Annotated in this window: 50 protein-coding genes and 1 tRNA gene (1 of these 51 running past the window's edge); 16 read left to right on the plus strand and 35 right to left on the minus strand. The window is 72.8% G+C overall.

Annotated elements, in window-relative coordinates; genetic code table 11:
• Positions 1–98 precede the first annotated feature (98 nt).
• Positions 99–809: a MerR family transcriptional regulator gene (locus AB0D01_RS12510; RefSeq protein WP_363055087.1), complete on the plus strand. Its 711-nt coding sequence runs from the start codon at positions 99–101 to the stop codon at positions 807–809.
• A gap of 124 nt (positions 810–933) precedes the next feature.
• Here AB0D01_RS12510 and AB0D01_RS12515 read toward each other — a convergent pair whose 3' ends face one another.
• A complete protein-coding gene (locus AB0D01_RS12515; RefSeq protein ID WP_363055088.1) occupies positions 934–1,737 on the minus strand; it encodes an exodeoxyribonuclease III in 804 nt (267 codons plus the stop codon).
• 38 nt (positions 1,738–1,775) lie between these two features.
• Here AB0D01_RS12515 and AB0D01_RS12520 point away from each other — a divergent pair, with 38 nt between their 5' ends.
• Positions 1,776–2,270: a GNAT family N-acetyltransferase gene (locus tag AB0D01_RS12520; protein ID WP_363055089.1), complete on the plus strand. Its 495-nt coding sequence runs from the start codon at positions 1,776–1,778 to the stop codon at positions 2,268–2,270.
• Positions 2,271–2,440: 170 nt separating this feature from the next.
• Here the strand turns inward: AB0D01_RS12520 and AB0D01_RS12525 are convergent, their stop codons facing one another.
• The 9 genes from AB0D01_RS12525 to galU all read right to left on the minus strand — a co-directional run bounded on the left by AB0D01_RS12525 (position 2,441) and on the right by galU (position 10,694).
• Positions 2,441–3,799 (minus strand): CoA transferase, encoded by a 1,359-nt coding sequence (locus AB0D01_RS12525; protein WP_363055090.1) that lies wholly within the window; start codon positions 3,797–3,799, stop codon positions 2,441–2,443.
• 4 nt (positions 3,800–3,803) lie between these two features.
• Positions 3,804–4,958 carry a hypothetical protein gene (locus AB0D01_RS12530; protein ID WP_363055091.1) on the minus strand — a complete coding sequence of 385 codons (1,155 nt, stop codon included), beginning with the start codon at positions 4,956–4,958 and terminating at the stop codon, positions 3,804–3,806.
• A gap of 157 nt (positions 4,959–5,115) precedes the next feature.
• Positions 5,116–5,189 (minus strand) — tRNA-Ala (locus tag AB0D01_RS12535).
• 99 nt (positions 5,190–5,288) lie between these two features.
• Positions 5,289–6,380, minus strand: coding sequence for a hypothetical protein (locus AB0D01_RS12540; protein ID WP_363055092.1), 1,092 nt, complete (start codon positions 6,378–6,380; stop codon positions 5,289–5,291).
• A gap of 154 nt (positions 6,381–6,534) precedes the next feature.
• Positions 6,535–7,266, minus strand: a complete 732-nt coding sequence (locus AB0D01_RS12545) for a GNAT family protein (protein ID WP_363055093.1) — start codon at positions 7,264–7,266, stop codon at positions 6,535–6,537.
• 17 nt (positions 7,267–7,283) lie between these two features.
• Positions 7,284–7,892 carry a MogA/MoaB family molybdenum cofactor biosynthesis protein gene (locus AB0D01_RS12550; protein ID WP_363055094.1) on the minus strand — a complete coding sequence of 203 codons (609 nt, stop codon included), beginning with the start codon at positions 7,890–7,892 and terminating at the stop codon, positions 7,284–7,286.
• Entirely contained in the window at positions 7,889–8,368 is a 480-nt protein-coding gene (gene moaC / locus AB0D01_RS12555; protein ID WP_363055095.1) for a cyclic pyranopterin monophosphate synthase MoaC, read from the minus strand. The genes AB0D01_RS12550 and moaC overlap by 4 nt, the downstream gene beginning before the upstream one ends.
• A 78-nt stretch (positions 8,369–8,446) precedes the next feature.
• On the minus strand, positions 8,447–9,787 hold the full coding sequence (glp, locus tag AB0D01_RS12560; protein ID WP_363055096.1) for a gephyrin-like molybdotransferase Glp: 1,341 nt from the start codon (positions 9,785–9,787) through the stop codon (positions 8,447–8,449).
• 4 nt (positions 9,788–9,791) lie between these two features.
• Positions 9,792–10,694, minus strand: a complete 903-nt coding sequence (gene galU / locus AB0D01_RS12565) for a UTP--glucose-1-phosphate uridylyltransferase GalU (protein WP_363055097.1) — start codon at positions 10,692–10,694, stop codon at positions 9,792–9,794.
• Between the two features lie 174 nt (positions 10,695–10,868).
• Here galU and AB0D01_RS12570 point away from each other — a divergent pair, with 174 nt between their 5' ends.
• Positions 10,869–11,450, plus strand: coding sequence for a 5-formyltetrahydrofolate cyclo-ligase (locus AB0D01_RS12570; protein ID WP_363055175.1), 582 nt, complete (start codon positions 10,869–10,871; stop codon positions 11,448–11,450).
• On the opposite strand, the gene AB0D01_RS12575 is transcribed toward AB0D01_RS12570, so the two are convergent.
• Complete coding sequence (locus tag AB0D01_RS12575; RefSeq protein ID WP_363055098.1) at positions 11,434–14,424, minus strand: penicillin acylase family protein; 2,991 nt, start codon at positions 14,422–14,424, stop codon at positions 11,434–11,436. The genes AB0D01_RS12570 and AB0D01_RS12575 overlap by 17 nt on opposite strands.
• A 260-nt stretch (positions 14,425–14,684) precedes the next feature.
• Between AB0D01_RS12575 and AB0D01_RS12580 the strand changes: the two genes are divergently transcribed.
• The 8 genes from AB0D01_RS12580 (at position 14,685) to mscL (ending at position 21,891) form a co-directional block, all read left to right on the plus strand.
• The gene (locus AB0D01_RS12580; protein WP_363055176.1) at positions 14,685–16,163 is read left to right on the plus strand and encodes a potassium/proton antiporter; all 1,479 of its coding nucleotides are present in this window, start codon (positions 14,685–14,687) and stop codon (positions 16,161–16,163) included.
• A 578-nt stretch (positions 16,164–16,741) separates the two neighbouring features.
• On the plus strand, positions 16,742–18,085 hold the full coding sequence (locus tag AB0D01_RS12585) for an MFS transporter (protein ID WP_363055099.1): 1,344 nt from the start codon (positions 16,742–16,744) through the stop codon (positions 18,083–18,085).
• A gap of 67 nt (positions 18,086–18,152) precedes the next feature.
• Positions 18,153–18,473: an FmdB family zinc ribbon protein gene (locus tag AB0D01_RS12590; protein WP_363055100.1), complete on the plus strand. Its 321-nt coding sequence runs from the start codon at positions 18,153–18,155 to the stop codon at positions 18,471–18,473.
• Between the two features lie 114 nt (positions 18,474–18,587).
• Complete coding sequence (locus AB0D01_RS12595) at positions 18,588–19,421, plus strand: S-methyl-5'-thioadenosine phosphorylase (protein ID WP_363055101.1); 834 nt, start codon at positions 18,588–18,590, stop codon at positions 19,419–19,421.
• Positions 19,418–19,834 (plus strand): hypothetical protein, encoded by a 417-nt coding sequence (locus tag AB0D01_RS12600; RefSeq protein WP_363055102.1) that lies wholly within the window; start codon positions 19,418–19,420, stop codon positions 19,832–19,834. Before AB0D01_RS12595 ends, AB0D01_RS12600 begins: the two co-directional genes overlap by 4 nt.
• Positions 19,835–19,959: 125 nt before the next feature.
• A complete protein-coding gene (locus tag AB0D01_RS12605; RefSeq protein ID WP_363055103.1) occupies positions 19,960–20,520 on the plus strand; it encodes a carboxymuconolactone decarboxylase family protein in 561 nt (186 codons plus the stop codon).
• A 354-nt stretch (positions 20,521–20,874) separates the two neighbouring features.
• Complete coding sequence (locus AB0D01_RS12610; RefSeq protein WP_363055104.1) at positions 20,875–21,273, plus strand: hypothetical protein; 399 nt, start codon at positions 20,875–20,877, stop codon at positions 21,271–21,273.
• Positions 21,274–21,396: 123 nt separating this feature from the next.
• On the plus strand, positions 21,397–21,891 hold the full coding sequence (gene mscL / locus AB0D01_RS12615; RefSeq protein WP_363055105.1) for a large conductance mechanosensitive channel protein MscL: 495 nt from the start codon (positions 21,397–21,399) through the stop codon (positions 21,889–21,891).
• Between the two features lie 13 nt (positions 21,892–21,904).
• On the opposite strand, the gene AB0D01_RS12620 is transcribed toward mscL, so the two are convergent.
• The 12 genes from AB0D01_RS12620 to nirB all read right to left on the minus strand — a co-directional run bounded on the left by AB0D01_RS12620 (position 21,905) and on the right by nirB (position 38,437).
• The gene (locus tag AB0D01_RS12620; RefSeq protein ID WP_363055106.1) at positions 21,905–22,150 is read right to left on the minus strand and encodes a hypothetical protein; all 246 of its coding nucleotides are present in this window, start codon (positions 22,148–22,150) and stop codon (positions 21,905–21,907) included.
• A 37-nt stretch (positions 22,151–22,187) separates the two neighbouring features.
• Positions 22,188–23,615, minus strand: a complete 1,428-nt coding sequence (locus tag AB0D01_RS12625; protein ID WP_363055107.1) for a NarK family nitrate/nitrite MFS transporter — start codon at positions 23,613–23,615, stop codon at positions 22,188–22,190.
• 2 nt (positions 23,616–23,617) lie between these two features.
• Positions 23,618–23,986 carry a hypothetical protein gene (locus AB0D01_RS12630; RefSeq protein ID WP_363055108.1) on the minus strand — a complete coding sequence of 123 codons (369 nt, stop codon included), beginning with the start codon at positions 23,984–23,986 and terminating at the stop codon, positions 23,618–23,620.
• Positions 23,983–24,645, minus strand: coding sequence for a Rieske (2Fe-2S) protein (locus tag AB0D01_RS12635; protein ID WP_363055109.1), 663 nt, complete (start codon positions 24,643–24,645; stop codon positions 23,983–23,985). The genes AB0D01_RS12630 and AB0D01_RS12635 overlap by 4 nt, the downstream gene beginning before the upstream one ends.
• Complete coding sequence (locus AB0D01_RS12640) at positions 24,642–25,241, minus strand: 4Fe-4S dicluster domain-containing protein (RefSeq protein ID WP_363055110.1); 600 nt, start codon at positions 25,239–25,241, stop codon at positions 24,642–24,644. Before AB0D01_RS12640 ends, AB0D01_RS12635 begins: the two co-directional genes overlap by 4 nt.
• Before the next feature lie 7 nt (positions 25,242–25,248).
• The gene (locus AB0D01_RS12645) at positions 25,249–27,570 is read right to left on the minus strand and encodes a molybdopterin oxidoreductase family protein (protein ID WP_363055111.1); all 2,322 of its coding nucleotides are present in this window, start codon (positions 27,568–27,570) and stop codon (positions 25,249–25,251) included.
• The gene (locus AB0D01_RS12650) at positions 27,567–28,670 is read right to left on the minus strand and encodes an MFS transporter (protein WP_363055112.1); all 1,104 of its coding nucleotides are present in this window, start codon (positions 28,668–28,670) and stop codon (positions 27,567–27,569) included. The genes AB0D01_RS12645 and AB0D01_RS12650 overlap by 4 nt, the downstream gene beginning before the upstream one ends.
• A 107-nt stretch (positions 28,671–28,777) precedes the next feature.
• A complete protein-coding gene (pflA, locus tag AB0D01_RS12655; RefSeq protein WP_363055113.1) occupies positions 28,778–29,605 on the minus strand; it encodes a pyruvate formate-lyase-activating protein in 828 nt (275 codons plus the stop codon).
• A gap of 197 nt (positions 29,606–29,802) precedes the next feature.
• A complete protein-coding gene (gene pflB / locus AB0D01_RS12660; RefSeq protein WP_363055114.1) occupies positions 29,803–32,073 on the minus strand; it encodes a formate C-acetyltransferase in 2,271 nt (756 codons plus the stop codon).
• Between the two features lie 216 nt (positions 32,074–32,289).
• Positions 32,290–33,600 carry an anaerobic C4-dicarboxylate transporter family protein gene (locus AB0D01_RS12665; protein ID WP_363055177.1) on the minus strand — a complete coding sequence of 437 codons (1,311 nt, stop codon included), beginning with the start codon at positions 33,598–33,600 and terminating at the stop codon, positions 32,290–32,292.
• 454 nt (positions 33,601–34,054) lie between these two features.
• Entirely contained in the window at positions 34,055–35,467 is a 1,413-nt protein-coding gene (locus tag AB0D01_RS12670) for a NarK family nitrate/nitrite MFS transporter (RefSeq protein ID WP_363055115.1), read from the minus strand.
• Positions 35,468–35,611: 144 nt separating this feature from the next.
• Positions 35,612–38,437, minus strand: coding sequence for a nitrite reductase large subunit NirB (gene nirB, locus AB0D01_RS12675; RefSeq protein WP_363055116.1), 2,826 nt, complete (start codon positions 38,435–38,437; stop codon positions 35,612–35,614).
• Positions 38,438–38,762: 325 nt separating this feature from the next.
• Here nirB and AB0D01_RS12680 point away from each other — a divergent pair, with 325 nt between their 5' ends.
• The 3 genes from AB0D01_RS12680 to AB0D01_RS12690 all read left to right on the plus strand — a co-directional run bounded on the left by AB0D01_RS12680 (position 38,763) and on the right by AB0D01_RS12690 (position 43,174).
• The gene (locus AB0D01_RS12680; RefSeq protein WP_363055117.1) at positions 38,763–40,379 is read left to right on the plus strand and encodes a CbiX/SirB N-terminal domain-containing protein; all 1,617 of its coding nucleotides are present in this window, start codon (positions 38,763–38,765) and stop codon (positions 40,377–40,379) included.
• Positions 40,380–40,475: 96 nt separating this feature from the next.
• A complete protein-coding gene (locus tag AB0D01_RS12685; protein WP_363055118.1) occupies positions 40,476–41,648 on the plus strand; it encodes a low temperature requirement protein A in 1,173 nt (390 codons plus the stop codon).
• A 236-nt stretch (positions 41,649–41,884) separates the two neighbouring features.
• Positions 41,885–43,174, plus strand: coding sequence for a cytochrome P450 (locus AB0D01_RS12690; protein ID WP_363055119.1), 1,290 nt, complete (start codon positions 41,885–41,887; stop codon positions 43,172–43,174).
• Positions 43,175–43,354: 180 nt separating this feature from the next.
• Here the strand turns inward: AB0D01_RS12690 and AB0D01_RS12695 are convergent, their stop codons facing one another.
• Both AB0D01_RS12695 and AB0D01_RS12700 read right to left on the minus strand, forming a co-directional pair.
• Positions 43,355–43,849, minus strand: coding sequence for a DUF5949 family protein (locus AB0D01_RS12695; protein WP_363055120.1), 495 nt, complete (start codon positions 43,847–43,849; stop codon positions 43,355–43,357).
• 57 nt (positions 43,850–43,906) lie between these two features.
• On the minus strand, positions 43,907–44,530 hold the full coding sequence (locus AB0D01_RS12700) for a hypothetical protein (RefSeq protein ID WP_363055121.1): 624 nt from the start codon (positions 44,528–44,530) through the stop codon (positions 43,907–43,909).
• A 202-nt stretch (positions 44,531–44,732) separates the two neighbouring features.
• Between AB0D01_RS12700 and AB0D01_RS12705 the strand changes: the two genes are divergently transcribed.
• Entirely contained in the window at positions 44,733–45,194 is a 462-nt protein-coding gene (locus tag AB0D01_RS12705) for a DUF6299 family protein (RefSeq protein WP_363055122.1), read from the plus strand.
• Between the two features lie 102 nt (positions 45,195–45,296).
• On the opposite strand, the gene AB0D01_RS12710 is transcribed toward AB0D01_RS12705, so the two are convergent.
• From AB0D01_RS12710 to AB0D01_RS12730, 5 genes are all read right to left on the minus strand, one after another.
• Positions 45,297–45,464 (minus strand): hypothetical protein, encoded by a 168-nt coding sequence (locus tag AB0D01_RS12710; RefSeq protein WP_363055123.1) that lies wholly within the window; start codon positions 45,462–45,464, stop codon positions 45,297–45,299.
• A gap of 106 nt (positions 45,465–45,570) precedes the next feature.
• Positions 45,571–47,691 carry a SpoIIE family protein phosphatase gene (locus tag AB0D01_RS12715; RefSeq protein WP_363055178.1) on the minus strand — a complete coding sequence of 707 codons (2,121 nt, stop codon included), beginning with the start codon at positions 47,689–47,691 and terminating at the stop codon, positions 45,571–45,573.
• Between the two features lie 240 nt (positions 47,692–47,931).
• On the minus strand, positions 47,932–48,186 hold the full coding sequence (locus AB0D01_RS12720) for a hypothetical protein (RefSeq protein WP_363055124.1): 255 nt from the start codon (positions 48,184–48,186) through the stop codon (positions 47,932–47,934).
• A gap of 24 nt (positions 48,187–48,210) precedes the next feature.
• Entirely contained in the window at positions 48,211–49,497 is a 1,287-nt protein-coding gene (locus tag AB0D01_RS12725; RefSeq protein ID WP_363055179.1) for an NAD(P)-binding domain-containing protein, read from the minus strand.
• Positions 49,498–49,552: 55 nt separating this feature from the next.
• Positions 49,553–51,004 (minus strand): ATP-grasp domain-containing protein, encoded by a 1,452-nt coding sequence (locus AB0D01_RS12730; RefSeq protein WP_363055125.1) that lies wholly within the window; start codon positions 51,002–51,004, stop codon positions 49,553–49,555.
• A gap of 294 nt (positions 51,005–51,298) precedes the next feature.
• Between AB0D01_RS12730 and AB0D01_RS12735 the strand changes: the two genes are divergently transcribed.
• Positions 51,299–52,882, plus strand: a complete 1,584-nt coding sequence (locus AB0D01_RS12735; RefSeq protein ID WP_363055126.1) for a glycosyl hydrolase — start codon at positions 51,299–51,301, stop codon at positions 52,880–52,882.
• A 5-nt stretch (positions 52,883–52,887) separates the two neighbouring features.
• Here the strand turns inward: AB0D01_RS12735 and AB0D01_RS12740 are convergent, their stop codons facing one another.
• From AB0D01_RS12740 to AB0D01_RS12760, 5 genes are all read right to left on the minus strand, one after another.
• Positions 52,888–54,030 (minus strand): GNAT family N-acetyltransferase, encoded by a 1,143-nt coding sequence (locus AB0D01_RS12740; RefSeq protein ID WP_363055127.1) that lies wholly within the window; start codon positions 54,028–54,030, stop codon positions 52,888–52,890.
• The gene (locus AB0D01_RS12745; protein WP_363055128.1) at positions 54,027–54,788 is read right to left on the minus strand and encodes a lipopolysaccharide biosynthesis protein; all 762 of its coding nucleotides are present in this window, start codon (positions 54,786–54,788) and stop codon (positions 54,027–54,029) included. Before AB0D01_RS12745 ends, AB0D01_RS12740 begins: the two co-directional genes overlap by 4 nt.
• A 106-nt stretch (positions 54,789–54,894) precedes the next feature.
• The gene (locus tag AB0D01_RS12750; protein WP_363055129.1) at positions 54,895–56,223 is read right to left on the minus strand and encodes a glycosyltransferase; all 1,329 of its coding nucleotides are present in this window, start codon (positions 56,221–56,223) and stop codon (positions 54,895–54,897) included.
• Positions 56,220–56,996 carry a polysaccharide deacetylase family protein gene (locus AB0D01_RS12755; protein WP_363055130.1) on the minus strand — a complete coding sequence of 259 codons (777 nt, stop codon included), beginning with the start codon at positions 56,994–56,996 and terminating at the stop codon, positions 56,220–56,222. The genes AB0D01_RS12750 and AB0D01_RS12755 overlap by 4 nt, the downstream gene beginning before the upstream one ends.
• Positions 56,986–57,023 carry the final stretch of a lipid II flippase MurJ gene (locus tag AB0D01_RS12760; protein WP_363055131.1) on the minus strand. 1,912 nt of this gene lie beyond the right edge of the window, so 38 of the gene's 1,950 nt are visible here — the last part of the coding sequence; the start codon falls outside the window, past its right edge; its stop codon occupies positions 56,986–56,988. Before AB0D01_RS12760 ends, AB0D01_RS12755 begins: the two co-directional genes overlap by 11 nt.

Genomic DNA, 57,023 nt, shown 5'->3' on the forward strand with positions numbered 1-57,023 from the left:
AGCAATCACTGGCACAATCGGGAGGGTAGAACAGCTCCGTACCCATGGGTAGGGGTCGCGCCCGGAAAGTTACCGGGGGTACGCCCTAGGCTGCCGGTGTGGTGGACGACGAGGCGACGACGCAGACAGGGAACACGGTGCGCGAATACCGGACGGAGGAACTGGCCGAGGCCGCCGGCATCCCCGTGCGCACCCTGCGCTTCTACCGCGAGCGCAAGCTCCTGCCGCCACCCCGCCGCGAGGGCCGCATCGCCTGGTACGACGACCACCACCTGGCCCGGCTGCGCACCATCGCCGCCCTCCTCGAACGCGGCCACACCCTCGGCGGCATCGCCGAACTCACCGCCGCCTTCGAGAACGGCCGCGACGTCGGCCAGCTCGGCGAGCTGCTCGGCATCGGCTGGTCGGAGGAGACCCCGGTACGGCTGACCCCCGAGGCCCTCGCCGACCACTTCGAGGGCGAGGTCACCCCGGAGAACCTGGCGGCCGCCCTCGACCTCGGCTACATCGCCACGGACGGCGACGCGATCGTCCACGTCAGCCGCCGCCTCCTGGAGGTCTCCTCGGCGCTGGTGCGCGAGGGCGTCCCGCTCCCGGCCGTCCTGGAGACGGGCCGACTGGTGCGCGAGCACGCCGACACCCTGGCGGCCCTGTTCACCGAGCTGATCTCCACGCACATCGGCGACGACGCCCTGACGCGCCTGCGCCCCCTGGCGAAGAGCGTGGTCGAGGCGGAGCTCACGATGGCGATGGACCGCCTGCACCAGCAGCGACAGCACCCGTCACCCCAGCCCCGTCACGCGCCGTAGCACCACGGGCCGTCGCACCGCCGACCCCGGCACCACACGCATCAGCACCACGCGCCGCAGCACCACGGACCGTCGCACCGCTCTCCGCGCCGTGCTACCTCGACCGGCCGGCCGGCCCGGTGCCTCAGACCGCCGACTCGTAGACGACCGTCACCGGCGCGTGGTCCGACCAGCGCTCGGGGTGCGTCTCGGCCCGCTCCACGTACGCCTTCACCGCCCGCGCCGCCAGCCCCGGTGTCGCGACCTGGAGGTCGATGCGCCAACCGGCGTCGTTGTCGAAGGCCCGGCCCCGGTAGGACCACCAGGAGTACGGGCCCTCCTGGTCCGGGTGCAGACCGCGCACCACGTCGACGTAGCCGGCCTCGCCGTACACCTTGCCGAGCCACTCCCGCTCCTCGGGCAGGAAGCCCGCGTTCTTGCGGTTGGTCTTCCAGTTCTTGAGGTCGGCCTCGTGGTGGCAGATGTTCCAGTCACCGCACACCACCACCTCCCGCCCGTCGGCGGCGGCCCGCACCCGCAGCTTGCCCAGGTACTCCAGGAACTCCGCCATGAAGCGGTACTTCTCGTCCTGCTTCTCGGTGCCCGCCTCGCCCGACGGCAGGTACAGGCTGGCCACGGTCACACCGGGTAGGTCGATCTCGACGTAGCGGCCGGAGGCGTCGAACTCCTCGCTCCCGAAGCCCACCCGGACCGCCTCCGGCGCCCGCCGCGCGTACAGCGCGACCCCGGCCCGGCCCTTGATCACGGACGGGGCGAACACGGTGTGCCAGCCCTCCGGCTCCCGGGCCTCCACCGGGATCTGCGTCTCCTCGGCCCGCACCTCCTGGAGGCACACGACGTCGGCGCCGGATCCCGCGAGCCACTCGACGAAGCCCTTCTTCGCGGCGGCGCGGATCCCATTCACGTTCACGGAGGTAACGGTCAGCATCCCTGCACCATAGCGGGACCTTTCCGTACGCTATTCGAATGTCTCACGGTATAAACCTCCGCGCCGTGCCGTACGACCACCCCGACGCGGTCAAGCTCGAAGCCCAGGTCCAGGTCGAGTACCAGGCGCGCTACGAGGGTGAGGGCGACGCCACCCACCTCGACCCGGCGATGTTCGACCCGCCGAACGGCCTCTACCTCCTGGCCTACGACGCCTCGGGCACCCCCGTCGCCAGCGGGGGCTGGCGCCGCCAGGACCACAACGAAGAGGGCTACTCGGACGGCGACGCCGAGCTCAAGCGCATGTACGTGATCCCCGAGGCCCGCGGTACGGGTCTGGCCCGGCGCATCCTCGCGGAGCTGGAGGACGACGCCCGCGCCGCCGGCCGCGTCCGCATGGTCCTCGAAACCGGCGACCAGCAGCCGGAGGCCATCGCCCTGTACCTGTCCTCGGGCTACGCCATGTCGGAGAAGTTCGGCTACTACCGCTTCCACGACTCCAGCCGCTGCATGAGCAAGCCCCTCCACCCCTGACCACCCCACCGCCGGCCGGCCCCGGCCCCGCACACCCGGGGCCGGGGGCCGTGAGCCTCGGGGTCGTGAGCCGCGGAGTCGACGAATCGACTGATCGACGGATCGCCATCCCGGGCCGCTCACCGGTCGGGCGGGCGGTCGGGCGGGCGGTCACCCGAGCGGGCCGGCGGTCACCGCTCCAGCCACACCGCCCGGTCGCTCCCCCACCGCGACGGCCCCCGCCGCCACTCCCCGAACGGGCTCGCCGCGTACCGCAGCGCCCCGTACGCCGAGTCCCCCTCGCGCAGCCAGGCCGCCGCCTCGTACTCCTGAGCGCCGGCCCCGTCCGCCGCATCCGGATCCGCGTCCGCGTGCGCGGGCAGGTCGCGCGTCAGCCAGGAGGCCGTCCCGGCGAGGGAGAACCGCAGCAGCCGTCCGCCGCCCTCCGCGAGCGCCCGCAGCACGCCGGCCGCCATGAGGTAGCCCGTCCCGTGGTCCAGGGCCTGCGCGGGCAGCGCCCCGGGCCGGCCGTCCTCGCCGCAGGCGGCGGAGATCCCGTAGCCGGCCTGCACCAGCGAATCGAAGCCGCGTCGGCCGGCCCACGGGCCCCACGCCCGCCGACCCCACGCGCACAGCTCGGCCACGACCAGGTGGGGCCGGCGCTCCAGCAGCCGTTCCCCGTCCAGCCCGAACCGCTCCAGCGCCCCCGGCCGGTACCCCGTCACCACGACGTCGGCCCCGTCCAGCAGCCCTTCCAGCACCGCCCGGTGCCCCGCGTCGGCGAGGTCCAGCAGCGCCGACCGCTTCCCGAATCCGGTGTCGGCGTACGCGTCGTCCGCCTCCCGCAGCCGCGGCGCGTCGATCCGCAGCACGTCGGCGCCCAGCACCCCGAGCGTGCGGGTGGCGACGGGGCCGGCGATGACCCGGGTCAGGTCCAACACCCGTACCCCCGAGGCGGGCAGCGGGCCGGGCGGCATGTCCAGGACCCGCCCGTCCCCGACGCCGTGCCCCCGGACGTGCTCCACCAGGGGCTGCGGCGGCCCGAGTTCCTCCGTCACGGCGACGGCCAGCCCCCCGGCCGCGTACACCCGCTCCTGGGCCTCCACGGCGTCGAGCAGGGCCAGCGCGTTACGTACGGCGTACGGGGTTTCGGGTACGCCCAACGCCCGTACGAGCGCGGCCTCGTGGTGGGGGTAGTTGGCATGGGTCCGCACCCAGCCGTCGGCGGCCGGCCAGAAGCCCGACAGCGGCGCGAACGACACCGGCGCCCGCCCCTCGACCCTCAGGTGCCGTTCGCTGACGAACGCGGTCGCCACGGCCCCCTCGTCGACGACCACGGGGGCCGCGTCACCGACCGGCAGGCCGGCCCGCACCGCGGCCAGCTCCGCCGCCGCGAGCCCGCACACCCCCACCGTCGCCCGCGCCAACTCCCGGACCGGCAGCGGGCCCTCCAGGCCGCCCGCACCCCGGTAGCGCACCCTGTCGACCGCTTCCGCCGCCCCGCCCAGCGCCTGCCACGCCTGGACCGTCCCACCGTCATGGCTCGTCATACCGTCATTCTGACGGCGACTCACCCTCCTCGGGGGCCCGGTCGGCGAGCGCTCCGGCGCGCAGGCGTTCCAGCACGTCCGCCGGGGTGATCATGTACGCCTTGCCCGCGATCGACTTCTCGAACCCGGCGCGCGTCAGCCGCCACACCCCGCAGGCCTCCCGGCCGGTGACGCCGAGGGAGTTCTGCACGCGGGGGTTGAACAGGTCGAGGTGATGAAGGGTCATGCCCGGCTCCACCGACTGCGCGGTCCGGGCGGAGCCCGCCCGCTCGTGGTTGGCGAGGACGCTGATCACGTACGCCATGTGGAGGGCGGGCAGCCGGCCCTGGGGGGCGTCGGGGTGCCGGAACACGTGCTGCGAGCTGTACGACTCGACCTCCGGCCGGACCTCGAACGGAGTGTCGACGAGGGTCCCGAGGAGGTCCAGGACGGATCCGCCGCCGGCGACGGCGCCGGCGAGGGCGTGCCGCACCCGGTCGACGGCGCGGTCCTCGTCCTCGAACGCCTCGTACTCGGCCCGCGCCAGATCGACCGCGTGCTTCTGGTACCAGTCCGGGATCCACTCCGGCACGTCGTTGGCCTCGTCCACCGGGCGGGGCGCGACGCCGGCCATGTCCTCGGGGGCGTGCGCGTCGAGGCGGATCAGCGCCCGGCCGGGCAGGCGGGTGTACAGCGGGCTGTCGGGGACCAGGACCTGCGTGGCGTTCAACCACAGGCGCAGGTCAGGGCCTTCGCCGTCGGCCAGGCGCCAGATCGCCTCCAGGAGGTCGTCGTCGTCCTGCGCGACGCGGACGGGAGTGCCGAAGCGCTGCGCGACGGCGTCCACGTGCTCCCGCCACGCGGTGCGCGCGAGGGCGAGGACCTTCGGGTTCTCCTCGGCGTTCTCCGCCTCGATCACGCAGGGCACGTAGCGCGCCATCCGCACCGGATTGAGGAAGTCGCTGCCCCTCCCGTACAGCTCGAAGGGGGTGCCGGAGCGGCTGTGCAGGGTGATGACGGAGTCGATCTCGATCTGCGTGAAGTACTTGACCTCGTCCATCCATCCGGCGAGGTCGCCCTCCCGGACCGGGGGCCCGGACCACAGCGCGGGGTTCGGCAGACCTATGAAGGTGGCCGCGTCCCGAACCTGTCCCGGTGTGTCCTGCCAACCGAATCGCATGATTCTTCTCCCCGTTGAGTGATCATCAGCTGGTCATCCTAGGGGCGCTTTTCGGCCACGGCCGCCATGCTTCCCGGAAACGCCGAAATCCCGCCCGGTCTTTCGACCGGACGGGATCTCGTGACGTTCCCGAGAGCTACTCGCGAACTGTCGTCTGTGGACCTGTGGGGATTTGAACCCCAGACCCCCTCGATGCGAACGAGGTGCGCTACCAGACTGCGCCACAGGCCCTTGCGACGTGTGAAACATTAGCATCCCCGCGCCGGTGCTCCAAAACGGGTTCTCCCGAACGTCCCCGCAGGTCGCGGGCGAGCGCCGGGCGTGGGGTGATCACTCGTTCGCGGCGCGCGGCCGGTCGTCGCTCTCGTACTGGTCGAAGAGCGGCGTACGCCCCCGGCCCTGCCCGCGCGGCCGGGGCGCGGTCTGGGCCTTGGCGTCCCGGTCCGGCTCCGGCAGCCGCTCCGCCGCGCGGTCGGCCGCCACCCGGTCCGCCGCCGCGCGGTCCGTGCCGCGGTCGGGCTTCGGGACGGACGGCTGGGCGCGCAGGCGCGGGTCCGTCGGCTCGGCGGCGCTGGAACGGGTGGCGCTCCAGGCGTCGGGGGCCGCCGGACCGGTGGCGCGGGGGGCGACGGGGGCCGTCACGTAGGTCGGCAGCGGTACGGGTACGGGCTCCCAGCTGTCGCCGCGCGCCGGCCCGCGCTCCCGCTCGCGCTGCTGGTCCACCCACTCGGCGTGGTCGGTCTGCTCGACGAGCGCGCGCCGGCCGGCCTCCTGCGGGGAGACGGGGGGCGCCGGGTCCGGTTCGGTGCCCGCGGCGGTGTCCTCGGCGGGGCGGCGGCGCGGGCGGTTCTCGCGGAGGGCGCGGGCGGCGGCCTCGGCGCGCCGCCGGTCCATCGTGAACTCGTAGCGGCGTCGCTCCTGGACCCGCAGGTGCACGATGTACGCGCTCAGCAGCAACGCGGGCACGGCCGGGGCCCACAGGTAGCGGAAACCGCCGACGGCCGCGACGATCGCCCCGCCGCTGAAGACGAGGAAGAGCAGCGCGGTGGTGCGGCGGCGGCGCGCGAGCACCTGGAGGCGTTGGCGGCGCCGGGCCCGTTCGGCCTCGACGGCCCTCGGTTCGGCCCTGGTCGGGGACACGCCGATGGCCCGGGCGTCGGCGTCCACGGAATTCACCGTTTCCGTCGAGGCGTCCGGGTCCACGAGGGGCTGGGGCTCCGCCTGTTCCTCACCGCGCTCACGCAGTCCCTTGGCGTAACGGCGCTCCATTCCCGCCCGGCCGGAAAGCAACCGGATGGCGGTGGAGAAGCGTTCCGTCGGACGCGCTTCGTTCAGCTCGTCCTGCCTCCGGAGCCACATGGGCACCAAGTAGGCGGCCCAGGCCCCGACAATGACTGCGTAGATGAGGCCGCTGCTGCTCACACCCCACACCGTAGAGGGGTGCGGCCGAGGGGATCAGCCAATTGGGCCGGTGTGTCGCACGATCAGGCTGATATCACGGACTTTTTTTGTGATTCTTCGGATCAGGAGATCAGGTGACGGGCGAATAGGGCCCTTAATTCGAACGCATTTACGATTACCGATCGGGTGGCGGGGATTGCGGTGAACGCGGCTCCGCCGACGGACCTGGAGCCGGTCCGGCCGGCGGGTGCGCGGGCGGATGCGCGGACGGTCCGGCCGGCGGGGGTTGCGTGCGCGGCCCCTCCCCCGGGACGACCTGTCCGCGCGTGCGGTGCCAGCGGCGCAGCAGTCCTTCCGGGAGTTCCTCGACGGTGAGCGCGAACACCAGGTGGTCGCGCCAGGCGCCGTCGATGTGGAGGTAGCGCGGCCGCAGCCCCTCCTCGCGGAAGCCCAGCTTCTCCACGACGCGCCGGCTGGGACCGTTCTCGGGGCGGATGCACACCTCGATGCGGTGCAGCCCGACCTTGCGGAAGCAGTGGTCCACGGCGAGGGCGACCGCGGTCGGCATCACCCCGCGCCCGGCGACGTCGCGGTCGACCCAGTAGCCGACGTGCGCGGCGCACATCGAGCCCCAGGTGATGCCGGCGACGGTGAGCTGACCGACGAGCCGACCCTCGTACTCGATGACGAAGGGCAGCATGCGGCCCGCGTTCGCCTCCGCCCGCAGGTGGCGCACCATCTGCCGGTACGTGGGGCGCTGGATGACCGGCCCCCACGGCGCGGGCGGCGGGATGGTGGCCTCCCAGGGCCGCAGCCAGTCGCGGTTGCGGCGGTTGACCTCGCGCCAGGCCCGCTGGTCGCGGAGCTTTATCGGACGCAGCACGACGGGGCCGTCGGTCAGCACCACCGGCCAGGACGGGCCGTTCAGCTCCGGCTCCCGGGCTCCGCCGACGGTCTGGGGTGGTCGCCGCCGCGGATCTGGTCGACGGCGTGCGGCAGGATCCGGGCGAGGACGCCCAGGCCGTCCTTCACCCCGCCCGGGGAGCCGGGCAGGTTCACGATCAGGGTGCGACCGGCGACGCCCGCCAGACCGCGCGACAGGGCGGCCGTCGGCACCTTCGCCAGGCCCTCGGCGCGGATCGCCTGGGGGATGCCGGGGATCTCGTAGTCCAGGACGCGGGCGGTGGCGTCCGGGGTCCGGTCGGTCGGCGAGATGCCGGTGCCGCCGGTGGTCAGGATGACGTCGTACCCGGCGGCGACGCCCTCGCGCAGCGCCTGCTCGACGGGATCGCCGTCCGGGACGACCCGCGGGCCGTCGACGGTGAAGCCGAGTTCCGCGAGCGCCTCGGCGAGCAGGGGCCCGCCACGGTCGGCGTACACGCCCTGCGAGGCGCGGTTGGAGGCGGTGACGACGAGCCCGCGCGGGGCGGGCGCGGTGGGCGCCGCCGCCTGCCGGGGGTCGCCCTCGGCGGACGCGCCTCGACCCTCGTCACCGAGGCCGTGGCCGTGGGCCTCGCCGTCGCGCGGGGTCACTGCCGGCTCCAGTCGCCGGACTTGCCGCCCGTCTTCTCCTCGACCCGGACGTCGGTGATGACCGCGCCCTTGTCGACCGCCTTGACCATGTCGACGACGGTGAGCCCGGCGACGGCGACGGCGGTCAGGGCCTCCATCTCGACGCCGGTGCGGTCGGCGGTCTTCACGGTGGCGAGGATCTCGACGGCGTCGTCGGCGACGGTCAGTTCGACCTTGACCCCGGACACCGCGAGCGGGTGGCACAGCGGGATCAGGTCGGGGGTCTTCTTGGCCCCCATGATCCCGGCGATCCGCGCGGTGGCGAGGGCGTCGCCCTTCGGCACGCCCTCGCCGCGCAGCAGTTCGATGACCCGGGGTGACACGAGGACCCGTCCGCTCGCCCGGGCCGTACGGGTGGTGACGTCCTTCTCGGACACGTCGACCATTCGGGCCGCGCCCGCCTCGTCGATGTGCGTCAGCCTGCTCTGCGTACTCATGTCTTCGTGCCGCTCCCGCTCCGGGCCCCTGGAGCCCTGGGGCCTGTGGAGCAACACGCTACCGCCACCGGGCGGTGGTCAGCCGAGCAGGATCACTTCCAGCTCGGTGCCCGGCTCGACCGAGGTGACCTCCTCCGGTACGACGAGCAGCGAGTCGGCGTGGGCCAGCGCGGCGATCAGGTGGGAGCCGGATCCGCCGACCGTGGCGACCGTGCCGTTCTCCTCGTCGAAGGTGGCGCGCAGGAACTGTCGGCGGCCGGCCGGGGAGCCGAGCGGCTTGTCGGCGACGAGGGTGGCGCGCACGGACGGCCGGCTGAGCGTCCGCTCGGGCAGGCCCATCAGCGCGCGGATCGCGGGGCGCACGAACAGTTCGAAGGAGACGTAGGAGGAGACCGGGTTGCCGGGCAGGGCGAGCAGCGGGGTGTGGTCGGGGCCGACGGTGCCGAAGCCCTGGGGCTTGCCGGGCTGCATGGCGAGCCGGCGGAAGTCGACTCCGCCGGGCGTGACGTCGTCCTCGCCGCCGGGGAGGGTGGTCAGGGCCTCCTTGACCACGTCGTACGCGCCGACGCTGACGCCGCCGGTGGTGACGAGGAGGTCGGCCCGGATCAGCTGGTCCTCGATGGTGGCGCGCAGACCCTCGGCGTCGTCCTCGACGGCGCCGACGCGGTAGGCGATGGCGCCGGCGTCGCGGGCGGCGGCGGCCAGGGCGAAGCTGTTGGAGTCGTAGATCGTTCCGGCGGTGAGGGGTTCGCCGGGCTGGACCAGCTCGCTGCCGGTGGACAGGACGACCACGCGGGGGCGGGGGCGGACGCGGACGGTTCCTCGGCCGATGGCGGCGAGCAGCGCGATCTGCGGCGGGCCGAGGACGGTGCCGGCGGCCAGGGCGAGGTCGCCTGCGGCGACGTCGCTGCCGCGCGCGCGGACGTGGGCGCGGGCCTCGGCGGGGCGGTGGACGCGCACCTCGCCGGCCGCGCCCTCGGGTGCCTCGCTGGCCGGGACCATGCCGGTGGCGGCGCCGGCGCCGGCGCCACCGTCGGTCCACTCGACGGGGACGACCGCCTCGGCGCCGGGCGGCAGGGGCGCGCCGGTCATGATGCGGGCGGCCTGGCCGGGGCCGACGGTGGGCAGTTCGCCGCTGCCCGCCGCGACGTCGCCGATGACGGCGAGCACCGCGGGGAACTCCTCGCTGGCGCCCTGGACGTCCGCCGTGCGGACGGCGTACCCGTCCATGGAGCTGTTGTCGAAGGGCGGGAGGGCGACGGGCACGGTGACGTCCTCGACCAGGACACAGCCCTGGGCGTCGAGCAGCTGGAGCTCGATGGGCTCCAGCGGCCGGACGGTGGCGAGTACGTCCGCGAGGTGCTCGTCCACCGACCACAGACGGTGGTGGCCGGTGTCCTGCGGCGCGGAACTGCTCAAGGTCCTACATCTCCTCCGTGACGTAACGGTGAAGCCAGGTGCGGAACTCCGGGCCGAGGTCCTCGCGCTCGCACGCGAGTCGGACGATGGCCCGCAGGTAGTCCCCGCGGTCCCCGGTGTCGTAGCGACGGCCCCGGAAGACCACGCCGTGCACCGGGCCGCCCACGCTCTCGTCGGCGGCAAGCTTCTGCAGGGCGTCGGTGAGCTGGATCTCCCCGCCGCGGCCCGGCTCGGTCTCCCGCAGTATGCCGAAGATCGCGGGGTTGAGGACGTAGCGTCCGATGACGGCGAAGTTGCTGGGCGCCTCGGAGGCGTCCGGCTTCTCCACGAGGCCGGTGACGCGTACGACGTCGGGCTCGTCGGTGGGCTCGACGGCGGCGCAGCCGTAGAGGTGGACGCTGGAGGGCTCGACCTCCATGAGCGCGATCACGGTGCCGCCGGTGCGCGCGTGGATGTCGACCATCTGGCGCAGGAGCGGGTCGCGGGGGTCGATGAGGTCGTCGCCGAGCAGGACGGCGAAGGGTTCGCTGCCGACGTGCGGTTCGGCGCACAGGACGGCGTGGCCGAGGCCGCGGGGGTCGCCCTGGCGCACGTAGTGCATGGTGGCGAGGTCGCTGGACTCCTGGACCTTCTTCAGTCGGTCGTCGTCGCCCTTGGCGATGAGGGCCGATTCCAGTTCGTAGTTCCGGTCGAAGTGGTCTTCCAGGGGTCGCTTGTTACGTCCCGTGATCATGAGGACGTCGTCCAGGCCGGCCGAGACGGCCTCCTCGACCACGTACTGGATGGCCGGTTTGTCCACGACCGGCAGCATTTCCTTGGGGGTCGCCTTGGTCGCCGGGAGGAACCGAGTGCCGAGGCCCGCAGCCGGAATGACGGCTTTCTTGATCACGGGGTGCGACTGAGTCATGGGCAGAACGATAGTGGGTCACATCGAACGCCCGGTCCCTTCCGGTAAATACGCCCAGGTACATACCAATAGCAGAGGATATGTGACCCGATCGTGACACACGACCCGTCCGCACCCGACCTGTCCGCACCCGACCCGTCCGCGCCCGACCCGTCCGCCGCCGCGAAGGGGGGACTGCGCCGCGAACTCCTCGCCGCCCGCCGGGCCCTGTCCCCCGAGGACCGCGCCCGCGCGGCCCGCGACCTCGCCCGCACCGCCCTGGCCCTGCCCGAACTCGCCGACGCGCACACGGTGGCCGCGTACGTCTCCGTCGGCGGCGAACCCGGCACCCGCGACCTCCTCGACGCCCTGCGCGCGGCCGGCAAGCGGGTGCTGCTGCCCCTGCTGCTCCCCGACGACGACCTCGACTGGGCGCCCTACGACGGCCCCGACAGCCTCGTCGAGGCCGCGCACCCGGGGAAGATGCGGCTGCTGGAGCCCGCCGGGCCGGCCCTGGGCCCGGACGCCGTCACGGGCGCCGACGCCGTCCTGCTGCCCGGCCTCGCCGTGGACCGGCGCGGGATGCGGCTGGGGCGCGGCGGGGGATCGTACGACCGCGTCCTGGCCCGGCTGGAACGGGCCGGCGCGCATCCCGCCCTGGTGGTGCTCCTCTACGACGAAGAGGTGGTCGCGCGGGTCCCGGAGGAACCGCACGACCACCCCGTCCGGGCGGTGGCCACCCCCTCGGGGGTGGTGCGCTTTACGGCTTCAGCGTGAGCGTCTCGACCGTCGCCTTGTCCACGGCCTCCTTGCCGAAGGGCCAGTCCAACAGCTCGCCCTTGGCCCAGAGCGTCGTCTGGTCCGTGTAGTTGGAGTGGTACGCGTGACCCGAGGCGCCGGTGAGGTTGATCCAGCGCGACTTGTCGAGGTCGTTGAGGTTGACGACCATGCGCATCGACGGCACCCAGGTGACGCCGTAACCGCTGGAGGCGTTCCAGCCGGTCGCGTTGACGGTGGCCTCGCCGCCGCCCAGGTTCCACGGGCCGCGGTTGAGGAGCCACTGCATGAAGCCGGGGCCCTCCTTGCCGATGGTCTGGTTCTTCAGCGTCAGCTGGTGCAGTCGGCCCCAGCTCCAGGTCGACTGGTCCTTGCCGAGCTTGGCGGTCAGCTCCCAGCGGGCGTCCTTCATGGCCCGTGCGAACAGCTCGTCGCGGGTGGTGGTCTCCTTCTCGCCCAGCTTGCGGGCCGGCGACTTCCACCAGGCGGACTTCTCGTCCTTGACCAGTCGGCGGACGACCTCGAACCAGCGGTCGCCGCCGTCGGGCTGCGCCGAGTCCGGGCCGCGCTCGCCGCATTCGCGGACCACGTCGGAGAGGTCGTCGTTGGGGCCGTTGGCCTCCTTGACGTTGACGCAGCTGCCCTCGACCCGCAGTTCCTTGGGCATCTTGTCGCCGAAGGAGAGCTTGAGGATGTTGCGCCAGACCGCGTTGAAGTACGCGGCCGCCGCCGAGTCCGGCTCCTGCGTGTAGTTCCAGCCGTCGAGGAGCTTCTGCGCCGAACGCACGTCCGGGTCGGAGACCTGGATCTTGGCCAGCATCGGGGTCAGCAGCGCGGCGATCTCGCTGCTGTTGTCCATCTGCATGGTGCGCATGTCGTCGGTGGAGATCTTGCCGTTGTCCTTGATCTTCGCCTCGATGAGGTCGTTGATCCGCTGGCTGCGGGCGCCGTAGCCCCAGTCGGTCGTCAGGACGTACGGGTACTTGCCGGGGCCGGTGCCGGACTCGGCGACGGCCTGGTTGGCGGTGACGACGTAGCCGCGGGCCGGGTTGAGCTCCCAGGGCATCTCGTTCTGCGGGATGTAGCCCGCGTTGCCGTCCTTGCCGCCCTTCCAGGCGTACTTCGGGTCCCAGCCGGGCGCCGGCATGCGGCCGTCGCCCTGGGTGCGGATCGGGATCCGGCCCGGGGCCTGGTAGCCGATGTTGCCGGTGGCGCCCTTGTTGTCGGCGTAGATCAGGTTCTGCGAGGGGACCTCGAAGTCGGCGGCCGCCGCGCGGAAGCCGTTGAAGTCCTTGGCGCGGTCCAGCTTGAAGATCGCGTCCATCGACCGGCCGGGGTCCAAGGCGGTCCAGCGCAGGGCGATGGCGTAGCCGTTGCCGCGGTCGGGGGCGGAGCTGGGGACGGGGGCGCGGGTGCCGACCGTGCCGAGCTCGTCGCTGCGGTCGGAGATCAGCGGTCCGTTGTTGGTGCTGCGGACGGTGATCTTCTTGCTCGCGCCGCCGGCGACCTTGATCTCCTCTTCACGGGTGGTGAAGGGGAGCGTCTTGTTGTCGTAGACGTAGCCGTCGGGCCTGACCTGCTCCAGGTAGAGGTCGGTGACGTCGGCGCCGAGGTTGGTCAGGCCCCAGGCGATGTCGGCGTTGTGGCCGATAACCACGCCGGGCATGCCCGAGAAGGTGTAGCCGGCGACGTCGTACTGGCACTGGGCCGAGACGGTGCGGCAGTGCAGACCCATCTGGTACCAGACCGAGGGGAGCTGCGGGGACAGGTGCGGGTCGTTGGCGAGGAGCGGCTTGCCGGTGGTCGTGTACTTGCCCGAGACCACCCAGGAGTTCGAGCCGATGCCGCTGCCGTTGGGGCCGAGGATCGCCGGGATCTCGTCCAGGGTCTTGGAGAGGGCGGTCAGCTGCGTGCGCAGACCGGCGCCCGCGCCCTGGGCGGTGGAGTTGCCGGCGAGGCCGGGGGAACCGTTGCCGGCGGTGCCGGTGCCGGTGCCGCCCGTACCGCCGGTGCCGGTGCCGCCCGTACCGCCGGTGCCGGTGCCGCCCGTACCGCCGGTGCCGGTGCCGGCCGTGCCGGTGCCCGTGCCGCCGGTGGTGCCGCCGGTGCCGGTACCCGTACCGCCGGTGGTGCCGCCGGTGCCCGTGCCCGAGCCGTTACCGGTCGAGCCCGTGCCGGTACCGGTGCCGGTGCCGCCGGGGGTGCCCGCGGGGGCGTACTTGCCGCCGGCGACGGTGCCGCCCTCGACGATCGGCTTGTTCCGGTCGAAGGGGTACGGCGGGTACAGCTCGTCGATCTGCTGCTGCGAGAGCGACGAAGCCATCAGCGAGCGGTCGATCTCGTCCTGCATGTTGCCGCGCAGGTCCCAGGCCATGGCCTTGAGCCAGGCCACCGAGTCGACCGGCGTCCACTTCTCGGGCGCGTAGTCGTCGGTGAGCTTGAGGGCCGCGTGCTCGACGGAGAGGTCCTTGCCGGACTTCCCCTTCAGGTACGCGTTGACCCCGTCGGCGTAGGCCTGGAGGTACTTCTTCGTCTCGGGTGAGAGCTTGGTGTCGTACTCGGCCTGCGCGACCTGACGCCAGCCCAGCGTGCGCAGGAAGGCGTCGGTCTCCACCTGGCCGGAGCCGAACATCTCCGACAGGCGGCCGGAGGTCATGTGACGGCGTACGTCCATCTCCCAGAACCGGTCCTGCGCGTGGACGAAGCCCTGCGCGCGGAAGAGGTCGTCGTCGTTGTCGGCGTAGAGCTGGGGGATCCCGTGCTCGTCGCGCTTGACCTCGACGGTCCCGGTCAGGCCGGGGACCTTGAGGGAGCCGGTGGTCTGCGGGAAGGAGGCGCGCACGGTGTCCGCGCTCCAGTACGCGCCGTAGCCGAGGCCCGCCAAGAGCGCCAGGACCATGACGAGCACGAGCAGGCGTGCGCGTGCGCGTCGTCCCTTCTTCTTGACGGGAGGTCCGGATTCTGTGGCGGGCATCGCTGTCCTTAGAGGGGCAGGGTGGTCCTGGCAGTACTGGGAGCAACCATAGGCGCAGGACCGGCTCCGGTGATCCGCCAGGGGTCGGGCTGCCGAGGACAGGGGCCGGTGGGCGTTTCACAATGTGAGGAGCGCGTCAAGAAATCGTCAACTATTAGGTAAGGTAACGAAGTACTTGCCGACCGCGCCCGCGAGGATCCATCCGCCCCGGCGCCACGAGGAAAGGCCGCCCGCTGACTGTCCACACGCTCAATGAGCTCCTGCTGGTCTGCTCGCTCGTCCTGCTCGTCGCCGTCGCGGCGGTGCGCATCTCCTCACGCAGCGGCCTCCCCAGCCTGCTCATCTATCTCGGCATAGGCGTGGCGATAGGCCAGGACGGCATAGGCAACGTCGTGTTCGACAACGCCGAGCTGACCCAGGTCATCGGCTATGCCGCGCTCGTCGTGATCCTCGCCGAGGGCGGTCTGGGCACCAAGTGGAAAGAGATCAAGCCGGCGCTGCCGGCGGCGATCGTACTGTCGCTGGTCGGCGTCGCGATCAGCGTGGGCGTGACGGCGGCGGGCGCGCACTACCTCGTGGGGCTGGAGTGGCGCCAGGCGCTGCTGATCGGCGCGGTCGTCTCCTCGACCGACGCCGCGGCCGTCTTCTCCGTCCTGCGCAAGGTCCCGCTCCCCTCGCGGGTGACGGGCGTGCTGGAGGCGGAGTCGGGATTCAACGACGCCCCGGTGGTCATCCTGGTCGTGGCCTTCTCGACGGTCGGACCGGTGGACGAGTGGTACCTGCTGCTCGGCAAGATCGCGCTGGAACTGACCATCGGCGCCGCGATCGGCCTGGCGGTGGGCTTCCTGGGGGCGTACGGCCTGCGGCACGTGGCACTGCCCGCCTCGGGTCTGTACCCGATCGCGGTGATGGCGATCGCCGTGACCGCGTACGCGGCCGGCGCGATGGCGCACGGCTCCGGCTTCCTCGCCGTCTACCTGGCGGCGATGGTGCTGGGGAACGCGAAGCTGCCGCACTGGCCGGCCACGCGCGGGTTCGCGGACGGGCTCGGCTGGATCGCGCAGATCGGCATGTTCGTGCTGCTGGGCCTGCTGGTGACCCCGCACGAGCTGGTGAACGACTTCTGGCCCGCCGTGATCATCGGACTGGTGCTGACGATGGTGGCGAGGCCGCTGGAGGTGTTCGTCAGCCTGATCCCGTTCCGCCTGCCCTGGCAGGAGAAGACGCTGATGTCGTGGGCGGGGCTGCGCGGCGCCGTGCCCATCATCCTGGCGACCATCCCGATGGTGTCGGGGATCGAGGGCAGCGACCGGGTCTTCAACATCGTCTTCGTGCTCGTCGTCGTCTACACCCTGGTGCAGGGGCCGACGCTGCCGTGGCTCGCGCGCAAGCTGAACCTCGGCGACACGGACGAGACCGCCTCCGACCTCGGGATCGAGTCGGCGCCGCTGGAGAAGCTGCGCGGCCACCTGCTGTCGTTCGCGATCCCGCCCGCGTCGCGGATGCACGGCGTCGAGGTCGGTGAGCTGCGCCTGCCGGCCGGGGCGTCGGTGACGTTGGTGGTGCGGGACGCGAAGAGCTTCGTGCCGTCGCCGTCGACCGTGCTGCGGCGGGGGGACGAGCTGCTGGTGGTGGCCACCGACCCGGTGCGCGACGCGGCGGAGGCGCGGCTGCGCGCGGTGGCGCGCGGCGGCAAGCTCGCGGGGTGGCTGGGGACGGGCGGGGCGACGTCCCTGTAGACGCCCGAGGAGGGATGGGCGGGCGGCCGGGCGGTCACTCACCGGCCGTTCATTCGTTCGTCGCATCCTCCCGGGTCCTGCGATCGGGGGGCGGAACCGGCCCTCGAAGGCGTCACCCTGGGTGCGCGGCGTCACTTTGGGTGACAAATGCCCCTCGCGGTCGGGGGTTTTTACGGCCCCATGGTGGCGTCGGCGAAGATTTTCCGTTAGAGCAGCGCTCTAATTCGGCCATTTTCGGTGGCGTCTCGGCCGGATTGCCCCTATATCAAGGGCCAGGGAATGCAAAGCTCCAGTTAATCGCAGGTGAAGACACGAGTTGTCAGCGCAATCACAGGGCGTGGTAGTGAATCCCCCTGTACGATGAAGGCACACCACATCGAACCAACTCTGCCTGACGCAGAGCTGGCGCGACCGCAAAGCGGCCGTGGCACCCTCCCGCAGTGGGGCGCCCAGGTATCACTCGGTTCTGCGCAAGAGGACAGCTCTCGGGGCTCCCACATGTACGGGTGCGGTCGCTCACAAGGCGGCCCATCGTCCGCAGACGGGGACGCTCTACCAGGCAGCGGAAAGGCCAGGCCGTGACATCCGCGGTCACGACCGACAAGTCCGCCACGTCCACCCGCCCCGGCTACGGGCAGCTGCTGCGCACGCCCGGTGCCCTCGGCTTCGTCCTCCCCGGCTTCGCCGCCCGCCTGCCCTTCGGCATGCTGACGATCAGCATCCTGCTGCTCGTCCAGCACGCGACCGGCTCCTACGGCGACGCCGGCATCGTCTCCGCCGTCACCGGCGTCTCCATGGCCCTGTTCGCGCCGGTCATGGGCAAGTTCACCGACCGCCGCGGCCAGAGCGCCGTCCTCGTCCCGGTCGTCCTCGTCCACGCCACCGCGGTCTCCGCTCTGACCGCGCTGGCGCTCCTCGGCGCCCCCCTGTGGGCGCTCGCGCTGGCCGCCGTCCCGGCCGGCGCGTCGGTCCCGCAGGTCGGCCCCATGGTCCGGTCGCGCTGGGCCGCCAAGCTGGAGGGCTCGCCGCTGCTGCCGACGGCCGCCGCGTTCGAGTCCGTCACCGACGAGTTCACCTTCGTCGTCGGCCCCGTGCTCGCCACCGCCCTGTGCACCGGCATCCACCCGGCGGCCGGCCTGGCCACCGAGGCGGCCCTGACGTTGCTCGGCGGCCTGTTCTTCGCCGCCCAGCGCGCCACCGAGCCGAAGCTCGCCGCGGCCGCCGCCAACGGCGAGCAGCACGCCTCCGCGCTGTCCTTCCCGGGCCTGCGCGTCCTGATCGTCGCGTTCCTCGGGATCGGCGCCGTCTTCGGCGGCATGCAGATCTCCCTGGCCGCCTTCTCCAGCGAGATCGGCAACCCGGGCGCCAACGGCCTGCTCTACGGCATCTTCGCCGCGGGCAACATGACCGCCGGCATCGCCATGGGCGCCATCGCCTGGAAGATCGGCCCGCGCCGTCGCCTGATCCTCGGCTACATCGGCCTCACCGCCGCCGCGTCGGTCCTGTGGGCCGCGCACTCGGTGGTCCTGCTGGGCGCCCTCGGCCTGGTCGTGGGTCTGTGCATCGCCCCCGCGCTGATCACCGGCTACACCATGGTCGAGCAGCTCATCCCGGCCGCGTCGCGCACCGAGGCCTTCACCTGGCTGACCGGCGCCGTCGCCTTCGGGCAGGCCGTCGCCGTGATCGTGGCCGGCCGCCTGACGGACGCCCACGGGTCCTCGTACGGCTTCCTGGTCCCCCTCGTGGCGACCGCGCTCGCGCTGGCCACGCTGCTGACGCTGCGCTCGAAGCTGGCCCCGAAGGCCCCGAGCCGGGTAGTGAACTCGTCCGCGCGCACCGCCCCCGCGGCCGCGCCGGCCGCCGAGCGTAACCGGGTGAACGAGCGTGGCATCGGTCACCGCACGCCGGTGACGGTGGACTGATCCGCCGGAATACGTCACCATGGAGCGTCGTTAGCACTCATCGAGTCAGAGTGCCAGGAGGAAATTCGTGCCGACCTACCAGTACCAGTGCACCGAGTGCGGTGAGGGCCTTGAGGCCGTGCAGAAGTTCACCGATGACGCGCTGACCGTGTGCCCGAGCTGCGACGGACGCCTGAAGAAGGTGTTCTCCGCCGTCGGCATCGTGTTCAAGGGTTCCGGTTTCTACCGGAACGACAGCCGTGGCGCCTCGTCGAGCAGCACGCCCGCTTCGAAGTCGTCCTCGTCGTCGTCTTCCACGTCCACGACGACGACGTCGACCGCCGCTCCCGCCTCCTCGTCCTCCTCGACGTCGGCCGGCACGAGCAGCAGCTCCACCTCGGCCGCCTGAGGCAGGCCGTTCCGTACGCCTTTCCGCGAGGCCCCGTACGCCCTTCCGGGCTGCGGGGCCTCGCGCGTGCCAGGGCCCGTGTGCGCCGTCGGGAAGCCCCGTTAGGGTGGCGCCATGGTGAACGCAGAGATCGGCGTAATCGGCGGTTCGGGCTTCTACTCCTTCCTGGAGGACGTCTCCGAGATCCGGGTCGAGACGCCCTACGGCGCCCCGAGCGACTCCCTGTACGTGGGCGAGCTGGCCGGGCGCCAGGTGGCGTTCCTGCCGCGTCACGGCAAGAGCCACACCGTGCCGCCCCACAAGATCAACTACCGGGCGAACCTGTGGGCGCTGCGTTCGGTCGGCGTCCGCCAGGTGCTCGGCCCGTGCGCGGTCGGCGGCCTGCGGGCCGAGTACGGTCCCGGCACGCTGTTGGTGCCGGACCAGCTGGTCGACCGTACGAAGTCCCGCGCCCAGACCTTCTTCGACGGCGAACCGCTGCCCGACGGCACGGTCCCCAACGTCGTGCACACGACCTTCGCCGACCCCTACTGCCCCGTCGGGCGTTCCGTCGCCCTCGCGGCGGCGCGGGGCCGTGACTGGGAGCCGGTGGACGGCGGCACCATGGTCGTCATCGAGGGGCCGCGGTTCTCCACGCGCGCCGAGTCGCGCTGGCACGCGGCGGCCGGCTGGTCGGTGGTCGGCATGACCGGGCACCCGGAGGCGGTCCTCGCGCGTGAGCTGGGGCTCTGCTACACGTCGATGGCGCTGGTCACGGACCTGGACGCGGGCGCCGAGACGGGTGAGGGGGTCTCACACACCGAGGTCCTGAAGGTGTTCGGGGAGAACGTCGGCCGGCTGCGCGAGGTCCTCTTCGACGCGGTGGCGGCGCTTCCGGCGACCGCGTCGCGCGACTGCCTGTGCACGCACGCCCACGACGGCTGGGACCTGGGCATCGAGCTCCCGTGACCGACGGGCCCCGGCGGTCCACCGACTCGGCCCCGCGCCGCCCGCTCCCCGCGCGCGCGGAGCGGGCGGGCCGTGAGGGGCAGGCGGGTCGCGCGGGGCGCGCCGGCCGTGCGGGGTGGGCGGTGCGGGTGATGGCCGCCGGGGTCGTCGTCCTGCTCGGAGTCCTCTCCGGATATTTCCTCGCCGTCGGTTACCTGGCCGAGCCGGGCCGGACCGACACCCGGGCGCACTCCGCGATCGGCGCGGGACTCGGCCTGTTCACCGGCGCCCTCGCAGCGCTCGTGACCTGGGCGTTCGTCGCGACGGGTCGACTGCGGTCCTGGTGGTTGTGGCCGCCCGTGCTGCTGATCGGCGCGGCGCTGCTGCGGCTGACGGTGTGGGCTCCCCCGCCCTACGGGTCGCCGTTGCCATAGGGGCGGCCGCCTCGGATCCGAGGCGGATCCGTGGCGGTTCCCGCGCCGGTGTCACATCCGGCGGCGCCGGCTTGTCTGCGTGGGTGAAGGACGTTCGAGAGCCTTCCGGATCGAAGGAAGCCGTCATGCCGCGCATCTCGCTCACCCCGCCCCGCACCCTCCTCATGCGTGTCCTGTCCTGGTACTCGCGCCGTACCTACGGCAAGGTCCTGGACCCCGGACTGGCGCTCGGTCACAACCCGCGCGTGCTGGTCTCCTACCTCCGGCTCGAACGGCGGGTCGCGAAGTGGAACAGGCTCGACGCCGACCTGGGGCACCTCGCCGTGATGGCCTGCGCCGCCCGCATCAACTGCTCGTGGTGCATGGACTTCGGCTACTGGGAGGGGCACGAGCGGGGCTTGGCGCCGGAGAAGATCAAGCGGGTTCCGCGGTGGAGGGAGCACCGCGAGGTGTTCACCGGGCTGGAACTGCTGGTCATGGAGTACGCGGAGGCCATGACCGAGACCGAGCCGGCCGTCACCGACGAGCTCGCGGCCGAGCTGGTCGCGCGGCTTGGCGAGGAGGCGTTCGTCGAGCTGACCGCCGTGGTCTCGCTGGAGAACTGGCGGTCGCGGATCAACAGCGCCCTGGGGCTGACCAGCCAGGGGTTCTCGGAGGCCTGCCAGGTGCCGGGCGTTCGCGCGTGAGGCGGATTCCGCGCCCAAGGCGGGTGGTCTGCCGGGAGGTTCACCTCCGAGGGTGACGGCGTTGTCCACAACCTGGGGATCGTCCACAGGCCCCGACGGAGGCCGGCGAAAAGGCGGAACGTGGGAGATGTCCGGGCGCCTGCCCGGACATCGGATCTCGACCCACCCGGCGGTGACCTCATGTCCAGGACCCCTTCCCCTTCCTCGTCCCCCTCCCCGTCTCCTTTCCCTTCGTCTTCCGACGCGGCCCCCTCCCCCACGTGCCCGCCCTCGCGTACGTGTCGCCCCGGCCGGCCCGTTCCGCCCTTCCCCCCGCTGGGCGTGGGCCGGGGTGCGGGGCGGCTGCGGCGCGCGGTGCGGCGTAGGCGGCGGGTCGCCTCGGCCGGGTTGGCGGTGGTCGCGGCGGCCCTCGCGGTGGGCGGGGCGGAGGCACGGGCCTCGCGCGGTGCGGCCGCCACGCCGGCGGTGAAGCCGCCGCCCGCCGCGGCGCGGATGGTGTCGGCCCCGGTCAGGATCGCGGACGCGGCGACGGTGCGGCTGCTGCGCGCGGGCGACCGCGTGGACGTGGTCGCGGTGGAGCGCGGCGGACCGCCGAAGGTGGTGGCGGCGGGGGCCCGTGTGGCCGAAGTGCCCGTTCCGGACGCGGGTGTCGGGGACGGTGGGGCGCTGGTGGTGCTGTCCGTGCCCAGGGAAACGGCGCGGGCTCTGGTGGGCGCCGGCGCGGTGGCACGTCTGGCGGTGGCGTTGTGTTGATTCGCACAGAAACCCAGTCAAGTCACCTTGGCGTGGGCATCGATTGGACACGCCGTGCGTGGACTGCCGTAGTTTTCGGAACCGTTGGTTCCGAGATCGGCAGTTCCGAGGAAAGGCTCAGTGGTGAGCGAGAAGAAGAAGGAGAGCGTCCTGGCGGGCTTCAAGGCCTTCCTGATGCGCGGCAACGTGGTGGACCTGGCGGTGGCCGTGGTCATCGGCGCCGCGTTCACGAACATCGTGAACTCGATCGTGAAGGGCATCATCAGCCCTCTCGTGGGTGCCATCGGCACAAAAAACCTGGATGTCTACACCTCGTGTCTGAAAGCACCCTGTGGGGTCGACGCGAAGGGCGAGCCGACCGGCGTGAACATCATGTGGGGCTCCGTGCTCAACGCCACGCTGACCTTTCTGATCACCGCGGCGGTCGTGTACTTCCTGATGGTCCTGCCGATGGCGAAGTACCTCGCCAAGCAGGAGGCGCGCCGCAAGGCGAAGGAAGGCGTCCAGGAGACGATGGAGATCACCGAGCTGGAGGTGCTCAAGGAGATCCGGGACGCCGTCGTCGCCCAGCGGGGGGCCAACGGCGGCCCGACGCCGGGGGCGCGCGACGCGTTCTGACCGTTCCGCCGGTTCAGATGTGGTGCGGGGGCTTCTCGTCGAGGAATCGGGCCAGGTCGGCCGCGCTTCCGCCGGCGGGCGGCCGCTCGCCCCAGCCCCGGTCGGTGTCGTCCGAGGACTGCTGGTCCAGCGGGTCGTCGAAGACGAGCCGCGGCCTGGGCCGGGGCGCGGACTCCGGGCGGCCGGTGGATTCCGGCTTCGACTCGGCCGCGGCGGCGGGCGTGGACTGCGGATCGGAGGAGGGGGCGGCGCTGCTCATGCCTCAAGGGTACGACCGCCCCCGGTACCGGTCCGGGTCAGCTGGGGGCCTCGGCGCCCTTGCGGGCGTAGAACCACCAGCACACGGCGAGGCAGGTCGCGTAGAAGCCGATGAACAGCCACAGGGCGCTGGTGACGGCCATGGCCGCGAACATGGCGGGGATGAAGAAGAACCCGTAGGCGGCGATGGCGGAGGAGAAGCCGGTGACCGCGCCCGCCTCCATCTCCGACTGCTTGAGCGCGGCCGCCTGCTCCTGGGGGCCCTGGCCCTGGACCTGGCGCATGTGCTGGTCGCGGAAGATCACCGGGATCTGTCGGAAGGTCGAGCCGTTGCCCAGTCCGGAGAAGGCGAAGGCCACCAGGAAGCCGATGAAGAAGGCCCAGAAGTTGCCCTGGTCGCTGCCGGAGGGCAGGGCGAAGATGACGACGACCAGTGCGGCGGCCATGCCGACGAAGGACAGCATGGTCACCCTGGCGCCGCCGATCCGGTCGGAGAGCCAGCCGCCGCCCCAGCGCATGAGCGCGCCGATGAACGGCCCGATCCAGGCGTAGGTCGTCGCCTGGTAGCCCTGCGCCTCGAAGTTGTTCTTGATGAGGAGGGGAAGGCCGGCGGCGAATCCGATGAAGGAGCCGAAGGTGCCGACGTAGAGCCAGGTCATCAGCCAGTTGTGCTTGCGCTTGAAGATGATCTTCTGCTGGCTGAAGGGGGCGGCGGCCACCTTGAGGTCGTTCATCAGGAACCAGGCGAGCACGGCCATGATCACCAGGAGCGGCACCCACAGGAAGGCCCCGTTCTGGAGCCAGATGTCCGTGTCGTTCTTCGTGTCGCGCTGCGGACCGCCCGCCGGGGCGCCGAGCACGGCCGCGGTGATGACGAGCGGCGCGACGAGTTGGACGACGCTCACGCCGAGGTTGCCGAGGCCGCCGTTGAGGCCGTTGGCGCTGCCCTTCTCCCGCTTGGGGAAGAAGAAGCCGATGTTGGCCATGGAGGAGGCGAAGTTGGCGCCGCCGATGCCGCAGACGGCCGCGATGAGGGCCAGTTCCCAGTAGGGGGTGCCGGAGTCCTGGAGGGCGAAGCCCAGCCACAGCATGGGGACGACGAGGATCAGCGTGCTGAAGGCCGTGAACTTCCGCTCGCCGAAGATCGGTCCGATGAAGGTGTACAGGATCCGGAAGGTGCCGCCGGTGATGCCGGGGATGGCGGTGAGCCAGAAGAGCTGCGACTGGGAGAAGGCGAAGCCCACGTCGTTCAGCTTGACGACGGTGACCGACCAGACCTGCCAGACCACGAAGCCGAGCATCAGCGCGGGGATGGACACCCACAGGTTGCGCTGGGCGACCCGGCGGCCCGTGGACTGCCAGAAGGCGTCGTCTTCGGGGCGCCAGTCTCCGATGGTGGCGCCCGGCTTGTAGGTCTCGGCGCGGTGCGATCGGACCGTGGGCGGGGTGGGCGTGGGTATCGACATGGTCATCGGTCCTTCGGGTCGAGGAGCCACAGGCCGAGCACGACGAGGAAGGACAGGACCAGGAATCCAGCCCCCCACCAGGCCGTTCCGGTGTTGCCCTTCATCCACTCGTTGACGGTGACGGTCAGCGCCCAGAGCTGTCCGATCACGACGGTGAGGGCCAGGGCGAGACGGGCGTTCAGCTTCGAGGAACGCTCCGGTTCCTGTTCGGTGCCGGCGCCCGGCCCCGGGCCGGTGTGGCGGATCCGGGGGTCGCCGTAGCCGCTGGTGGGGCGGATCTGCGGGTACCGCTCGCGTACGGGGCGGTTCAGCCGCGGGTCGGCGCTGCCGGGCCGGTAGTCGGGGCGGGGAGGTGGCTGCGCTTGGCTCACGTCTGTCCCCTCTCGGTCGTGGTGGCGAGGTCGGCCCCGGGGCAGCCCAGTCGGCGGGCCGTCTCGGGCCGGGTCTCGGCGAACTGCCGGCAGAGGGCTTCTCTGACCGGTTCTCCCGACCGGGCGGTGGCGATGGCCCAGACGCTGCCGTCGGGCTGCTCGGTCAGGAAGATCCTGGGGAGGGGGCGGGGCGGGGGGCCCGCGGTGACCTCACCGGTGCGGGCGTCGAAGACGCCCTCGTGGCAGGGGCAGTAGAGCTCGCCGTCGGCGCCGCGGTCCTCGCGCCACAGCACGGCGCAGGCCAGGTGGGTGCAGACGGCCGAGTAGCCGACCAGGGTGCCGTCGGCGAGGCGTACGGCCAGGGCTCGGTCCTCGTCCTCGGGGAAGCGGAAGGCGATCGACTGGCCGGGCGCCAGCTGGTCGGCGACCTTCTTGGCCTCGGGCGCGCCCTCGCTGTCGCCGTGTCGGTGCAGGATGCCGGCGGCGACGCCGATGCCTCCGATGGCGAGGCCGCCGGAGACGGTGGCGACGATCCGGAGGTAGTCGCGGCGCGTGGTGAGTGAGTCGGCGCTGATGCGGTCGCGCAACCGCTCGGCGGCCTCGTCGCCGTCGGGGCCGTCGGGGCCGGGGGTGGGTGCCGGCTGGTCGGTGAGGGTCATCGCACATCCACCCCATTGATCTCGACGACGGGCAGCCCGCCGGGGACGGGCCACTGGACCTTGTCGGCGGGGACGACCATCGCCACACCGGTGCTGACGACGACGTCGCCGAAGGCGAAGGAGTCGGCGACCTGCACGCCGGGCCGCTCGGCCTGGAGCTCTTCGAGCGTTCCGTAGAAGAGGGCCCCGGTCGGGCAGACGGTGGCGCACATGGGGGCCAGGCCGTAGGCGGTGCGGTCGTAGCAGAGGTTGCACTTCATCTGGAGCTTCGCCTGGAGGTCGATCTTCGGGACGCCGAAGGGGCAGGCGTTGACGCAGTTGGCGCAGCCGATGCAGCGGGTGGTGTCGGCCTGTTGGACGACTCCGTCGGCGGTGACGAGGATCGCGTCCGCGGGGCAGACCTCGGCGCAGGGGGCTACGGGGTCCTCGCAGTGCATGCAGACCGTCGGGAGGGAGGCGACGGACTGGCCGGGGTCGGTGTAGTCGAGGTGAATCATCGACTTGCCGCGGTGGGAGTCGCATTCGCGGCAGGCCGAGACGCAGGCCTGGCAGCCGATGCAGCGGCCGGGGTCGATGAAGATGGTGCGTCCCATCATGGCGGCGTCAGCTCCTCTCCGCCGTGCCGCGGCCCTGTGGGGAGGTGGGCGGCAGGGGGTCGTCGCGCGAGACCTGCGTTTCCGGGTAGGCCTGCCGGCCGGGTGCCGTCGGCGGGGCGGGGACGTCGTCGACGCGCTCGGCCGACTCGATGCGGGCGGCGCACACCTTGTACTCGGGGATCTTCGAGCGGGGGTCGAGGGCGTCGATGGTGAGGGCGTTCGCGGAGGTCGGGAAGGGCCAGTGGTACGGGATGAACACCGTGTCGGGGCGGATGGCCTCGGTGACCAGGGCCGGGAAGACCTCGCTGCCGCGGCGGGTGACGACCCGCACGGGGTCTCCGTTGCTGAAGCCGTGCGAGGGATGGACCTCGACCCAGGGGCGCGGGGTCTGTTCGACGAGAGCGCCGAGGCGGCGGGTCTGGTTGCCGGACAGGAAGTGCGCGACGGTGCGGCCGGTGGTGAGGGAGAGCGGGAACTCCTCCGTGTAGGCGTCCATCGGCGGGTGCCATTCCACGACCTGCATGTGGATCTTGCGGTCGGGGTGGTAGGTGCGGCCGTCCTCGAAGAGGCGCGGGGTGCCGGGGTGCTCGGTGGAGGGGCAGGGCCAGGCGATGCCGCCGGTGGCTTCGAGGCGGTCGTAGGTGATGCCGTAGTAGTCGTTGACGGTGCCGGCGGAGGCGATGCGCAGTTCTTCGAACACCTCGCGGGAGCCGGGGAAGGCGAAGTGGTCGCCTGCGCCGAGCCGGCGGGCGAGTTCGCAGATGACCCAGGTGTCGGTGCGGACACCGGCGGGGGGCTCCTGGGCCTTGTTGTGCTTGACGACGCGGGCCTCGGCGTTGGCCATCACGCCCTCGTCCTCGGCCCAGGTGGTGACGGGGAAGACGACGTGGGCGTTGGCGGCCGTCTCGGAGAGGAAGAAGTCGAACTGGGCGTGGAACTCGGCGGTGTCGTAGCCGTCCTTGACGACGGCGTAGTTGGGCAGGGAGACGAAGGGGTTGTTGCAGATGCCGATGAGACCGCGGATCTCGCGGCGTTGCATCTGCCAGACCATCTCCATCATGGAGGTTCCGGCTCCGGGGAGCTCGGACTCTTCGATGCCCCAGATGCGGCAGATCTGCGCGCGGTGTTCGGGGTTGGTGATGGAGCGGCCGCCGGGCAGCAGGTCGGACTTCTGGCCGTGTTCGCGGCCGCCCTGTCCGTTGCCCTGGCCGGTGATGGTGCCGTAGCCGGCGCCGGGCTTGCCGATGTTGCCGGTGGCGACGCACAGGTTGATGACGGAGAGGCAGTTCTCCACACCCTGTGAGTGGTGCTCGATGCCGCGCGCGTGCCAGGCCATGGCCTTGCCGGCGCCGGCGAAGGTGCGGGCCACCCGGACGATCTGGTCGGCGGGGATGCCGCAGATCTCGGCGGCGCGGGCGGGTGGGTAGTCGGCGACGGTGGCCTTGACCTCGTCCCAGCCGGTGGTGTGCGCGGCGAGGTAGGTCTCGTCGGTGAGTCCCTCCGCGACGATCACGTGCAGGACCGAGTTGAAGAACGCGGAGTCGGTGCCGGGCTTGAGGGCGACGTGGATGTCGGCGGTGCGGGCGATGGCCGTTTCGCGGGGGTCGACGACGATCAGGGTCGCGCCGCGGTCCCGTGCGCCCCAGAGGTACTGGGTCATCACGGGGAAGCACTCCCCGACGTTGGATCCGGCGATGAGCAGGCAGTCGGTGAGGAGGATGTCCGAGAAGGGGTTGCCGGCCCGGTCGATGCCGAAGGCGAGTTTGTTGGCGCCGGCGGCGCTGACCATGCACAGGCGGCCGTTGTAGTCGACGTGCTTGGTCTTGAGGGCGACCCGGGCGAATTTGCCGACGAGGTAGGTCTTCTCGGAGAAGAGGCTGGCGCCTCCGAGGAGCCCGAAGGCGTCGTTGCCGTGGGCGCTCTGGATGCGGCGGATCTCGGAGACGGTGAAGTCGAGGGCCTCGTCCCAGGAGCACTCGCGGAACTCCTCGTCGCGGGAGCGTCGCATGAGGGGCGCGGTGAGCCGGTCGGGGTGGTTGACCTGTTGGTATGCGTTGATGCCCTTGGGGCACAGCCGCATGCGGTTGATGTCGTGGTTGCGGGGTTCGACGCCGAAGACCTTGCCGGCTCGGTCGACCCGTAGGTACATGCCGCACTGCACGCCGCAGAAGCAGCAGTGGGTGGGGACGAGGGTCTCGCCGTTCTGGTCGGCGTGCCACTGGTCGGCGGGGATGCCGCCGGCGTCGCGGAAGTTGCGGGTGCCGGGCGGGGCGATGGCCGGGTCGAGCGGCAGGTGGGCGGCCGGCTTGGCGGGGTCCGTCGCGGTCACTTGAAGCCCTTCTTGACGTGGCTCAGGTAGGCGTTGCCGCGCAGTACCCGCTTGCAGCGCGGGCAGTATTCGACGAAGGCGTTGAAGTCGAGCTTCAGGTCGCTCATGGTGCCGCGGAGGTTCTCGACGTAGGGCGTGGTGTCGATGGGTTCGCCGCAGCGCTTGCAGGCGAAGACCTGTTCGTCCTGGCGGGCCGTGTACTTGAACAGCTGCATGCCGACGGCGGCGGGGCGCTGGACGATGTGGAAGAACTTCCCGAAGGGGATGTAGATGAGCGTGAAGACCACCGAGACCATGTGCAGGATCGCCAGGAACTCGTAGCCGCCGCCGTGCAGGAAGATCGAGGAGAAGGTGAGGAGCAGGCCGGTCACCGAGATCACGATGAGGCAGATCAGCGGGAGCAGGTCGTAGGCGAAGCGTTGTCCGGTGATGGCTCCGCGGTCCTTCATGCGGCGCCACAGGAAGTAGGAGGCGCCGGGGATGACGAGGACGGCGGCGACGTCCAGGCCGTGGAACATGAGCCAGCCGACGATGTTCAGGGAGTCGAAGCCGAGGACTTTGAAGCCCCAGATCCTCATCTCGTAGCCGGGGCCGGAGCCGGTGGCGGAGGTGAAGGTGAACCAGCCCCAGGTGAGGGGGAAGGTGATCGCGGCGGCGAGCAGGCAGCCCCAGAAGATGAGCTGGTGGGCGGCCCAGCGGGAGCGGGAGCGGGCGCCGAGGAACTTCTGGAAGCCGAGGTAGGTCGCGATCATCCTCGGCAGGGCGGTGGGTGCCTTCTTGAAGTTGGCGACCGAGAAGAAGCTGCCGAAGCCCTTCTTGAAGAGTCGGCGTGCGCCGGGGGCGGAGACCCAGACGGTGTACCGGTAGGCGACGCCGAAGGCGAGGAAGACGGTGGCGACGGCGTAGGGCAGCAGGGCCGAGTCGAAGTCCCGCAGCAGGCGGCTGCCGAGGACGATCGCGGCGATGAGCAGCAGGGAGACGACGACGCCGGCGAGGGTGGCCCGTGCGGTGACGTTCCGGGTGGGGGCCGGCGGTGGCGTCTCGGACGGCCCCGGTGTGGGGGGCGGGGCTTCGGCGAGGACTTCTGCGGGCTCGGACACAGCACCACGCTAGGCGGAAAGGTGTGGTTCGGCCCGTTATGTGGACCTTACGGTTACTCCGAACGGGGCAGGTGGTCGAGGTGGGCGTACGGGGCGGGACGTGCGGGTCAGACGGCCGTCAGTCCGTGCGCCGCGAAGATCGCCTTGGCCTCGGTCAGCTGCGCGGCGCTGGGCGAGGGCGTGTCGTGGAGGGTGAAGGGCATGTCCAGCGCCTCCCATTTGCTCTCGCCGAGCTTGTGGAAGGGCAGTACGTCGACCCGTGAGACGTTGCCGAGGGCGCCGGCGAAGGCCGCGACGCCTTCGACGTTGTCGGGTGCGTCGGTCAGGCCCGGTACCAGGACGAAGCGCAGGTGGACCTCCTTGCCGAGGTCGGCGAGGCGGCGGGCGAAGTCCAGGGTGGGTTCCAGCGGGCGCCCCGTGACGCGGCGGTAGGTCTCGCGGTCCCAGGACTTGATGTCGAGGAGGACCAGGTCGGTGTCGCGCAGGAGGGCGTCGGTGGCGCGGGCGCCGAGGAAGCCGGAGGTGTCGAGGGCGGTGTGCAGTCCGAGTTCGTTCTTCATGCGGTGCAGCAGTTCGCCGGCGAACACGGGCTGGAGCAGCGGTTCGCCGCCGGAGACGGTGGCGCCGCCGCCGGAGGCGGAGATGAACCGGGTGTACTTGCGGGCCTCGGCGATGACGGCGTCAGCGGAGGTGCGCTTGCCGTTGCGCATGCGCATGGTGTCGGGGTTGTGGCAGTACAGGCAGGTGAGGGGGCAGCCGGCGAGGAAGGTGACGAAGCGCGTGCCGGGGCCGTCGACTCCGGTGGAGAGGTCCCAGGAGTGCACCGAGCCTTCGCTGGGGCGCTGTGTCGCGGCGGCGGCCGGGGTCTGTCCGGCGCTGACGGGAACCGCCGCCGCGGGGCCGATGGGCAGGCTCGTACCGAAGAGGACGGTCATGGCGGATGCTCCGGTCGTCGTGGGCGGTCTGTCGGGTCTGTCGGGTCTGTCGGTCGTCGTACTGCCCGGGGGTGCGGGCCGGGGGTGGTCGGGTCGCGCGGCTCCGGGGCAGGGGGTGAGGCCCGGTCCCGGGCCGCGCGGTCCGGTGGTCCGCCGCCCCGCCCGCGGTGGCGGGCGGGTGGCGGGGGCGGCCGGCTCTAGAGCGAGCCGTGGAAGGTGCGGTTCAGCACGTCGAGCTGCTGGTCGCGGGTGAGGCGGACGAAGTTCACCGCGTAGCCGCTGACGCGGATGGTCAGCTGCGGGTAGTTCTCGGGGTGCTCCATGGCGTCCATGAGGGTGTCGCGGTTGAGGACGTTGACGTTCATGTGGAAGCCGTCGACCGCCATGTAGCCGTCGAGGACGCCCGCCAGGTTCTTGATCCGCTCCTCGGGGGTGCGGCCGAGGGCGTCGGGGGTGACGGTGTTGGTCAGCGAGATGCCGTCCTCGGCGTCTTCGTAGGGGAGCTTCGCGACGGACAGGGCCGAGGTGACGTAGCCGTGGGTGTCGCGGCCGTTCATCGGGTTGGCGCCCGGGGAGAAGGGCTCGCCGGCGCGGCGACCGTCGGGGGTGTTGCCGGTCTTCTTTCCGTAGACGACGTTCGAGGTGATGGTCAGCACGGACTGGGTGTGTTCGGCGCCCCGGTACGTCTCGTGCTTGCGGACCTTCTTCATGAACTCCTCGACGAGCCAGACGGCGATGTCGTCGACGCGGTCGTCGTTGTTGCCGAAGGCCGGGTAGTCGCCCTCGATGGTGTAGTCGGTGGCGAGGCCGGTCTCGTCGCGGACGGCGGTGACCTTCGCGTACTTGATCGCCGAGAGGGAGTCCGCGGCGACGGAGAGGCCGGCGATGCCGCAGGCCATGGTGCGGCGGACGTCGCGGTCGTGGAGGGCCATCTCGATGCGCTCGTAGGCGTACTTGTCGTGCATGTAGTGGATGACGTTGAGGGCGTGGACGTAGGTCGCGGCCAGCCATTCCATCTGGTGGTCGAACTTGGCCATGACCTCGTCGTAGTCGAGGACCTCGGCGGTGAGCGCGCCGGTCTCGGGGCCGACCTGCGCGCCGGACTTCTCGTCCCGGCCGCCGTTGATCGCGTACAGCAGGGTCTTGGCGACGTTGACGCGGGCGCCGAAGTACTGCATCTGCTTGCCGACGGGCATGGCGGAGACGCAGCAGGCGATGGCGGTGTCGTCGCCGAAGCGGGGGCGCATCAGCTCGTCGGACTCGTACTGCACCGAGGAGGTGTCGATGGAGACGCGGGCGCAGAACTCCTTGAAGCCCTGGGGCAGTCGCGGCGACCAGAAGACCGTCATGTTCGGCTCGGGGGCGGGGCCGAGGTTGTAGAGGGTCTGGAGGTAGCGGAAGGAGGTGCGGGTGACCAGCGGGCGGCCGTCCTCGCCCATGCCGGCGATCGACTCGGTGACCCAGGTGGGGTCGCCGGAGAACAGTTCGTCGTACTCGGGGGTGCGCAGGAAGCGGACGATGCGGAGCTTGATGATGAAGTCGTCGACGAGTTCCTGGGCCTGCTCCTCGGTGAGGACGCCGGCCTCGATGTCACGCTGAAGGTATATGTCGACAAAGGTGGAGGTGCGGCCGAGGGACATGGCCGCGCCGTTCTGCTCCTTCACGGCGGCGAGGTAGGCGAAGTACAGCCACTGGATGGCCTCGCGTCCGGTGCGGGCGGGGGCGGAGATGTCGTGGCCGTACGAGGCGGCCATGGCCTTGAGTTCGGCGAGTGCCCGGATCTGTTCGGCGAGTTCCTCGCGCAACCGGATCGTCTCCTCCAGGGGACGGTTGCCCGCGGGAAGGGCGTTGAGCTCCTCCTTCTCCTCCTTCTTGAAGGCGATGAGGCGGTCGACGCCGTAGAGGGCGACGCGGCGGTAGTCGCCGATGATGCGTCCGCGGCCGTACGCGTCGGGGAGGCCGGTGACGATGCCGGCCTTGCGGGCGGCGCGGATCTCGGGGGTGTAGGCGTCGAAGACGCCGGCGTTGTGGGTCTTGCGGTATTCGGTGAAGACCTTCTCCAGTTCCCCGGAGACGGGGTAGCCGTAGGTCTCCAGGGCGCCGGCGACCATGCGCCAGCCACCGTAGGGCATGATCGCGCGCTTGAGCGGGGCGTCGGTCTGGAGGCCGACGATCAGGTCCTTGTCGCGGTCGATGTAGCCGGGGGCGTGGGCGGTGATCGACGAGGGGATGTCGTGGGCGATGTCGTAGACGCCCTTCTCGCGCTCCTGCGGGAACTTGTCCGTGATGGCCTTCCACACGGCGGTGGTGCGCTCGGTGGGGCCGGCGAGGAAGGAGTCGTCCCCCTCGTAGGGCGCGTAGTTCTGCTGGATGAAGTCGCGGACGTCGATGGCGTCGCGCCACAGGCCGCCCTTGAAGCCCTCCCAGGCCTGGCCGTTCTTCGTGGATTCCGCAGGAGTGGCAGTCATCGCCGGCACCTTCCGAGTCGCCTCATTGCTTGTATCCATTGCACGCCCTTTGATCGATCATTTGGGGCCGCATTGGTCCTGAGGTGGGACCCGAAAGTCCTGCGGGTTTCGGCCACGGCGCGACATCAGCCTGTTTGACCTGCTGGTTCATGAGGGACCAAGGTCCATCGTGCGCTTGTGAATGCATTCACAAGAAATGGAGAACGGGGTCGAAAATCAGACGATCCGAACCATCACGAAGCCTGTGGATATCGCGACGACGGTCGTCACGAGCCCCGGCAACATGAAGGAGTGGTTCACGACGAACCGGCCCACCCGGGTGGTGCCGGAGCGGTCGAAGTTGATGGCGGCGATGAAGGTCCCGTAGGTCGGCAGCAGGAAGTAGCCGTTGACGGCGGGCCACATGGCGATCAGGAGGGGTGCGGGTATGCCGAGCGCGAGCCCGAGGGGCATCAGGGCCTTGGTGGTGGTGGCCTGGCTGAACAGCAGTGCGGAGAGGAGCAGCAACATGACGGCGAAGAACCAGGGGTGTTCCCGGGCGACGCCTCCGAGGGCGCCGGTGATCCGGTGTTCGTTGGCGCCGATGAAGGAGAGCCCGAGCCAGGACAGGCCGAAGACTCCGATGACGGCGACGAGGCCGGAGCGGGCGACCTCGGTACCGGGTATCCGCTTGGCGTCGACGCGGCAGCACAGCAGGATCAGCGCGGCCACGGACATCATGAGGATCTCGATGGTCGCGGGCATGGACAGCGGAGCGTTGCCGACCGTGGGGCGGAGCCCGGGAAAGAGACCGCTGACGACGACGGCGACGGTCCCGCCGAGGAAGAGGTACGCCGACCGGCGCGCCCGTGGCCGCGGGGCCGGCCGCGAGCCGGCTTCGGCGGGGGCCGGGAGGTCGATGTCGCCGGTGGCCGCCTTGCGCAGGTACGCGGGGTCCTGGTCGAGCTCCCTGCCGATCCGGGACTGGACGGTGGCGGCGACGAGGATGCCCAGGAGGGTCGCGGGGACGGCGACGGCCATGATGCGCGGCAGGTTCCAGCCGTCGCCGTCGAACAGCACGATCATGGCGGCCATGGCCGCGGACACGGGTGAGGCGGTGATACCGAAGGTGGCGGCGATCGAGGAGACGGCGATGGGGCGCTCGGGGCGGACGCCTCCCTCCCGGGCCACGTCGTGGATGACGGGCAGGAGGGGGTAGAAGACGTGGGCCGTGCCGGCCCCGAGGGTGAAGGCCCAGGAGACGAGGGGGGCCACGTAGACGACCCTGCGGGGGTTGCGTCGGATCGCGCGTTCGGCGACGCCCACGAGGTGGTCGATGCCGCCGGCCGCCTCCATCGCGGCGGCTGCCGTGATCACCGCGAGGATGATCAGCATCACGTCGACGATGCCGGAGGTGTCGGCCGGGGCGACCTTGAAGACGGTCGCCAGGACGAGGACGCCCACGGCCCCCCACAGCCCCATGGCCACTCCCCCCTTGCGCGAGCCCATCGCGATGGCCGCGACCATCACGGCGAGTTGCAGGAACATGCCGAGCACGGCGTCGCCTTTCGCGGGAGGGAAGGCCCCGGGGCCGGGCCGGCCGGAGCCGGGCCGAAGCCGGGGCCGGGCGTCGGGGCCGGGGAGGTGTCGGGGCCTGGCCGGGCCGGGATGCGACCAGGCCGAGCCAGGACGGGCCAGGCCGAGCCGGGGGCCGGCCGGGGCCGGACACGGCCTCGGCCGGGGCCCGCCGGGTGGAGCCGGCCAGTCAGGGCGGGCCGCGCCGGGGGCCAGGACGGGCCCTGGGCAGGGAGGAGGCACGAGCCGGAGGAGGTCGAGCGGGGGAAGTCCGAGCTGGACGAAGGCCTGAGCGGGGAGGTCCGACTGCGGAGGCCTCAGCGGGAGGCGGTCCGAGCGGGGGCGCCCCTCCAGGGGCACCCCCGCCGTGGGGGCGAGCCAGCGGTCGGCCCCCACCGCGGGCGGTGGGCGGCGGCGGGCCGGGGGGTCAGCTGGGGGCTTCGGCGTTCTTGCGGGCGTAGAACCACCAGGCCACGACCACGCAGCTGGCGTAGAAGGCCACGAAGCCCCACATGGCGCTGGTGACGGCGAAGTTGGCGAACATCGCCGGGATGAAGAAGAAGCCGTAGGCGGCGATGGCGGCGGTGAAGCCGGTGACGGCGCCGGACTCGATCTCCGCCTGCTTGAGGGCGGCGGCGTACTCGGGGGTGCCTTCGTCGAGGCCCTTGAGGTGCAGGCCCCTGAAAATGACCGGGATCTGGCGGAAGGTCGAACCGTTGCCGATGCCGGAGAAGAAGAAGGCCGCGAGGAAGCAGAGGAAGAAGCCGGGGAAGGAGCCGGCGTCGGAGCCGCCGGGAAGGAAGTTGATCACGCCGATGATGGAGGCACCCATGCCCACGAAGGACAGGATCGTCACCCGCGCGCCGCCCAGCTTGTCGGCGATCCAGCCGCCGGCCCAGCGGGCCAGTGCGCCGAGGGCCGGGCCCATCCAGGCGTAGGTGGCGACGGAGTAGGCCGGGAAGGTGGTCTTGATCAGGAGCGGGAGGGCCGCGGCGAAGCCGATGAAGGAACCGAACGTGCCGACGTAGAGCCAGGTCATCACCCAGTTGTGCTTGCGCTTGAAGATGACCTTCTGCTGGCTGAAGGGGGTGGAGGCGACCTTGAGGTCGTTCTGGCCGAACCAGGCGATCGCGGCGAGCACGATCAGGACGGGGACCCAGACGAAGGCGGCGTTCTGGAGGTAGATCTCCGAGCCGTCGGCCTTCTTCTGGCCGGCGCCGATGGCCAGGACGGAAGCGGTGATCAGGATGGGGGTGAGGAGTTGTACGACGGAGACGCCGAGGTTGCCGAGGCCGCCGTTGATGCCGGTGGCGTTGCCCTTCTCGGCCTTCGGGTAGAAGAAGCCGATGTTGGCCAGCGAGGAGGAGAAGTTGGCGCCGCCGATGCCGCAGAGCGCGGCGATGGCGACCATGGTGCCGTAGGAGGTGTCGGGGTTCTGCACGGCGAAGCCGAGCCACAGCAGCGGCACGATCAGCACCACGGTCGACAGCGCGGTGAAGCGGCGCTGGCCGATCCTCGGTCCGAGGAATGTGTAGAAGATGCGGGCGGTGCCTCCGGTGATGCCGGGGACGGCCGTCAGCCAGAACAGCTGCGACTGCGAGAAGCCGAAGCCGACGTCCTTCAGGTTGGTCGCCGTGATGCTCCAGACCTGCCAGACCACGAAGGCCACCAGCAGGGCCGGTACCGCGATCCACAGGTTGCGGGTCGCGACCTTCTTCCCGGTGGTGCGCCAGAAGGCGGGATCCTCGGGCGTCCACTGCGTGATGGTGCGTCCCGGGCGGTACTGCGCCGGGTCGGCGAGTGTCCCCTTCGCCGGCGCCTGTTGCGTGGTGGAACTCATGGCGTGGTCCTGAACGTTGAGACGGGTCCTGACCTATCCAGAGTCCGCCGCCGCGGGTGGCCGGCGTCAGGGGCGAACGTCGCGTGGGCGACAGGACAAGGTCCCGCCGCCCACGGTGCCTTCGGCGCCCTGCGGGCGGGCCGATCAGCGGTCCGCCGGCTCCTGGGTCGGGCGCAGGTCGGTCGCGTCGACCACGGGGAGGGTCACCTCGGGGTCGTCGAGGCAGACTCCGGTGCGCAGGTCGAAGACCTGCTTGTGCATCGGGGAGGCGACGACGGGCACGCCGTCGCGCGATCCCATGATGCCGCCGGCCATGACGTCCGCGCCGGAGAAGGGGTCGCGGTCGCCGACGGCGTACACGGCGCCCTCGCGGGTCCTGAAGAGGGCGGCGCGGGTTCCGTCGGGCAGGACGGTGCTGCGGCCCCGGCCCGGTTCGAGGACCTCGGCGGCGGCGTCGAGGCCCGCCCCGGTCGCGCCGAAGTCGACGTCCGCGAGGTCGACGGGGCCGAAGCGTTCCAGGGCCGTCGGGTCCTCCAGGACGGCTTGCCATTCGTCCCGGTAGGCGGCGACGTGCCGGTCCATCTGGGCTTCGAGTTCGGCGGCGATCCCGAGGGAGTCCTCGACCAGCACGGCCTTGAGGTGTTCCAGGCCGCCGTCGAGGCGTTCGATCCAGGTGGCGGTGCGTTCGAGGCGTTCGCCGGTGCGGATGTAGTACATGAGGAACCGGTCGACGAGCGCGAACAGTTCGGCGGTGTCGAGGTCGGCGGCCAGCAGGTCGGCGTGGCGGGGGCTGGCGCCGCCGTTGCCGGCGACGTAGAGGTTCCAGCCCTTCGCGGTGGCGATGACGCCGACGTCCTTGCCTCGGGCCTCGGCGCACTCGCGCAGGCAGCCGGAGACGCCGCCCTTGAACTTGTGGGGGGTGCGCAGGCCCCGGTAGCGCAGTTCGAGGTCGACGGCGAGCCGGATGGAGTCGCCCTGGCCGAAGCGGCAGAAGCGGGCGCCGACGCAGGACTTCACGGCGCGCAGGGATTTGCCGTAGGCCTGTCCGGATTCGAATCCGGCCGCGCCCAGGCGTCGCCAGATGTCGGGGAGCTGTTCCCTGCGCACCCCGAAGAGTCCGATCCGCTGCGCGCCGGTGATCTTGGTGTAGAGGTCGTGGTCGCGGGCGATCTCGCCGAGGGCGATGACCTGCTCGGCGGTGATCTCGCCGCCGGCGACGCGCGGGATGACGGAGTAGCTGCCGTCCTTTTGCAGGTTGGCGAGGAAGAGGTCGTTGGAGTCCTGGAGGGTGGCCTGTTCGCCGTCGAGGACGTGGCCGAGTCCGAGGTCGGGTGCGAGGGTGGCCAGGATGTTGGCGACGACGGGCTTGCAGACGGCGCAGCCGTCGCCGCCCCGCCCGTGGGCGTCCAGCAGCTCGCCGAAGCCGCGGATGCGTTCGGTGCGGATCTTCTCGTAGATCTCGGAGCGGGTCAGGGCGAAGTGTTCGCACAGGCCGCGCGGTCGGTGGACGCCGGCGGCGGCGAGTTCGGTGTCGAGGACGTCCTGGAGGGTGCCGAGGCAGCCGCCGCAGCCGGTGCCGGCCTTGGTGCACTTCTTGATCCCGGCGATGTCGGTGAGGGACCGGGCGGTGACGGCCTCGCGCACCTGTCCCTTGGTGACGTTGTGGCAGGAGCACACGACGGCGTCGTCGGGGAGGGTGTCCGCGCCGGGCGGGGGCGTGCCTTCGCCGGTGGGCAGGATGAACGCCTCGGGGGGTGCGGGCAGGGGCCTGCCCGCGTGCGGTTGGAGGGAGCCGTAGGCCTGGGCGTCACCGACGAGGATTCCGCCGAGCAGGGCGCCGTCGGGGCCCAGCAGGAGCTTCTTGTAGACGCCCTCGCGGGTGTCGGAGAAGAGGACGGAGACGGCTCCGTCACGGCCCTCGGGGGCGAAGGGGTCGCCGAAGGAGGCGACGTCGGCGCCCATGAGCTTCAGCTTCGTGGAGGTGTCGGCGCCGGTGAAGGTCAGCTCGCCGGCGCCGGCGAGGGCGTCGGCGACGGTCTCCGCCATCCGGTAGCCGGGGGAGACGAGCCCGTACACCTTGCCGTCGACGCTCTGGGCGCACTCGCCGACGGCGTAGACGTACGGGTCGCTGGTGCGGCAGTGCGCGTCGACGACGACGCCGCCGCGGTCGCCGACGGCCAGCCCGCACTCGCGGGCGAGGCGGTCGCGGGGGCGGACGCCGGCGGAGAAGACCACGACGTCGGAGCTGATCTCCTCGCCGTTGGTCAGGCGCAGCGTCCGGGCCCGGCCGTCGGTGTGCGTGCCGACGGCGGCGGCGCCGACGCCGGTGTGGACGGCGACGCCCATGGACTCGATGGTGGCGCGCAGTGCGGCGGCGCCCCCGTCGTCGACCTGGAGCGGCATCAGTCGGGGTGCGAACTCGACGACGTGGGTGGTCAGTCCGAGGGTGCGCAGGGCTCCGGCTGCTTCGAGGCCGAGGAGTCCGCCGCCGATGACGACGCCGCTGTGGACGTGGTCGGCCGCGGCATAGGTGGTGAGGGCCTCCACGTCGTCGAGGGTGCGGTAGGTGAAGCAGCCGTCGGCGTCGGCGCCGTCGATCGGCGGTACGAAGGGGTAGGAGCCGGTGGCGAGGACGAGGGCGTCGTAGCGCAGGACGGCCCCGGTGCGGCTGGTGACGGTGCGGGCGGCGGTGTCGATGGCGGTCGCCGGGTCCGCGAGGCGCAGGTCGATGCCGTGGCGTGCGAGGAATCCGGGTTCTACGAGGCCGAGTTCGCTGTCGCCGGCGCCGGTGAAGGCGGCGGAGAGGTGCACCCGGTCGTAGGCGGGGCGGTCCTCCTCGGCGAGGACGACGACGTGCCAGCCGGGGCCGTCGGGGTGGTCGGGGGTGGTGAGCGCGTCGCGTTCGGCGAGTGCCTCCAGCAGGCGGTGTCCCACCATGCCGTGGCCGATGACAACCAGCGTCTGCGCCATGGGTCTCACTCCGTCGTACGTGCGTGCGGGCGTTGTGGCCCTTTCGACGGTAGGCGCGCGGGGTCGGCGCGGGGGTCCGTGAAAGGCCCTGTGGCGGGGGCCCGCGGACCTGTTCGGGAGGGGGCCGGGCGGCCCGCCCGGAGGGGGACCTGTGGCCTGCGGCGCGGGTCGTTGGCCGGGGGTCGCGGGGGCTCGCCGCGCCCTAGCGTGGAGGGGTCGGCCCCGGGTTCCCGCGGGCCGCCGCCGGCCCGGCCCCTCCGGGTCGGTGTGTCGCGGGCGGCGTCGCGGGGGCGTCCGCCGAGGGCCCGGTCGCCGGAGGCACCCCATGCTCGTACTCGCCGTGCACGGCAGCGCGGTCCCGGCCGCCGCGGCGGCCATCGCCCGGCTCTGCGCCCTCATCGAGGCGCGCGGCGGGGTCCGCCCGCTGGTGGGGCACCTGGACGTGCAACGGCCGTCGCTCGCCGAGGTCGTCCGGGAACATCCGGACGCGGTGGTGGTGCCGCTGCTGCTCGGTGACGGCTACCACCGTCGGGTGGACGTCCCGCGGGTGCTGGAGGGGACGGACTGCGTGCTGACGGAGGGCCTCGGCGGTGAGCGGGAGGTGGCGCTCGCCCTCTACGAACGCCTACGGGAGGCCGAGCGTCGGCGGGGCGGCCTGGAGCGGGCCGACGCGGTGGTCGTGGCCGGCGCGGGTTCATCCCGCCCGGGCGGCGACGCCGGTACGCGGGACTGTACGGAGCGGCTGTCCGCGCTGCTCGCGTACGACCGTGCCCCGGGGCGCCCGCCGTCCGCGCCGACCCGCCCGACCGCCCCGCGCCGCCCGAGCGGCCCGCCCTCCCCGACCACCCCGCCCGACCCCGCGATCCCGTCCGGGCCGGGAGTCCTGTCGGGCCCGCCGGGGCTGCCGGGGCTGCCGGGGCTGCGGGGGCTGCCGGGGCTGCCGGGGCTGCCGGGGCTGCCGGGGCTGCCGGGCACAGCAGAGCTGGGCGGCCCGGGAGTCCCGGCCGGCCAGGCGGGCCCTGTGGGCATGGCGGACCTGACCGGTCCGGATCCGGCGGTCCCGCCGGGCTTGGGTCCGGCCTGCCCGCCGGGCCCGGGTCCGGCCGTCCCGCAGGGCTCGCGTCCGGCTGGCACAACGGGCTCGGGTCCGGCCGTCCCGCAGGGCCCGGGTCCGGCCGTCCCGCAGGGCTCGAGTCCGGTTGGCACAGCGGGCTCGGGTCCGGCGGGGGTGTCCGGCCGGTGCTTCCCGCGCGGGGCGGACGCTGGCGCGGGCGCGCCGACCGGTCCCATCGCTCCCGCCTCCCCCGTCGCGCACGTCACTCCCGTCATCCCCGGCGCTCCCGTCGTCGCTGGCGCTCCCGTCGTCGCCGGCGCTCCCGTCGTGCCCGGCGCTGCGGTCACCCCCGGCGCCGTCGTCGCTCACGTCACTTCCGTCATGCCCAGCGCTCCGATCACACCCGGCGCTCCCGTCGTGCCCGGCACTCCGGTCACCCCCCGCACTCCCGTCACACCCGGCGCTCCCGTCGTCCCCGGCGCCCCCACCGCCCGCGTCGTTCCCGTGGTGGTCGCCTACCTGACCTCGGCCGGGCCGACCGTGCCCGAGGCGGTGGCCGCGTTGCGCGCGGCGGGCCACGAGCGGATCGCGGTGGCGGCGCACCTGCTGGCCCCGGGCCGGTTCACGCGCGCCCTGGCCGGGGCGGGTGCGTGGGTGGTCTCCGATCCGCTGGCCGACCATCCGCGGATCGCGCGCCTGGTGCTGGAGCGGTACGCGTCGGCCATGGCCTGTCGTCGAACTCCCGTCGTCGCCCGCAGGGCGGCCCCACGGCGTCCGGTGCGTGCTCTCGGCGCGCCGGAGGGAAGCCCGCGCACCGGGACGTACGCGGGCCCCCGTCCGGTGCGGCGAGAGCGCGTACCGGGCGTCGCGGGGCAGACGGGAGATTGACGACAGCACGCCGGGGAGCCTCCGCCCGGGGTACGCGGGCGCTCCGAGCCGCGCGCCTCGCCTCGTAGCCTCGCGGGCACTGCTGTGCTGGGCGGTATGACGTACGTACCGATGACCGCCCGCAGTCGCGACGAGGACCACCGGGCGGCGACCCCGCTGGAGCTGTTCTTCGACCTCTGTTTCGTCGTCGCGATCGCGCAGGCCGGTCAGCGCCTCGTGCATGCGCTGGCGGAGGGGCATCCCGGGACCGGGGTGATCGGCTACGCGTTCGTGTTCTTCGGGGTGTGGTGGGCGTGGATGAACTTCACGTGGTTCGCGTCCGCCTACGACTGTGACGACGTGCCGTACCGGATCGCGACGCTCGTCCAGATCGCCGGTGTGCTGGTCTACGCGGCGGGCGTGAGCCGCGCGTTCGACGAGAACGACTGGACGGTGGCCGTCATCGGCTACCTGATCATGCGCGTGGCGTTGACCGCGCAGTGGTTGCGGGCGGCGGCCGGCGAGAGCGGCGGGGCCCGGACGGCGGCGCTGCACTACGCGGCGGGTCTGGTGATCTGCCAGGCGGGCTGGGTGGCGCTGCTGTTCGCGCCGAACGACCTCAAGCGGTGGTTGTTCCTGGTGCTGGTCTGCGCGGAACTGATGGTTCCGGTGTTGGCGGAGCGGCACCACCAGACGCCGTGGCACGCCCACCACATCGTGGAGCGGTACGGCCTGTTCACGATCATCGTGCTGGGCGAGACGATCGCGGCGAGCACGGTGGCGGTGAAGTCGGCGCTGGAGGAGAACGAGGCCCTCGGCGAGCTGCTGCCGATCGCCGCCGGTGGGCTCCTGATCGTCTTCGCCGCGTGGTGGATCTACTTCGCGGTGCCGATGCACGAGCGGCTGACCAGCAACCGGGAAGCGATCCCGTGGGGCTACGGCCACCTGTTGATCTTCGCGTCCGGTGCGGCGATCGGAGCGGGCATCGAGGTGGCGGTCGAGCACGCGGTGGGCAAGGCGCACATCTCGCAGGTCGCCGCGAACGCCGCCGTCACCGTCCCCTCGGCGGTGTTCCTGCTGATGGTGTGGCTGCTGCACTCGCGGCACTTCAAGCGCGGGGCGGCCCAGCAGCTGGTGCTGCCGGTCACCGCGCTCGCGCTGCTGGCCTGCACGTGGGCGGGCCCGTACGCCGTCCTGTACGCGGGTCTGGTCGCGACGGCCTCCGTCATCGTGGGCATGACCCTCGCGGTACGCGGCCGGCCGGCGGGCGGCCCCCTCACCGGCCACTGAGGCCACCGGAACCACCGGGGCCACCGGGGCCGCGCGGACCGTCACCGCGCGGACCGTCACCCCGGCGCCGCCCCCACCGTTCTCCAGCACGGGACGCCACGCACCACGCACCACGCATCACGCACCCACGGCCTCCCGGTCGACCCCCGCCGGCGCGAGCGGCCGGCGCGAGGGCGGCGGCGTTCCGGCGGCGAGCGAAGGCCGGCGGCGAGCGACAGAAGGAAGAAGCGACGCCCATGACACTCCCGGCCCAGCGACACCTGCCCGACCCCGGCGCCGACCCCGGCCCCGACGCCGCGTCCGGCCCCGGCCGGGAACTGGCCGAGCCGGGCTTCTGGCAGCGGCCCCCCGCCGACCGGCTGGCGGCCTTCGCCCGTCTGCGCGCCCTGGACTCCCCGGTGTTCGTCCCCGAGGGCGCCGGCCACTGGGCCCTCGTACGGCACGCGGACGTGCAGGAGGCGAGCCGACTGCCGAAGGTGTTCGCGAGCGCCCCCGGCGTCACCACGCCCGAGCCGGCCCGCTGGGTGCGGGCCCTGTTCGGGGACTCGATGGTGAACCTGGACGGCCCCGACCACGCCCGGCTGCGGAAGATCGTGCAGCGGGCGTTCACGCCCCGGCTGCTGGCGGCGGCCGAGGCGGACATCCACGCGGTCGCGGCCCGGATCGTGGACGACGTACTGGCGGAACGGCCCGACGAGTTCGTCTCGGCGGTGGCCTCCCGACTGCCGCTGGAGGTCATCTGCAACATGATGGGGATCCCGCAGCGCCACCGGGCGGAGATCGCCGCCCGGGTCGACCACGCCTCGGAGAACATCGGCGTCGAGCGGGGCCTGGCGTCCCGGTTGCGGATGCCGGGGCGCGGGCTGCGGGCGCTGGCCCGCATGCAGCGGATGGTCGCGGGGATCGGGCGGGAACGGCGCCGCAACCCCACCGACGACCTGATCTCGGCGCTGGTCCGCGCGGACGTCGACGGGCAGGCACTCGGCGCCCGACAACTCGGCGCCTTCTTCAGCCTGTTGATGGTGGCCGGCGTCGAGACCACCCGGAACGCGATCACCCACGGGCTGACCCTGCTGACGGACTTCCCCGACCAACGGGACCTGCTGCTCTCGGACTTCGAGAAGTACGCCGACGGTGCCGTCGACGAGATGATCCGGCACTCGACGCCGATCATCCAGTTCCGCCGGACGGTGATCGCCGAACACACTCTGGGCGGGCGGCTGTTCCTGCCCGGCGAGAAGGTGGTTCTGTACTACGCCTCCGCCAACCGCGACGAGGCCGTCTTCCCCGACCCGGACGCCTTCGACATCACCCGCTCCCCCAACCCCCACCTGGGGTTCGGCGGCGGCGGGCCGCACTTCTGCCTGGGGGCGCACCTGGCCCGGGTGGAGATGAAGGCGCTGTTCCGGGAACTGCTGACGCGGCCCGTGGGGCTGCGCGCGGTGGGGCTGCCGGATCTGGCGGGGTCCAACTTCGACAACCGCGTCCGCTCGCTGCGGTTCGCCTTCGAACAGCCCACCGCCTGACTCCGCCGCCCGGCCCCACCACCCGCCCCGGCCGCCGGAACGGGCCGGGAACAGGCCGGCGGAACAGGCCACCGGAACCGGCGAGGCGGCCGACCGACGGAACCGGCCGCCGGGCAGGCTGGGGGCCCGGCGGCCGGAGTGCGTGCGCGGGCGGCGGGGGGCGCCGTGCGGCCGCGGCCGCTACTTCTGCAGGCTCTGCACCGTGACGAGGCAGTGGGCGCAGTCGTTCAGCACCGCCTCGTCGCCGGCGAACTCCCGCAGGGCCTCCTCCGTGACGGGCTTGCCGGGCACGGCCTCGGGCCAGGAGCGCGTGGAGAACAGGAAGTACGCGCGGCCGCTCTCGCGGGCCGCCTCCACCCACTCGTCCGGCGCGGTGCAGGTGACGTTCAGGCCGGGGAGGGTCAGGGCGATCTGGTTGTCGGCGAGGACGACCTTGACCTGGAACTTGTGCGGGTTGGCGGTGCCGTCCTCGACGACGTCGCCGATGCGCAGGCCCATGTCCGCCAGCAGGCCGCGCGCGGCCCCCTCCGAGCCCTGCGGGCCCTGCGGGCCGTCGCCGAGCGGGTAGGCGAGGAGGTAGGGCATGTCGTGGCCCTCGGAGGGGTCTCCGATCCAGGCGAGCACGGAAAGGGTGCCGAGCTGGGAACGGTCGGTCTCGGCTTGCGTTGAAGTCATGCGCCGCACCTTAGTGGCCGCGGCCCCGACCCTTTCACGGCCTTTCACCCGGGCGGGCTAGACCGCCCAGAATCCACCTCCGGAATTCGCCTGCATGTTCGCGTCCACGTACTGGAGGCGCGCAATGCGCACGTTTTCCGGGATTTCGAACACGACCCAGCCTTCGGCCCGTTCACCGACCTCCAGGGAATCGAAGACGAGCGGTTTGCCGGTGGTGAGTTCCCCGGTGCGCACGGCGGGGTGGCGCTTGCCGGCGGTGTCGTACGCCCACATGCGCCCGAGCGCCCCGTACGAGGCCCCGCCGACGTTGACGAACGACATCGAGGCGGCCACCCAGCGCCTGCCGGCGGGCGGGACGAAGTTCTTCTCGACGCTGACGGCCGGGTCCACGAACGCGGCCAGCACCACCTGGAGGTGGCGGCCCACCTGCCGCCCCCGTACCCGTACGGAGTCACCCACGTGGGCATCCTTCGCGCCGGGGCGCGCCGCCGCACCCTCGGGGGCGGCCGGGTCCGCCTCCGCGCCCGGGGCCGCGTCGTCGACCGGGACGGCGGGCACGGCGGCGGGGGCCACCGCCGCTCCCTCGGAGGAGCCGGAGCAGGCCGTGGCGCCGAACAGCAGGGCGGGGAGCAGGAGGGGCAGGACGGCGGCGGAGGCGAAAGCGGAAACGGACTGACGCATACGGGAACCCCTTCGGGGATCTTCGGCGCGGGGATTATTCCGGCCAGTCTCACGCGCCCGAGCGGGGAATTGCACACACCGACACGAGCACGCGCGGCCACTTGCCGCGCAACTGCCCCCACAATGCCTTGCGACGGGTTCCGCCGACGAAATCCGTCACCCCCACCCGAGCGGGCAGATACCGCGTCAACCTGGAGGAACCATGGCCGTTTCCGTATCCCGACTGACCCTTGCGGCGCTTTCCGCGGTGGTCGCCGCGACCGCCTTCACCACACCGGCGGGGGCGGCCGCGTACGGAAATGGGATTTCCGTACGGGAAGAGGCGCACCTGAACCCGGACAACACCGTCACCCTTTCCGGGACCTACCGGTGCGCACCGGCGTCACCCGTGGGGACGGTTCAGATCTCGGCGACGCTGATCCAGGAGGGGACCCGCCTCACCTTCGGCGGTGACCAGGCCCCGAACTGTGACGGCGAGGAGCACGAGTGGACGGCTTCGGGGACCCTGCGCATGACGCCGGGCGTGCATCCGGGGGCGGCCCGCGCGGAAACGCGTCTGCAGCGGGTCGGCACCTCGGGCACCGGGCTCATCCCGCGCGCGGTGCACGCCTCGAACCTCGCGGAGGACGGCCGGGAGGTCACCCTGAGCCACTCGCTCCGCTAGTCCGGCAGCCCCACGGGCCCTACACGCACCGCACGTCCCGCGGGCCCCACGCGCACCGCACGCACCGCAGGCCCCGCACGTCCCGCAGTCCGGTAGCCGCCGCTACCGGCACTCGGGCGCGACGCCCGTCATCGACATGAACGCCACCGTCTGGCACCCGGGGTCCGCGTGCGGCCGGCCCGTCGTCCAGTCCACGACCTTCGGCACCCCGGCCACCAGCAGCAGGGCCGCCAGCAGGCCGGTGATCGCGCCCCGGCTCAGGCGGCGCACCGCACGTCCCCACAGATCCTTTCCATGGCCGCATCATCACCCCGCGCCCGCCCGCCCACAACCGGGAGTGAGGCCCCGCTCACCCTCGGGAGCCGACCGGGCGCGCTCACCAGGAACCGAGCGGGCCGCGCGGACCGCCCGCCGCACCCGCCGAACCGGTCGCCCCCGCAGCTCCCGCCGCACCCGCCGCACCCGCCGCACCCGCCGCACCCGCCGCGTCGAACTCGCACCACACGGCCTTGCCGTCACCCCGGGACTCCACGCCCCAGTGCGTGGCCAGGGCGTCCACGAGCAGCAGCCCGCGCCCGGTGGTGGCCGCCTCGCCGGGGCTGCGCCTGCGCGGCCACACGCTGGAGCGGTCCTTGACCCACAGCCGGATCCGCCGCACCGGCTCGGGCAGCACCTCCATGGTCAGCACCGCTCCGCCGTCGGTGTGCAGCAGGGCGTTGACCAGCAGCTCCCCCGCCGCCAGTTCCACGTCGTCGGCCAGTTCGGGCATGCCCCAGTCGCGCAGGGCCTGCCGCAGCGCGTAGCGGGCCTCCGAGAGGCCTTCGGGGTCGGCCTGGTGGACGTACTGGTGGATGCGGGGGGCCCGGTGGGTGCCCGGGTCGGGGGCGCGGCGCAGGACGAGCAGGGCGACGTCGTCACCGGAGCCCCAGCGCTCCCAGAGCCGGTCGGAGAGGTGGTCGGCGAGGGCGCCGGCCTCCTGGGGGCCGCTGCGCACCGCGTGGGCGAGGGCGTCCATGCCGCTGGTGATGATGGTGCCGGGTTCCTCGACGAGCCCGTCGGTGCACAGGACGAGGGTCTCCCCGGGGACCAGGTCGAGTCGGGTCTCGGGGAAGTCCTCCTGTTCGAACATGGAGGCCAGTCCGAGCGGCAGGCCGCCGCGCACGTTGGGCCAGCCGGTACGGCCGTCCGTGTGCCGGATCAGCGGACCGAGGTGGCCCGCGCGGACCGCCCGTACGCCGCCGGTCTCCAGGTCGACCTGGGCGTACATGCAGGTGGCGAAGCGCTCGGTGTCGAGTTCGGCGAGGAAGCGGGAGGCGCGGGCCAGGACGGTGGAGGGCGGGTGGCCCTCGCCGGCGTAGGCGCGCAGGGCGATGCGGAGCTGGCCCATGATGGCCGCGGCGTGCGTGTCGTGGCCCTGTACGTCGCCCACCACGATCCCGACGCGGTCGCGGGGCAGGGCGATGACGTCGTACCAGTCGCCGCCGACCTCGCGTCCGCTCCAGGCGGAGTGGTAGCGGACGGCGATCTCGCCGCCGCTGATGTCGGGGATGCGGCGCGGCAGCATGGCGGCCTGGAGGCCGGTCGCGAACTCGCGTTCCTGGTCGAAGAGGAGGGCCCGTTGCAGGGACTGGGCGACGATGCCGGCGAGGCCGAGGCAGAGGTTGCGTTCCTCGGGGCTGAAGTCGGTGCGCCGCCGGTAGAAGAGCACGAGGCCGCCGATGGCCTTGGCCTGGGCGATGAGCGGCAGGTAGGCGGCGGCGTCGAAGCGGATGCGGTTGAGGTAGTCGGCGAGCAGCGGGAACTCGCCGGCGAGGTCGGTGAGGGAGGTGGCGAAACGTGCCTTCCTGGTGATCACGGCCTGGGACAGCGGCAGGGATCCGTCCAGGCGGGTGAAGCGGCGTTCGCTGAGGATCTCCAGGGATTCGCCGCTCAGGGCGATGATCTTGATGGCGCCGTTCTCGACGAGGCCGAGGGCCAGTCCGTCGGCGCCGAGGCGTTCGAGCGCTCCCGCGCCGGTCAGGGCGGCCGTCACGTCGTCCACGGTCACCGCCCGCGACAGGGCCTCGGTGGTGCGCTGCACGATGGTGGCCTGCTGGGCGCGGGCGGACTCCAGTTTGCGCAGCACGGTGGCGTGGGCGAGCTCGGCGGTCGCGTCGCGCACGATGCCGACGATCCGGCGCGCGCGCCCGTCGGGATCGCGCAGCACCCGGCCCTGGGTGTGGGTCCACTGGTCGACGCCGTCGCGCCGGCGCACCGTGAAGTACGAGCCGTACGTGTTCCCGCCGCCGTCGAGGACCCCGAGCACGGTGTCGGCAAGGCGGGCCGTGTCGTCGGCCGGGATTCGCAGGCCGAGGCCCTCCGGGGTCCGGTCGAACTCCGCCGGCTCCAGGTCGAAGACGGCCATCCCGGCCTCGTCCAGGTTCAGGGTCCCGCCGACGAGGTCCCACTCGAAGCTGCCCATGCCGTTGAGGGCGAGCCGCTCCCCGGGTCCGGTCAGCGGCCCGGACCCGGCGTCCGCGCCCTCCGGCGCGGGGGCCCCGGCGGCCGGGTCCGGGGACACGGCGGCTCCCGCCGCCTCCGCCGCCTCCGCGGCGCCCTCCGTGGCCGCCGCTTCCGCCGTGGCTTCCCCGCCCGCCCGTGCTTCACCCGCCGGCGGCGCGTCGCGCCCCGGTCGGCCCTGCTCCGGCCGCTCGCGCTCCGGCCCGTCGTGCTCCGCCGCTGCCACGAGTCACACCACCTAACGGCCGGGCCAGCACGGCTGGGAGATCAGCCGCTCCCACTCCTCGTCAGGATGCCCCGGAAGGGTGCGTCCGGCCTCCCGCCAGCGCTTGACGAGGGACAGGTAGATCGCGGCCTGATCGCCGGAGCCGAAGGCCGCGAAGGGCCCCGGCCCGGGCGGCGCCGGCGCCGCCGGTCGCGCCGGGGACTGCTCCGCGCGGCTGGCGGGGATGCGCACCCAGCCACGGCCGCCCTGTGCTCGCTCCGCGCCCATCGCGGACCCCTCTCACGGTGGATGTCAGCGTAGAAACGTCGTCTTCGGATTCGGTTGCCCGGCGGCGTCCCGGTCCTGCCGGGCGCCGGCGGTGGAGCCCGGCAGCGGTCCCCGGGCGCCGAGGCGCCCCCGGACTCCTTTCACCAGTCTCCCCGCCGTGAACCCCGCACCGTGCACGAATCGCATGGAAGGGCCGAATGAGGGAGCCGTGAGCAGCCCCGCGAAGAAGAGTCCCGGCCACGACGACTCGAAACCGGGCCCCAGCTCGGGCGTCCCCCCGTCCCCGACGGTGGCCAGCGCGGCCCGCAGTCCGGCGTCGAGCAGCGCCAGCCGGCGCAGGTCCGGGGCGAAACCGGTGGCGGCGATGACGTGCCCGGTGTCCAGGACGAGGGACTCCCCCGAGGCGGTGGTCAGCCCGAGGCGGGTCCGGCCGCCCTCGGCCGCCACCGCCCGCCGCAGCCGGTGGCCCAGCAGCGCCGGCACCCGCCCCTCGAAGCGTTCCCGCAGCCACCACGCCCCGGCGGGCCCCAGGGCCGTCGCGGCGATCCGTTCCCGCCGCGCCGCGGACAGGTGCCGTACCGCCCACGGCAGCTCCGCCCACACCCAGCTGCGCCACCCGGTGCCCAGCCCGCTGTGGGGTTCGCGCAGGGCCCGCAGCGGGGGCCGGCTCAGGGGTTGCGGGACGGTGTTCCAGTTCAGGCGCGCTCTGCGGGCCACCAGGGACGGTCGGGCCCCCGCCTCCGCGAGCAGGGTGGCGGTCTCCAGGGCGGCCTGGCCGGCTCCGAGGACGGCGACGTCCTGACCGGCGAACCGGGTCAGGTCCCGGTGGCCGCTGCTGTGCGACCAGTGGCCGGGCGGCAGCTCCCGCAGCGCCTCGGGGCTGTGCGTGAACGGCATCACGCCGACGGCGAGCGCGACCGTCCGGGTGGCGAGCGGCGGGCCTTCGGCGGTGCGGACGAGGAACCCCTCGCCCTGCGGGGCGACCTCGGTGACGGTCACCTCCTCGACCTCGGGGGTGGCGCGGGCGGCGAACCAGAGCCCGTACTCGCTGAAGGTGCCGATCGGCAGGGGCCTGCCGTGCACGGCGGGCCGTCCCCGGGCGGCGCAGAACTCCTCCAGGGTGTGCCGGCCGCCGGGCGCCGACAGGTTCGAGGCCCAGGGCTCGGACTTCAGGTACATGCCCTCGGGCATGTGGTCGCGCCAGGAGGCCATGGGGCGCCCCAGCAGCCGTACGCCGATCCCGGCCGCGGCCGCGTGCGCGGCGATCGACAGGCCGTACGGGCCCGCGCCGATCACCACGAGATCGTCCATGCGCGTCACGGGTCTTCCTCCAGCTCGTCACGGTCCATCGGGGGTCGGGCGGCACTCACCGGCTGACCAGCTCGTCCGGTTCGGCCGGACGGGTCGCCCCCGAGGGCCGGCCCGGCGCCGGCCGGTCCGGGCCCGCCGCCCGATCGGAAGCGCTCGCCGCCGCAGGGCCGCCGCCCACCGCCTCGTCGCCGCCGCGTTGGCGCGGGGTGCGTACCGCCCGGGCCGTACGCCGACCCTGCGCGGGCACGTCCCGCAGGGCGCGCGCGCCCTTGCCCAGGCCCCGCCCGAGGAAGGCGCCGAGCATCGCGAGGAACGGCGCGAGGTCGTCGGCGGCGAACCAGGCCGCCTCCGTACGTCCCCGCCGCACCGGGTCGGGAGTCCGCGCCGGCCCGGCCTTCGCGGGGGTCGCGCCGGCCGGTCGTACGCCGCCCCGCGGCGGCCCGTCCGGCCCCGGGCCGGGGCGTCGCCCGGCCGGCACCACGGGGACCCGCGCCGCGCCCTCACCCGAAGCGCCCGCCCCACCCGACCCGCCAGACCCGCCCGCGGCGTCCGTCCGGGGCGCCGGGGCGTGCCGGCGCGGCAGCGAGCGTCCGCGTACGGCGGCGAGCAGGGCGTAGTTCTCGGCGACGAAGAGCCGCCCGGGGCCTCCGGTCGGCTCCGGGACCCGTTGCCCCGTCAGATCGAGGTACATGGCCTGGACGACGTCCAGCCCGGAATCGTCGGTGAACAGTCGGAACTGGGCGCCCGGGCGGGGGTTGAAGTCCACGAGCCGGAAGGTGCCGCGTTCGTCGCGGCGGAAGTCGAGGTCCAGGATCCCCTGGTAGCCGAGCCGTTCGGCGAGCCGCAGTCCCGCTTCCTCCACCGCCGGGTCGGGCAGCCAGCGGCCCACCGCGGTCAGCCCCGTCCGCACGGGCCAGGACAGTTCCTTGCGGCCGGATCCGGTGAGCAGGGGGCGCCCGCCCCGGGCGAAGGCTCCGTGGAAGAACCGGTCGGTGTCCCCTCCGGCGGGCAGGAAGCGTTGGAGCAGCAGGCGGCTGCCGGCCTCGGCGGAGCGTTCGTACAGGCCGCGCGCCTCGCCGGTGCTGTGGACGAGGGTGGTGCTGCGCAGTCCGGCGCCGGCGGGCAGCAGCCAGGGCCGGCTCCACTTGGCGACCACCGGGAGTCCCAGCCGCCAGGCGGCCTCGGCCGCCTCGGCGCCGCTCGCCGGGATCACCGTCTCGGGGTGGGGGACGCCCCAGCGGGCGCACAGGCGGGACAGTTCGGCCTTGTCGGCCACCCGGGCGGGCAGGTTGTCGGGCTGATGGGGGATCCGGAAACGGTCCGTCAGCCCCGCCCCGACGCGGGACACGGCGATGGCGCTCAGATCGTCCATGGCGACGAGGACGGCGGGCCGGCCGATCCGTTCGGAGACCCGGGTCAGGCACTCCAGCAGGGCCTGCGGGGCCTCGGGGTCGAGTCCTCCGTCGGGCCCGGTGTGCACGGCGCGCAGATAGCGCGAACGCCCCACGGGACCTCCCCCGGCCTCGACGACGGCATGGACCTCCACTCCCCTGCGCCCCAGGGATCTGACGGCGCCGAGGGTTCCGTGGTGGAACGGATTGCGATCGAGTCTGAGCAGGACAGCGGGCACATGGCCGTCGAACGCGTGCATGGGAACGGTGTCTTTCACCTAGTCGGACCAAGCGGGATGGAGGGGCACCTGCTAATGGCCTACGCAGCGGCCGGCGAACAGGCCATTAGTCGGATCTGATGCCTAACGTCTGTGGCAAGCACACCGGTTCAGGAACGCTCGGGAGACGCCATGCCCAGACCACACCGCCGACTGGCGAGCACCTGCGTCGGTACGGTCACGGCCGGAATCCTGGCGACCGGCGCCGCCCTCGCGGCACCGGAGGAGGAGGCGTCGAAGGGCTCCGACATCGCGATGGGGGCCTTCCTCGACTCCGGGACGGCGGGGGTCGCCCGGATCCCGAACCTGTCGAGCTGGCTGGGCGGCCGGGAGATCCGGGTCGGGCACACGTATCTGCCCGGCGACGTGTGGCCCGCCATCGAGGGCAACGTGAACTTCCTGTCGTCCTGGGCCGCCTGGCGGCAGGCCGAGGACGACAGGATGTTCGTCCTGAACGTGCCCATGCAGGCCCGCAACGAGGCCCGGGTGCCGGACTACCAGGTCGCCCAGCTGATCCGGGCCGGCGCGGAGGGCCAGTACGACCACCACTTCCGCCGGCTCGCCGAACGGCTGGTGTCGCTGGGCGTGCCGGACACGGTGATCGTGCTCGGCTGGGAGATGAACGGCACCACCTACACCCACCGCTGCGGTCCGGACCCGGAGAACTGGAAGGCGTACTGGCGGCGGATCGTCACCACGATGCGGGCCGTCCCCGGCCAGGAGTTCCGGTTCGACTTCGCGCCCAGCCGGGGCACGGACAACATCGCCTGGACCCGCTGCTACCCGGGCGACGACTTCGTCGACATCGTCGGCATGGACTCGTACGACCAGGCTCCGGGCCGCACCTTCGACGAGCAGGTCGCCCAGCCGTACGGGCTCCAGGCGCACGTCGACTTCGCGAAGGCGCACGGGAAGCCGATCTCCTACCCGGAGTGGGGGCTGTTCCGCAACGGGGACAACCCGGAGTACGTGCGGCGCATGCTGAAGTGGATCGAGCAGCACAAGCCGATCTACCACACCATCACGGACTACTGCCCGCACGGCGTGTGGCAGTGCAAGGCGAACCCGCAGTCCTCGAAGGTCTTCCGCGACGCGCTGACCCCGCAGGTCCCGACGCCGGTCGACCCGACCCCGCCCGTCGTGCCCACGCCGCCCGTGGTCCCGACGCCGCCGGTCGTGCCCACCCCGCCGGTCGTCCCGACCCCCCAGGTCCCGACGCCCCAGGTCCCCACCCCGCAGGTGCCGACCCCCCAGGTGCCCGCGCCCGAGGTACCCAAGCCCGAAGTGCCCGCGCCCGAGGTGCCCACGCCCGCCCCGGCTCCCACGCCGGTGCCGGAGCCCCCCGCACAGCCCCTGCCGTCCCTGCCGCCCGTGGACCCGGGACCGGAGCCGCTGCCGGAGCCCGAGGTCAGCGTCCCGCCCGTCGAACCCCTGCCCGAGGAGCCGGCCCCCGCCCCGGAGCCGACCCCGACCCCGACCCCGAAGCCCGACGTGTCGGTGCCGCCGGTGTTCCCGCCGGCCCCCGCCCCGCCGACCCCGACCCCGGTACCCCTGCCGGAGCCGCCCCAGCCGCCCGCCCCGCCCCGGCCGCCCACCAACGGCACCCAGTGGTGCGTGCCGCTCAACTTCGGCGAGTGGATGTCCGGGCTGGTCGGCAACCAGTCCGTCTGCTTCAAGCTCGACTGGGGCGACGACTTCGACTTCTGGCCCTTCTAGCCGGGTCATCGCACCCGCAGTTCGTTGAGCCGCGCCCGCCAGTCCCGGGCGGCCGGCAGCGCCTCGCGCAGCGCGTCCACCGCCCGCTCGCGCCCCGTGATCTGCGACTCGTGCAGCCGCAGCAGGGGCGCGAGCGCGTGCGTGGCCAGCAACAGTCGCCGGTTGACGACCGTCTGCGGACGCCAGTGGTTCTTGTACGGCTCGTTGCCGCGCAGGAAGCTCACCACGCCCCGGCCCTCCGCGAAGGCCCGGCCCGCCTCGTGGCGCAGCAGCAGGGTGGCGACGTCCACCTTGCGGCCGCGCAGGTCGGGGTCGGCCCCGTAGAGGTAGCCGCCGCTGAAGGCCGCGGACAGCAGGGTGACGTTGGCCGCGACGACCTTCCCGTCGAGCCGGAACTCCGTCAACCGGCCCTCGCCGGTCCGCACCATGCGGCGGGTGGCGCGGGTGAGGTGTTCGGCGAAGCGGGGCCGCAGGTGTTCGGGGGTCACCCCGCGGCCGCGCCACTGCTTCTCGTGGAGCCGCAGCAGGGTGCGTACGGCCTGGGGCACCTCTTCCTCGGTGACGTCGTGCTCCTCGATGCCGGCCGCGTCGGTCTTGCGCAGCTTGGCGCGCACCCGTTGGGCGCCCGAGGCGGGCATCCGCTTGACGAGCTCGTCGAAGGGCAGCACGGGCAGTTCCATGCAGGTGGAGTCGGCCAGCCGGCCGCGCGCCCCGGGCCACGCCTCGTACAGCGCTTCGGCGGCGGCTCCCGGCCGGACCTCGCGCAGGTCGACGACGGCGGCCCGGGCGGCCCGGTGCAGCCCGCGGGCCAGGGCGGGCACGACCTGGTCGGCGTGCTCGGCGGCGACGAGCACGTCGAAGTGGTCGGTGATCGGGCCGCCGAGGGGCACCAGGCGCGGCAGCGGCCGGTGGACGAGCATGAGCGGCGCGGCGCCGACGAGTTCGTCGCCGCGCCGCACGAGCAGGAGGCGCAGTCGGCCCTCCTTGCCGTAGGACAGCCACCACGAGTGGAGCCAGCCGTGGCTCTGGAAGGGGGTGGCGGTGGGGCAGCCGCGTACGAGCCGGGTCCACGGCTCCTCCAGCGCGGCGAACTGCCGGGGGTCGCGGCACAGCGTCACCGACAGGGCCCCGGCGGAGCCCCCGCTCATCGCACGGACTCCTTCTCCTTGGTCTCGGAGTGCTCACCCTGGGCGGGCAGGGAGGCGTACTCCCCCACGGGGGTGCGCTGCCCGTCCGACTCCTGCCGCCCGGCGCCCTGCTCGGGCCTGCGGCGGGCGGTGGGCCGGGCGAGCAGCCACAGGCCGCCCAGCAGGCCGCCCGCGCACAGTCCGACGGCGGCGCTGATGGCGGCGGACGGGGAGGCGGGCTCGGAGGGGGCGACGGCCTGGTTGAACAGCAGCAGTTGGACGCCGGTGTTCTTGGCGGCCTGGTTGCTGCTGAGGGACAGCGCGTCGGCGACGGCGTTGGCGATGTCGGCGGCCTCGCCGGCGCTGCGGGAGGTGCCGGTGATGGCGATCATCGGGGACTCGGGGGAGGTCTCGGCGCGGACCTGGGTGCGCAGCGTCCGTGCCGGGATGCCGGCGCGGGGCTGGGCGTAGGCGAGGGTGGAGCTGCTGGTGGCGATGCGGGCGTAGGCCTGTGCGAAGCCGAGGGCGGTGGCCGGTTCGGTGGTTTCGTCGGGGACGGCGACGACGTAGCTGGTGGCGGCGTACTCGGGGGCCTTGAGCACCCCGTAGGCGCCGCCGGCGGCCAGCCCGAGCAGGGCGCAGGCGGGCAGGGGCCACCAGGCGGGGGGCGGCAGGAGGCCGCGCCGCTTGCCGGAGCGGTGGTCGGACCGGCGCTGCTCGGTCCTCTTCTGTTCGGCCTTCTTCGGCTCGGGCTTGTCGGTGTCGACGGTGTCGGCCATGTGCGTGCTCGCTTCCTGGGTGGAGGGGAGTTCGTCGGTCTCCCGGCCGGCTCCGGGCCGGGCGGGGGGGGGTGGCGGGGCGGTAGTGGGGCGGTGGCGGTGGGGTTCAGGCGCCCCGGGCCGGTGTGCGCGCCCCGGCGTCGGTCTCGGCGGGCGCCGCGTCCCCGTCGGGCGCGGACGCGGACGCGCAGAGGGGGGTGGTGAGGGGGCCGGCGCCGGGGGCGGGTGCGCCGGCGGGCGCCGGTACGGAGCCGCCGTCCCCGGCCGGCGTCGTCGGCTCCCGGTCCGGCTCCCGGTCCGGGGTCGTGCCCGGGACGGGCGCGGGCAGGGCGAGGGCGTAGACGTCCAGCAGGCGCCGGGCGCTGCTCGCGATGTCGTAGCGGCGGGCGACGGGGGGCGGCGGCAGCCGGCGGGCGCCCGCCTCCATGTGCCCGCGCAGGGCGGCGACGAGTTCCTCCGTGCCGGTGCCGATCCGCCGCGCGCCGGGGGCCTGCGCGGCGGGCAGGTCGTCGATGGCGGGGCAGGTGACGTGCAGGACGGGCAGGCCGGCGGCGAGAGCCTCCACCACGGCGAGTCCGAACGCCTCCTCCTTGGACGGGGAGACGAAGACGTCCATGGCGGCCAGCAGGGCGGGGATGCCGGGGGTGCGCCCGTCGGGGCTGTCGCCGAGCGGGTCCCGCTCCCCCAGCAGGTGGATGCGGCTCTGGGCGCCCAGTTCGGCGGCGAGCGAGCGCAGCGCGGCCCGCTCCGGTCCGTCCCCGGCGAGCAGCAGGTGCGCGCCGGGGAGCGCGGCGACGGCCCGTACGAGGACGTCGAAGCGCTTGCCGGGTACGAGGCGTCCCACGCCGCCGACGACGAAGGCCCGTTCGGGCAGGCCGGTGCGGGCGCGGGTGGCACGGCGTACGCCCTCGTCGAAGCGGAACCGGGCGGCCTCGATGCCGTTGGGGACGACGTGGACGCGGGCGGGGGGCACGCCCCAGTCGGCGAGCCGGCCGGCGACGGTGTCGGAGACGGCGACGGTGGCGGCGCCGAGGCGTTCGCCGGCCAGGTAGAGGGCGCGTACGCCGCGGGTGAGGGGGCGGCCTTCGATCTCGCCCTCGCCGAGGGAGTGTTCGGTGGCGACGATGGCCGGTACGCCCGCGAGGCGGGCCGCGAGGCGCCCGTAGACGCAGGCCCGGTAGAGGTGGGTGTGGACGAGGTCGTAGCGGCCGCGTCGGATGAAGCCGACGAGGCGGGGCAGCGCGCCGAGGTCGCGGTTGCCGCTCATGCCGAGGTGGACGACGCGGACGCCGTCGGCCCGCAGTCCCTCGGCGACGGGGCCGGGGTTGGTGAGCGTCAGGACGTCGCAGGTCATGGGCATGTGGCGGAGCAGGAGGCGCAGTTGTTGTTCGGCTCCGCCGACACCGAGGCCGGTGATGATGTGCAGGGCCTTCACGGCAGGATCACCCGCCGCTGTTCGCGCGTCCGGTGGCGCAGTTCCTTGATCCGCAGGCGGCCGCCGCCGTCGGCCTGGCTGACGTGGGTGCGGGGCAGGGCGTGGGGGCCGGCGAGGCGGCCGGGGGAGATGGCGCAGGCGTAGGTGTAGCCGGCGGCGCGGGTGGCGTCGACGACGCGGGCGTCGAGGTGGCCGTAGGGGTAGCAGAAGCCCTCGGGGAGGGTGCCGGTCAGTTCGCGCAGCAGGTCGCGGCTGCCGCGCAGTTCCTGTCCGAGCACGTCGTCGCCGGCGGCGGTGAGGTCCTGGTGGAGCAGGCCGTGCGAGCCGAGCTCCATTTCGGAGGCGGCGACCTCGCGGATCTGCTCGGCGGTCAGGAGGGGTTTGCGGGGGCCGAGCGGGTCCCACACGTTGTCGACGCCGAGCCGGCCGGGCAGGACGAAGAGGGTGGCGGTGCAGTCGTGGCGGCGCAGCAGGGGCAGGGCGTGGGTGAGGAAGTCGGTGTAGCCGTCGTCGAAGGTGAGGCCGACGAGTCCGCGGGCCCGGCCGGCGGCGCGGGCGCGCAGCAGTTCGCCGACGGAGACCCCGCGCAGTTTGCGGGAGCGCAGCCACAGCAGTTGGGCTTCGAGGGCGGCCGGGGTGACGGTGATGCCGTACGGGTCCTCGGCGGGGTCGGTGAACTCGGCGACGGAGTGGTACATCAGGACCCACGGTGATGCGGTCCGGCGGGCGGGGCCGGCGACGGCGGCGGGGGCCGTGTCGGTGTCAGCGGACATTGCGGAACCTCTGGGTGAGCTGGGTGA

The organism is Streptomyces sp. NPDC048606, from assembly GCF_040650855.1.
In the GTDB taxonomy this organism is placed as follows: domain Bacteria; phylum Actinomycetota; class Actinomycetes; order Streptomycetales; family Streptomycetaceae; genus Streptomyces.

Bases quoted from the DNA above. Each gene is read 5' to 3' on its own strand.
- AB0D01_RS12575 (WP_363055098.1), bottom strand. From the start codon at position 14,424: ATGCCCGCCACAGAATCCGGACCTCCCGTCAAGAAGAAGGGACGACGC.
- AB0D01_RS12755 (WP_363055130.1), bottom strand. From the start codon at position 56,996: ATGTCCGCTGACACCGACACGGCCCCCGCCGCCGTCGCCGGCCCCGCC.
- pflA (WP_363055113.1), bottom strand. From the start codon at position 29,605: ATGACCGTCCTCTTCGGTACGAGCCTGCCCATCGGCCCCGCGGCGGCG.
- AB0D01_RS12720 (WP_363055124.1), bottom strand. From the start codon at position 48,186: ATGGGCGCGGAGCGAGCACAGGGCGGCCGTGGCTGGGTGCGCATCCCC.
- AB0D01_RS12520 (WP_363055089.1), top strand. From the start codon at position 1,776: ATGTCTCACGGTATAAACCTCCGCGCCGTGCCGTACGACCACCCCGAC.
- AB0D01_RS12605 (WP_363055103.1), top strand. From the start codon at position 19,960: ATGCCGCGCATCTCGCTCACCCCGCCCCGCACCCTCCTCATGCGTGTC.
- AB0D01_RS12690 (WP_363055119.1), top strand. From the start codon at position 41,885: ATGACACTCCCGGCCCAGCGACACCTGCCCGACCCCGGCGCCGACCCC.
- AB0D01_RS12635 (WP_363055109.1), bottom strand. From the start codon at position 24,645: ATGACCCTCACCGACCAGCCGGCACCCACCCCCGGCCCCGACGGCCCC.
- AB0D01_RS12725 (WP_363055179.1), bottom strand. From the start codon at position 49,497: ATGGACGATCTCGTGGTGATCGGCGCGGGCCCGTACGGCCTGTCGATC.
- AB0D01_RS12530 (WP_363055091.1), bottom strand. From the start codon at position 4,958: ATGCGATTCGGTTGGCAGGACACACCGGGACAGGTTCGGGACGCGGCC.
- moaC (WP_363055095.1), bottom strand. From the start codon at position 8,368: ATGAGTACGCAGAGCAGGCTGACGCACATCGACGAGGCGGGCGCGGCC.
- AB0D01_RS12670 (WP_363055115.1), bottom strand. From the start codon at position 35,467: ATGAGTTCCACCACGCAACAGGCGCCGGCGAAGGGGACACTCGCCGAC.
- AB0D01_RS12515 (WP_363055088.1), bottom strand. From the start codon at position 1,737: ATGCTGACCGTTACCTCCGTGAACGTGAATGGGATCCGCGCCGCCGCG.
- AB0D01_RS12625 (WP_363055107.1), bottom strand. From the start codon at position 23,615: ATGTCGATACCCACGCCCACCCCGCCCACGGTCCGATCGCACCGCGCC.
- AB0D01_RS12595 (WP_363055101.1), top strand. From the start codon at position 18,588: ATGGTGAACGCAGAGATCGGCGTAATCGGCGGTTCGGGCTTCTACTCC.
- nirB (WP_363055116.1), bottom strand. From the start codon at position 38,437: ATGGCGCAGACGCTGGTTGTCATCGGCCACGGCATGGTGGGACACCGC.
- AB0D01_RS12700 (WP_363055121.1), bottom strand. From the start codon at position 44,530: ATGCGTCAGTCCGTTTCCGCTTTCGCCTCCGCCGCCGTCCTGCCCCTC.
- AB0D01_RS12740 (WP_363055127.1), bottom strand. From the start codon at position 54,030: ATGAGCGGGGGCTCCGCCGGGGCCCTGTCGGTGACGCTGTGCCGCGAC.
- galU (WP_363055097.1), bottom strand. From the start codon at position 10,694: ATGACTCAGTCGCACCCCGTGATCAAGAAAGCCGTCATTCCGGCTGCG.
- AB0D01_RS12620 (WP_363055106.1), bottom strand. From the start codon at position 22,150: ATGAGCAGCGCCGCCCCCTCCTCCGATCCGCAGTCCACGCCCGCCGCC.
- AB0D01_RS12735 (WP_363055126.1), top strand. From the start codon at position 51,299: ATGCCCAGACCACACCGCCGACTGGCGAGCACCTGCGTCGGTACGGTC.
- AB0D01_RS12685 (WP_363055118.1), top strand. From the start codon at position 40,476: ATGACGTACGTACCGATGACCGCCCGCAGTCGCGACGAGGACCACCGG.
- AB0D01_RS12525 (WP_363055090.1), bottom strand. From the start codon at position 3,799: ATGACGAGCCATGACGGTGGGACGGTCCAGGCGTGGCAGGCGCTGGGC.
- AB0D01_RS12665 (WP_363055177.1), bottom strand. From the start codon at position 33,600: ATGTTCCTGCAACTCGCCGTGATGGTCGCGGCCATCGCGATGGGCTCG.
- AB0D01_RS12680 (WP_363055117.1), top strand. From the start codon at position 38,763: ATGCTCGTACTCGCCGTGCACGGCAGCGCGGTCCCGGCCGCCGCGGCG.
- AB0D01_RS12640 (WP_363055110.1), bottom strand. From the start codon at position 25,241: ATGATGGGACGCACCATCTTCATCGACCCCGGCCGCTGCATCGGCTGC.
- pflB (WP_363055114.1), bottom strand. From the start codon at position 32,073: ATGACTGCCACTCCTGCGGAATCCACGAAGAACGGCCAGGCCTGGGAG.
- AB0D01_RS12695 (WP_363055120.1), bottom strand. From the start codon at position 43,849: ATGACTTCAACGCAAGCCGAGACCGACCGTTCCCAGCTCGGCACCCTT.
- AB0D01_RS12705 (WP_363055122.1), top strand. From the start codon at position 44,733: ATGGCCGTTTCCGTATCCCGACTGACCCTTGCGGCGCTTTCCGCGGTG.
- AB0D01_RS12745 (WP_363055128.1), bottom strand. From the start codon at position 54,788: ATGGCCGACACCGTCGACACCGACAAGCCCGAGCCGAAGAAGGCCGAA.